The sequence below is a fragment of the uncultured Mailhella sp. genome (assembly GCF_947631555.1).
GTDB lineage: Bacteria > Desulfobacterota > Desulfovibrionia > Desulfovibrionales > Desulfovibrionaceae > Mailhella.
On record NZ_CANRLT010000010.1, the window covers coordinates 1 to 46,025 of the forward strand.

Genomic DNA, 46,025 nt, shown 5'->3' on the forward strand with positions numbered 1-46,025 from the left:
GGTGCGGACTTCTTCACGGCCATGAACGAGCCTGACCTCATGCCTGCCGCAGGCCCCGGCGGCAACACGGCTCCCGGCGGCGGGCGTTACCACGAATACGCGAACATGGCCCTCTATGACGGCCTTGACCGCCTGGGCGGCCTCGATGTTGGCTGGCCGGACGGCGGCTATGAGCCGGAAATCGACGGCGGCCTTGGCCTCAACGACACTGGGATGGAAAACGGCATCCCCACCATCACCCCGACAGATCCCAACAGACCCTGGGATCCTGATACGCCCGTTTTTCCTCCACACGATCCCGATGACCCGTTTACCCCGGGCGGCAACACCAATCCCTTCACGGGCCGGGATGTGCTCACGGTGAGCGAGCGCGGACTGAAGGACGGCACGGATCCCAGCGCCCCCACCACGGCGCAGGGCAGCATGCATGTGGAATCCCGGGACGGCGTTGAACGCCTCGAAGTGGGCGGAGAGGTCGTGTACGAAAACGGCCAGTTCACGCCAAAAGACATCCCCACCGATGAAGGCACGCTCCACGTTACCGGTTTTGATCCCGAGACCGGCGAACTTACCTATGAATATGAGCTTGACCATGCTTCACAGGAGCACAGCGAGGAGGGAGCCGACAAGAAGTTCGGCCACGACATCCCCGTCACGGTGACGGATCCCGATGGCGACAGTGCCTCTTCCACCATCACCGTGGTTGTGGAAGACGATGCGCCGGATGCGAAGGACGACAAGGTAGGCATCAAGGAAAAGCAAAGCGTCACGGGGAATGTGCTGAAGGGTGAAGCCACAGTTGTGGAGGCCGGCAAGGAACCAACACCGTGGGATACCGATGGCGAAAACAATGGCGATGTGTACGGTGCTGACGGACAAGGCACGTTCGGCGAAAACGGGGCTAAGGTTCAGTGGAATGTAGAGGAATACAGGAAGAAGGATGGCTACGAGGTAAAAGAAACTGAAGACGGCGACATTACCGTGACGACCCCCGGAAATGGCACAGTCACGCTGCACCCGGACGGAAGCTACGAGTACACGATCGGCGATGTCGACCAGGGAACGACCGTGCCGGATCTGGAGTTTGGCTACACGATCACGGACAAGGACGGGGATGTTGACAAGGCTACCCTGACCTTGAGCACGGATCACACTCCGGATGGAAAAAGGGACGATCCGAAAGAGCCAGAGAACCCGGATGATCCGGACAAGCCTGAAACACCTATTGATCCTAACGGCCCGGAACTCCAGCTTGGTGCCATCGTGGTGGACGAGGCCCTGCTTCCGGGAGGCTCGGGCGAACACGATGGGGAAAAGAATCCCAACGGCCATGGCGACGGCCATGGGCTGACCGGTCATGGCGGATTTACTCTCGACCTGCACGGTGAGGGCGGCACGGTCACGCTGACGGGAAAGGATGCAGACGGAAATGAGAAAAGTCTCTCCTTCACGGTGACGGTAGACGAGGACGGAAAGCTTCACTTTTGGGACGCTGAGGGTAAGAACGAGTTGGAAGAAGGCAAGCTTTCTGACCAGCTCACGATGAACGGCGTCACCATGAAGGACCTTCAGATCTCTGAAACAGACGATGGTCAGATTCATGTTGAGTATGGGTATACTCTGGAGAAGAACCAGGAGCACAAAACCGATTCGCTAGGTAAGGATGAGGATTCGCTGAAAGGGCATTTTGGGGTGAAGGTTACGGACGATAGCGGCGACACGCTCCAGGGGCAGATCACCGTTGAGGTTCATGACGATGCTGATAACACCGAGAATGTGACGCATAGTCTGCACTGGGGCAGCAGGGTGTTGGGCAACGTTACGGATAACGACAGCTTCGGCGCCGATATACCGAACGGCGTGACATCAAATTCTGCGGATTCCCAGTCGCCGACCTGGAACGGGCAGACGGTCACATGGGACGAGACGGATCTCTTTGAATTTACTAAGGGCGATGATAACGATACCATAACGTGGGAGACTGATGCGGACGGCCATACCGTCCGCGGCACGACCACGGACGGATCAAAGATAACGCTGTACGAAGATGGCAGCTATGATGTCAACGTTGCCGATGGCGAAACGATTACGGATCTGGACATCGGCTACACGCTGAAAGACAGTGACAACGACAGCAGTCATAGTGAGCTGCACATCACCATTGAGGGTAGCAAGAATCCCTCCAACCCCGACACGCCTGGCGGAGAAACTCCCGACCCCGGTAACCCTGGCCCCGATACCCCTCCGTCTGATCCGACTCCTGTGGTGGAAGAGCTGGGCGACGACCATAACATCTACGCGGGCGGAGTGACCGCACAGTCGGTGGATGTGCCTAACGGATTCAATCTGGCCATCGTGGTGGACATTTCCGGAAGCCTACACGATATAGATAAAAGTAATGACGGAGGCAACGAAGGGGAGAATTGGAATACCCACGCCACACTTAAGGGAGTGTTGAATGGTGTAATAGAGGCAATCGATCAGGCTCTTCAAGATGCTTCCGACAGTCATATCGTTGTTTTCGGGTTTGCCGGTTTTTATGAAACACTCTTTGACAGCGAGACGATGCTTAAAGGCACAACTTGGGATGATCTCAAGGCACTATGGCAACAAAGACTAGACGCTGGAGCCAATCCGTTCAATGGAGAGGGGCTTGACAGTTTGTACATGAACGGAACCGACTATGGCAACGTCCTGCGCGGTGTTGAGAAGTGGTTCGGTGAGCAAACTGGTGATGGTATGCCCAACAAGATGCTGTTCATGAGCGATGGCGGAAACGGCGGCTATACGCATCCTGACGATTACATTGATCCTGAAACTGGGCAGGTTGTACAGGAGGGTAACATTAAGCTGTTTACCGACGCAAACTACACGCAAAAGCAAGACTTTGGGAATGGAGATTTTTACTGCCCCAATGGACTGGGCGAGGGTGAAATTTTTTATGTAAACGGGCAGGCATACGAATTTCATCTGGAATATCGTATGTTTTCTGACAAGAGCACTTGGGGGAATGGTAATTCCAACAGAAAATTTGGCTCAATATACGACCTGCTGAATTGGGAGGAGGACAATAGCTACCATCAATGGAATGATTCTGAACTCGGCTCCTATGGAGGATATGGCAATAAGGGAGTACACTGGAACGGTCGATATAATGAAGCCATGCGCTTCTATGGCATACCTGTGAATGAAGATGGTACATTGAGGGAAGGTGGGAATATCTACGGTGTGCGCGCAATGGGGGGCTGGGATGGAAATCTTCCACAGGAGCCACAGAATTCAGACGATTACCGTACCGGTAAACCTAACTGGGGAGATAAGTATTTGGATGATCAACTGAAGGCTTTCCAAAACCTTCAAGAGCAGCATCACGTTGATACTGACTGCTTTTTTGTCGCTGCTGACAACGCTGAAGAACGACAGAAAGCGTTGGCTAATATCTACAACTACATGAATCCATTGGATTCAGATAAGTATGTGCCTGCGCTAAGCGGCGGCGAACTCAGCCAGCAGTTTGTTGACGCGATTAAGGATTTTCTCAAAGAAATGCCTAATTCCGAAATCGTCCTGGCCGGTGAGGGCAACGATATCGTGTTCGGCGATGCGATGGATTTTGCTAGCCATACGGAGTTGGACGGCAAGGCTCCCTCGGACTACGGCAAAACCATTGCCGATAATGCGAAAGCGTTTGACCAGTCCCATTCCTGGTTGCTGGACGAAAAAGGGGAGCCCCTTACAGACAGTCAGGATGCTCGGATCCCCTTTGACGGCAATGATGTCCTCGTGGGCGGTTCCGGCAGCGATATCCTCTACGGTCAGGGCGGCGATGACCTGCTCATCGGCGACGGCTGGGATACAAGCGAGAAGCTGTTGCAGCTGTTTGGCGACGCACAAAGCGGCAAAGACATTGTGGCCGAGCTTCGCGACGATATTAATAACGCAATACAAAACGGCGAGGGCAATCCCGGCGATGCTCTGGAAGATGTGCTGTCCAAGTTCGAAAGCGACATCACTCCAGGCAACGACAGGCTCTTCGGCGGCGAAGGTAATGACATCCTGCTTGGCGGAGGCGGCAATGACGAGCTCGATGGCGGCGCCGGGGACGATATTCTGCACGGTGGATCCGGCAATGACTATCTCGACGGCGGTGACGGCAAGGACTACCTCTTCGGCGGTTCCGGTGATGACAAACTCTATGGCGGCGAAGGCAGTGACTACCTCGATGGCGGTGCAGGTTCGGACACCCTTGACGGCGGTTCCGGCGACGACCTCATCGTGTATCGCAGTGACGACTACGCCGTGTTCGGCGGCGATGGCATCGATGTGCTGCTGAGCAACGACAAGAACGCCGACAGTCTGGACGACCTCCTGAACGCTCAGCTTGGCGGCGACAAGCCTCAAGTACATGGCGTGGAACTCTTCCTCAAGGGGGACGGCGTGGAAGACCTGACCAGCCTGAGCGACCTGGCCCAAAAAGCTGGTATCACCGTGCACGAGGATAATACGGTCACGCTTGAAGGCTGGACATGGGACGCGAACAACAAGGTTTATGTCAATGAAGAGCACGAAGGCTGGACGCTGGAAACCACGCTTACACCGCAGGGCGTGGATGAAGCGGCAACGCAGGCGGCCAACCAGATTCTGCTCAGCCAGCAGGGCTAAACTGTAACCATCGGCCGGGGCGGGGCGACCGCTCCGGCCTTTTCGTGCCCGCCGTCCGGCATTCCGGGCGGCGGGGTGTGAGAATGGCATGCGTATTCTCATTGTCAACAGCAATTTTCCGGGCCGCCTGGGAGCGCTGGCCCGCTATCTGGCCGTCTCCGGGCATGAGGTGCTGTTTGCCGCCGCCCACGGCAGGCGGGAGTCTGCTCTGGAGGGCGTGCAGCGGGCCGTTCTGAAGATACGGGCCAGGGTCCGCGCCGCGGAGGGGTGCGGTTTTCTCACGCTGTGGAAACGGGCGATCCTTGCCGGAGAGCAGGCCCTGGCGCCGCTGCGCCTTTTGGCCGTGGAGTTTCGCCCGGACATGGTACTCTATCCCCATGCGGAAGGGCTTACCTTCTTTATCCGGCAGGCGCTTCCCCTGGCGTTTCACGTCTTTTATCTGACGGGAGCCGAGGCGCAGGCCGGGGCGAACCTGTACCAGCTGCGGGTGCTGGAAAGCGACTGCTGCGTGGCTTTCAGCCGTGCGGAAAGGCGCATTCTGCCCGCGGAACTCCAAAACCATGTGCGACTGGCAGCGCCCTGGGTGGAGGCGGAGCTTCTCGACCCCGCGCTGGCGCAGCCCTTTCTGCCGGAGACGCTGCCTCCGGGCGCGGAACTGCTTTCGGCAGACATGCGCGGTCTGGACGAGGCACAGGAAGGCGCCGTGTACAGGCTTGTGGCGGAAGTGCTTGCCCTGCGGCCACGCTGCCACGCGGTGCTGGACTACGGTGAGAGCGGCGGCCTCCGCGCGCGGTGTCTGCCCGAGGGACTGCGCAGCCGTCTGCACACGGCGGAATTTCTGCCCCTTGCGGCGCGGCGTGACATGCTCTGCGCCTCTTCGCTGCACCTTTGCCCGAACGAGGCCGGGCTTTTTCCCGGCAGACTGGAGGCCATGAGCTGTGCGGCCTTGATCATGTCGCCGGTCTTGCAGGAAGACGCGGCGGTTCTGCGCCCAGGAGAAAACATGCTGCCTCTCCCGCAGGACAGTCGGAAGCGGCTTGCCGCCGTGCTCCAGGCGCTGGATCACGCCCGCGAATTCACGCCGCTGCGCGCCCGCGCCCGAGAAACTGTGCTGGCGGCCTTCACCCCGCAGGCCGTGCTTCCCGGCCATGCCGCCATGCTTATGGAGGCGTATGCGGCAAAGAGGGCAGGGAAGACCGTATCTCGCGGATAAATGAGAAGGGCGGGGATTTCATCCCCGCCCTTCATGCAACAGAACAACTGAACTGGCGGCGTCCAGCGTCGCTCCAGAGACCCGGCTTTCATCCAGCAAAAATATTTGTGCCTGGGGCAATAGGCTTTCAGTCCTTCCGGCATGGGGGCAACGAGTTCCGCCGCCTCTTCTTGCCGCCCCGCAGAAAGGACGGATGGATGCGCTCTGAGTCACTACACTCTGGGAGTTTCACTGCCGGCCACCTTCCCTTCCCTACCCCTGTGAATAGAGAAACCTGCTGCGGACTGGGGCCATTCTGTCCCCGGGCCGCTGGACAAGAGTTTGCGGTCTGGGCGGCTATTCCCACTCGATGGTTGACGGCGGCTTGGAGGAGATGTCATAGACCACGCGGTTTACGCCCTTGACCTCGTTGATGATGCGGCCGGAGATGCGGGCCAGGAGGTCGGCGGGCAGGCGTGCCCAGTCCGCGGTCATGGCGTCCACGCTTTCCACGATGCGCAGGGCGATGACATGTTCGTAGGTGCGGCCGTCGCCCATGACGCCCACGGTCTTGAGCGGCAGGAGCACGGCAAAGCCTTGCCAGACCTTGCGGTACCAGCCGGACTTTCTGAGTTCGTCCATGACGATGACGTCGGCCTTGCGCAGGATCTCAAGCCGGGACCGCGTGACTTCGCCGATGACGCGGATGGCGAGGCCGGGGCCGGGGAAGGGATGCCGCCAGAGGATGGAATCCGGGATGCCCAGTTCCGCACCCACGGCGCGCACTTCGTCCTTGAAAAGCTCGCGCAGCGGTTCGATGAGGGCCATGTTCATCTTTTCCGGCAGGCCGCCCACATTGTGATGGCTCTTGATGACGGCACTGGGGCCCTTGTAGGACACGGATTCGATGACATCGGGGTAGAGCGTGCCCTGGGCCAGGAACTTCACATCGTGCCCTTCGGCCTTGATGGCGGAGGCTTCCCTGTCAAAAACGTCGATGAAGGTATGGCCGATGATCTTGCGTTTCCTTTCCGGGTCTTCCACGCCGGCGAGAAGGTTCAGGAACTGATCGGACGCCTGTACGTACTTCAGATTGAGGTCGAAGTGCTCACGCAGGTAGCCCACGACTTCCTCGCCCTCGTTCTGGCGCAAGACGCCGTTATCAACGAAGATGCAGTGCAGCTGATGGCCGATGGCCTTGTTCAGGAGCACGGCCACCACGGTGGAATCCACGCCGCCGGACAGGGCGCAGATGACGTGGCTGTCGCCCACGGTTTCCCGTACCTGCCTGACCACGCGCTCAACGAAGGAACTCATGGACCAGTCGGGTTCGATTTTTGCCACCTTGAACAGGAAGTTGCGCAGCATCTGCGTCCCGGCTTCGGTGTGATGGACTTCGGGATGGAACTGGAGGGCGTAGATGCGGCGGGCGTCGCAGCTCATGGCCGCCACATCGAGGGTGGCGGTGCGGCCGGTGACGATGAAGCCGGGCGGCGGGGTGCGCACCTTGTCGCCGTGTGACATCCACACGCGGGAAGGCTTGCCCTGAGTGAGTGCGTCGATGCCGTCCCACAGGGGGCAGGGGGCGGCGCTCTCAAATTCGGCAGGGCCGTATTCACGGGTTTCGGATTGGGAGAGTTCGCCGCCCAGAGCCTGCGCCAGAAGCTGCATACCGTAGCAGATACCCAGCACCGGCACACCCAGTTCCAGCACACTCCTGTCGAGCTGCGGAGCGTCCTTTTCGCCCACGCTGGCCGGGCCGCCGGACAGAATGACGGCGTCGGGCCGCATGGTGGCAAGTTTTTCCGCGCTGATTACGCAGGGATGGATCTCGGAGTACACGCCGGCCTCGCGGACGCGGCGGGCGATGAGCTGCGTTACCTGGGAGCCGAAATCGAGGATGATGACTTTGGACATGCGCGCTCCAGAAAACGTGTTCCGGCCTGGACGGGCCGGGCCGGAACGCGGGTGTGTTAGTTTTCGACTTTGTAGTTGGGGGCTTCCTTGGTGATGATCACATCGTGGACATGGCTTTCCCGCAGGCCGGAGGCGGAAATTTCCACCATGCGGGCCTTGTGGTACAGCTCGTCCAGCGTGGCGGCCCCCAGGTAGCCCATGCCGGAACGCAGGCCGCCCGTGAGCTGATAGATGGTGTCGCTCACCGGACCGCGGGCGGGCACACGGCCCACAATGCCTTCGGGCACAAGTTTCTTGGTGGGATTCTGGAAATAGCGGTCGGCGCTGCCGGAGCGCATGGCGTCGATGGAACCCATGCCGCGGTACGTCTTGTAGGCGCGGCCCTGATACAGAATGGTTTCTCCCGGACTCTCGTCGGTACCGGCGAGCAGGCTGCCCACCATGACGGTATGCGCACCGCTGGCCAGGGCCTTGACCACATCGCCGGAGAACTTGAGTCCGCCGTCGGCGATGCAGCAGCGGCCGGCTTCGCGGGCGGCGCGGCTGGCCTCCATGACGGCCGTGACCTGCGGCACACCCACACCGGCGACCACGCGGGTAGTGCAGATGGAGCCTGGGCCAATGCCGATCTTCACGGTGTCGGCTCCGGCCTTGACCAGAGCCTGCGCGCCCTCGTAGGTGGCCACATTGCCCGCGATGAGCTGGCATCTGGGGAAGGAGGAGCGCAGCATTTCGATACTGCGCAGGACGTTGGCGGACTGTCCGTGAGCGGAATCGAGCACCAGAACATCAACGCCTGCGGCCAGAAGCTCGGAGGCGCGGTATTCGCAGTCCTTGCTGATGCCGATGGCCGCGCCCACGCGCAGGCGCCCCTTGTCGTCCTTGCTGGCGTTGGGGTACTGCTGAAGTTTGTCAATGTCCTTCATGGTGATGAGTCCGCGGAGCTGGCGCTGATCATCCACCACCAGGAGTTTTTCGATGCGGTGGACGTGCAGGTGATGCTTGGCTTCCTCAAGCGTTGTGCCCACGGGCACGGTGACGAGGTTTTCCCGCGTCATCACTTCGCAGACCAGCGTGGTCTGAGGCTCGGTGACAAAGCGCACATCGCGGTTGGTGAGTATGCCCACCAGAGAATTCTGCTTGACCACGGGAAGGCCGGAGACGCTGAACTCGGCCATGAGGTCGAGCGCGTGCTGGACGGAGTCGTCGGGGGCCACCGTGACGGGGTCGATGATCATGCCGCTCTCGGACTTCTTGACCTTTTCCACCTGAAGGCGCTGGCCGGCCACGTCCATATTCTTGTGAATGATGCCGATGCCGCCCTGACGGGCCATGGAAATGGCCATCTCGGATTCCGTTACGGTGTCCATGGCGGCAGAGATGAAGGGGATGCCCAATTTGATTTCGGGAGTCAGCCAGGCCGACACATCGACCATGTCCGGGGTGACCTCCGAATATTCCGGCACCAGGAGAACGTCATCGAACGTCAACGCCTTACCAAGCACAGTGGCCATATCTTCCTCCAATGGTTGGCTGAGGTACGAAAGGATGGGTCAGAATATCCGCAGAGAGGGCTGCTGTCAACCCGGAAAACAGACCGGGAACGTCACCTTTTGCGAAAAGTGTTTTCATAATTTATTGAAATATAAGAAGAATAAAGGGCGGTGCTCGGTAGGCAAGACGGGCACAAAGAAGCCCCGCTCCGGCGGGGCTTCTGCACGGGAACGGGAATCAGTTTGTCTGTGTGCGCGCGGCGTCTTCCGCCTCAGGATCCAGCTTCCTGCCCCGCCGGCGCAGGATGAAGGTATAGACCGGGCCGGACAGGACATAGAAGAAGAGGATGAGGAAGCAGAACAGCCGGGGCAGGGAAAAGACCATGCTGAGGATGAACAGAACCGCCACCATGGTGCGGAAGGGATGGCGTTTGATGAAGCCGTATTCCTTGAAGGAGAAGTAACGGATGCGGCTGACCATGAGCAGCGGCACGATGATGGAGATGAGCAGCGTGACCACGGGCAGGGCGGGTTCGAGAAAGGCGGGGAAGAAGGGCATGAACAGCACGAACGTGGCCATGACGCAGGCGCAGGCCGGCGAGGGCAGTCCCACGAAGAAGCGTTTGGAAGTAGTGCTCACGCCCACGTTGAAACGGGCCAGACGCAGCGCCGCGCAGCCGCAGAACAGAAAGGCCACGGCCAGACCGAGGCGGCCGAACTCATGGAGCTGCCAAGCGTAGGCGAGCATACCCGGGGCCACGCCGAAGGCCACGTCATCGGCCAGCGAGTCGTATTCGATGCCGAACTGACTGGCCGTGCCGGTGAGCCGGGCGACCTTGCCGTCCAGACCATCCATGGCGGCGCTGACCAGTATGGCCCAGGCCGCTTCATCGAAGCGCCCGGCAAAGGCCAGAATGATGCTGAAGAAGCCTGCGAACAGGCTGGCCGTGGTGAAGAGGTTGGGAAGTATGTACACACCCCGCGAGACGGGTTTTCTGGGATCGCGCATGGTTCCTCCCCGGGTGCTGGATTAGAGGTTGGAGAAGGTTTTTTTGGCCAGAATGCTCTGACCGGCGAAAACCTGATCGCCGATGCTCACCGCAGGGGCGTATTCCGCAGGGAGATAGACGTCCACGCGGGAGCCGAAGCGGATAAGGCCGAAGCGCTGTCCGCGGCGAAGCCTGTCGCCCTGTTCGGCGTGGGGCACGATGCGGCGCGCCACCAGACCGGCGATCTGCACAAAGGTCCAGCTTTCGCCGGACTCATCGCGCATTTGCCAGATGCACTGCTCGTTGTCCGTGGAGGCCTTGTCCCAGGAGGCGTTGAAGAAGGCTCCGGGAAGGTAGCGGATGCCGGTTACGGTTCCGGCCACGGGTGTGCGGTTCACATGGACGCTGAAGATGTTCATGAAGATGGACACGCATTGCTTCGGTTCGCCGTCAAAGGGATCCTCGCGCCGTTCGATGCGGATGATCCGGCCGTCGGCAGGGCTGACGGCGATGTCGGCCTCCTGCGGCACCACCCGTTCCGGGTCGCGGAAGAAGTGGACGGAGAACACCAGCAGAATCAGGGCGCCAACTGTCGCCATCCACCAGTCGAGCATGGCGGTGCAGAGGGAAAGGACGGTCAGCAGTCCTATGATGGGTGCGCCTTCCGGGGCAAGACCGATGCTGGGCCTGTTCATGAAAGTCTCCTTTGACCTCATTCAGTCCTTGCGGCGCAGGATAACCACATGCTTGAGCGCACCTTCGCCGGAACTGCGGGTCTGAACATCGGGGTCGTCCTGAAGCGCCAGATGGATGACGCGGCGCTGATAGGCGCTGAGCGGGCGCGTGGTCTGCGCCTTGCCCGTGGCCTTGACCTTTTCGGCCAGGGTCAGTGCCAGCTCCTGAAGCCGGGAGTCCTGCCGCATGTGGTAGTCGCCGGCGTCCACCTGGACGCGAACCTGCGCCCCCATGAGGCGGGTCACCATGCGCGTGGCCAGATACTGCACGGCGGCGAGGTTCTGCCCGTCTCGGCCGATGAGCAGGCCCGTTTCCTCACACTTGACGGAAGCCTGAACGCGGTCATCGCAAAGTTCGATGGTCAGATCCACCTCTGCGGGCGTCAGGTCGAGGATGGGGGCTACCAGATGGCTGATGACGCTGCGCACCTGATCCAGCAGCTTGTCCTGATCCAGTTCGGCCAGGGGCACAAGAGGAGGAAGGGTTTCGGCGGCGTTCTCTTCGGTTTTTTCCGCGGCTTCCGGTTTCGGAGCGCGGTGCGCCGGTGTGCGGGGCTGGCGGGGCTGACGGGTGCGGCGGAGCTTGAGAGCTTCCTCCTGTTCGGGCTGGGGGACGGAGGGCTGCACTTCGGGAGTATCCGCCGCGCTTTCTTCCGCGGGAAGAGGCGTTTCAGCGCGTTCAGGTTCGGGGGCGGAAACGGTCGGCTCCTGCGCTTCGGGCAGGGCTTCAGCCTGTGACAGCGTTTCCGGCTGTTCGGGCGCTTCGTTTTTCTCGCGGCGACTGCGGCGGCGTTTCCCGTCAGTGCGCGTTTCGGTGCGCGTTTCGGTGCTGGCGGCCGGGGGCTGCATGAAGTCGGGCAGCGTGGCAAGGCGGGCGTGGATGCGGGCCTTGCGCGCACCGACGATGCCGAAGATGCCGGTTTTGGCGTCTTCGATGATGTCTATTTCCAGCTTCGCACGGGGAACGTCATAGTAGGAACATGCTTCAGCGATAGCCGCGTCCAGAGTCTTGCCGAGAAATTCTTTGGAGTCGTTCATGACCTGTCCTCTCTACTTGGTCCTGTGCAGGGTCCAGGACTGCTGGAGGATGGACAGGATATTGTTGCACAGCCAGTACAGAACCAGCCCGGATGGGAAGTTGATGAACATCACGGTGAAGACCACGGGCATGATGAGCATGATTTTCCGCTGCTGCGGGTCGCCCATGGCCGGGCTGAGCCACTGCTGCAGGAACATGGTCGCGCCCATGATGAGCGGGGTGATGTAGAATGGATCCTTGACGGAGAGGTCGGCCAGCCAGAGCAGGTCGGTACCGGGCAGATAGGTGATGAAGGAGGCGTGGCGCAGTTCGATGCAGTTGAGCAGGGCCTGATACAGTGCCACGAACACGGGGAGCTGGATGAGGATGGGCAGGCAGCCGCCCATGGGGTTGACGCCGTAGGTCTTGTAGAGCTGCATCATTTCGCGGCTGAGGGCTTCCTTGTCGCCTTTGTGCTTTTCCTGAAGCTGCTTCATCATGGGCTGGAGCTTCTTCATCTGCTCCATGGATTTGAAGCTCTTGCGGGAGAGCGGCCAGAAGACGATCTTGATGAGGATGGTCAGCAGGATGATGGCAAGGCCCCAGTTGCCCATGAAGCTTTCAAACAGGGTGAGCAGCTTCAGCAGCGGCACGGCCACGAAGCTGAAGATGCCCATGTCGATGGAGGACTTCAGGTCGTTGGGCGCGGCGGCCAGCAGGTCGCGGCTCTTGGGCCCGAGCCACCAGGAGGTGCTCAGAGTGGTGGGCTGCCCGGCGGTGAGGGCCACGTCGCTCAGCTCCACGGCGGTGCGCCAGACGCCGCCTTCGGTGATGCGGCCCTTGAACACGGTATTTTGCCCCTTTTCGGGGATGACGGCGGAGAGGAAGTAGTTGCTCATGGTGCCGGCCCAGTAGATGTCGCCGTTCGCCATGACGCCTTCCTTCGTGAGGTCTTCAACGTCGGTGTCGCGGTCGAGGGAGCCTTTGAGGTTCCAGGCCATGCTCATGACATCGTACTGGTTTTCACTGCTGAAATTGGTGGAGCCGAGATTGTAGCTCATGCGCGCCACGGAGCCGGCCGCGGGCGTGAGGGTGACCTTCTCGTCCATGAGGTAGGTCGAGGCGTGGAAGGTGATCTCCCGCAGGATGCGGATGCCGTTCAGCTCGCCCTGAAAGGTGAGTTTGGCGTCGCCGTCTTTAAGGGTAATGTCGGAGCCGTCAAAGCTCCACTGCCCCATGTTCCACGAGGGCTGGCCGTTGATGAGCAGGCCCATGGGGGCGACGGTGGCCGCTGCGGGCGTCACCATGTTGAGATCCGGGGAATCGGGAAGCAGATTGGCTTTGTAGTGCTTCAGCGTGAAGGACTGGAGTACGCCGCCGCCGGAATGGAAGACGGCGGTGTAGAGGGGCGTGTCCACGCGCACTTCGCGGCCTTCGGAGGGGACAAACTTGACCTGGGGCACGATGGCGGCTGGGGCGGGCTGCGTGGGCACGGGTGCAGGCGCGGTCTGTTCAGCGGCGGGCTGAGGCGGCGTGGGTTCGGGGAGCCAGCCCATGTACTGGGCCAGGCCCTGCCAGCCGAGAATGATGACGATACAGGCGACGACGGCGATGATGAGGCGGCGGTTATCCATGGCGTTCCTGAGTGTCCGCGTGAGGCGCGGAAAGGTGAGCGTTGACGGGGGGGACGGGGTCGAAGCCACCCGGGTTGCCCGGATGACAGCGCAGAATGCGCCTGATGGCGAGCCAGAGACCTTTGGCAGGGCCATGCCTCTCGATGGCTTCTATGGCGTAGGTGGAGCAGGAGGGATAGAAGCGGCAGCAGGGAGGATAGAGCGGCGAGATACAGCGCTTGTAGAACCGAATCGGCAGGATGAGAGTTTTTTGGGCGAGGTTCATGCTTCCGTGCCTCCGTCGCCCGGACGGGTCAGCGCGCCGAGGAGGGGGAGCAGTTCACGTTCCGCGAGGGCCAGATCAACACTGTCCGCACGTAGGTGCTTCTTGGGCGTGACCACGATGTCCAGAGCGGGCATTTCCTGCTGATGCAGGCGGAAGAAGGAGCGCAGAACCCGCTTGATGCGGTTCCTGGCTACGGCGTTCCCACTTTTTTTCGTGACGGCGAGTCCCAGACGCCCATGACCGATGGAAGCGGAATCACAGGTGAATACCACGAAGGACTTCGTGAAGCGGCGTTCTCCCCCATCGTAGCAGGCGGCATATTCCGCCCGGCGGGTGAGACGGCGCTCTCTGGGCCACGTCAGGGGCATGGGGACGTTCATCAAAAATTCCTTTGTGGTTTGAGCCCCCTTCTGGGAGAAAAGAGTAGTTGACAAAACGGCGAAGCCGATGAAATCCTTTTCCGTACCCCCTCCCTTCCTTAACCGCCAGAGGCGCGAGCGTCAGCGAGCTGATAGCGCAGGCGGCATATTTGTCCGGCTTTGCCGGCAAACATGGTCGCGCCGCCGAAGCGGGGAAGGGAGGGGCAATCCGCACGGCCCCTATCCGTCGGTTGCGGAGTCAGTCGGCAGATGGGGCGACTGTGGATTGAAACATGACACACAAGTTAAACGCAAAATTTGGGCGTGGCCCATGTGCCGCGCCCGAAAGATGCGCATGTCTGCCCGGCCGAAGAGCGGCCGGAAGATGGGCTTTACGCGGACAGGCTCTTACGGCCCTTGGCGCGTCTGCGGTTGATGACGGCGCGTCCGTTGGGAGTGCTCATGCGGGCGCGGAAACCGTGGGTGCGTTTTCTGCTGATTTTACTGGGCTGATACGTTCTTTTCATGACGCAGGGTCTCCTTGGTGAGATTGAACACAGGTATATAGCTTGCCCTTTTTCCTTCGTCAAGTGCAAAGACGGGCAGAACCGTGGCAGCGGAGGCGGCGGTCCCGGCGGGAAGCCTGCGGAACGGGGCGGCTCCGGCCGCGTATCGGCCCCCGCCGCAGGGCGAAAGCGTCAAAACGAAGCCGGAGACCCGCGCTCCGCCTGAACCACGCATCACCGGAGGCCGCTTCAGACGAACATCCCGTAGGCGTTCAGATCGGGTCTCTCCAGAGAAGCCTCCCCGCCCGCCTGCCTTTCTTCCTCGGGCAGGCGTTCCTTCCAGTGGATGACCTGGGCGAGAAAAGCGTTCAGCGCCTGTTTCAGGGCGGCGAGGTCCTCGAAGTTTTCATCGTGGCGTTTCCAGAGTACCACGGTATTCAGTGCGCCGTGGACGGACAGCGCAGCGCCTCCCGTTTCAGCACCGAGCAGGGAAGCCTGCATCAGCCTGAGGCAAAGCCCTTCCGTCTGCACGGGCAGCTTGCCGAGTTCGCAGTACAGAATGAGCGAACGGTCTTCCGGATCCCGGACGAAGGTCACTTCATGTTCACCATCGAAAAGCAGCGAACACTGACCGTCCGCATCGAAAGCCAGACCATCGAGTCCGGTGGAAGTTCCGAGCTCTTCAAGCAGTGTGGACAGTTCCAAGGCAGATTCCTTTTCAGGGCGGGCCGTGACCGGCCCGCCCGCGGGTTAACGATAGTAGCGGGAAAGGATGGGGAATATCTGGGGATTGTCTCTCACTAAGTTCTCGATGTACGTCACGAAGTCTGCGGGAGGAAGCATCCCCTGGGCCTGAACATCGCCCTCAATGAGGCGGGCCAGAGCCTCACGCTGCGCCATGAGTGTGCTGGCTGCAGCGTAGTCGCCGCGGGTAGCGGTTTCGCCTATGCGCTCCTCCAGATCTCGCCATGCCGTACCCTGCCGGACGACTGGATTGCAGAGGTAGTTGAGCTGCTCGGCTTCACGAACCAGTCCTTCACGCAGTCTCTGGGCTGCCGGACAGGGGCGTTCTCCATTCCTGCCGTGCAGGAACGAAAGACGCGAGAAATCGAAGACCAGGCCAAGGCGGACTATGTCCAGGCTGTCGGCGGACTGGATAAGGAGGCCTTCCACCGTGTCCACCGTGGTGCTGTCATGGGTGATGCCTGCGGTAACGGCCTGTTCGTAGGCCCCGCCCATGGCAGACGCGCCGTAGGCTTCACGCATGGCGTTCACTGTAGCAGCGGCACTGGCGCCTTCCCAACGATCCGTTCCGTTCCCCTGGCGGCCTATGTCGTGCCCGGTGATGCCGCAGAGCACGGCGTTGCGATCTACGGGCACGTTCTGTTCCTCGAGGATGGAACACAAGGCCGAAGCGAAGATATAGCTGCGCACGATGTGTCCGCGCCCGTGAATGGCGGAGGGGTCAAATTGCCGCTCATGATTAAGATAGGCATCAAGATGGTTGATGAGGAAGTTCCGCCTGTCCTCATGGGTGGCGGGCATATTCCCCGGGACGGCTGCGGAGGGGAAGGGGGCGTATGCCGGATGATTGGCGTCGAACCGCGCCATCGCCAGCGGGATCTCCCGCCTGAAGATGTCGCGGTGGCTTTGGGGGACGAGCGAAGCTTCAGCAGTCAGCCCGAACCTGACGTGCTGATGCAGCGCTTCCAGGCTTGCACGGTGGTTGGTCATCAGGTTGAGGCTGGCCTGCCAGCCGCGGGCTTCCCCATCCTGCGTGTTTGCGGCGGGCGGGACGTTCTGGTTCATGTAGTTGCCTATGATCTGCCACGCACGGGCACCGTCGCCTCCCGCATTCTCGGTAGCGGCGTTGATGGCCTGCTGCAGGTGTCCATAGAGCGTGTTCAACCTTTGCAGAGGGCGGACGTTCACCACGTTCCGGAGATGGTTGTCCATCATCTGGACAGTTGCCATAGCATTGGTGATGTCGTCCCTTACCTCCTCGCCGCCTTCTGCGGGCCCGGAATAGATGATTTGGGCCAGATTTTCATGCAGCGGCCGAAGCGCATTCAGGCGCGTGTAGAGTACGAGCCATTGTTCATCGGTCAGCGGCGGCTCGCCGCCTTCCAGGAGGTCGCAGGCGAGGAAAGAAAAACGGTTCCCATCCCCTTGAATGTTGTCTTCGCCGTACTCGACGCCCCGCAGGGTATGTGCGTAAGCGGTTATGCTTGCCCGTGACTGCATGGCGGCCTCTGCCAGAGTATGGAAGGCCTCTGCCTCCGACAGCGGCGGATCGGATTCGACGATAGTGCGCAGAGCCGTAGCCTGACGCTGGGCGTTATCAAAGATGAACTGCAGCTCCTGCGGAGTCCTGACCTGAGAAGTGCGTATCCATGTGGAAAACATCTTCTTCTGGGCAGAGGTCAGAGGAAGCTCATCCAGTTTGGCGAGCAGGGCGGATTTTTCCGTAAGGATCTTCCTTGCCTCGGAGGCAAAGGCACTGAAGGCGATGTCCTCGGGACTGGTTCCATGCCGGCTTTCCCGCTTGAAGTAGTCGTCAAGGTTTTTCAGGATGTTTTGCCGCAGTCTGTCAAGCGTGATGCCGCCCAGAATATCGCCCTCATCGCTGAAGGTCTTCAGCCCGAGCTCCTTGCTGAAGCTGCGCAGGTGATCCTGGATATGTTCAAAGATGTCTGCCATGGAGCGTTCAATGTCCTGCCGGAAGTGTTCGTTGAAGTACCGGCGTTCGGCCTGTGCCATCCCCGTGTGCCGGAACATCTGGTCGCTTACGGTCTCCATCTGAACGATGGATCCTTCCTGTATGCTTTGCGCGACGGTGCTATCGAGACCGCCCGAGGTGAGATAGACGACCTTGACGCCTGTCTGACGGCTGAACTCTTCCATGCGCTGTATGAGCTGCATGCGCTCCACTTGACTCATCGGATCCAGATCAACGCGGACTTCCTGGATGTCGCGGCTGGCAATAAGCGGCCCATGTATCTGCGCTTCGATATATCTTGCGCCCGCGAGGGAGAACGAGGGCGATGCTCCCGCAGCGCGGTTTTCTGCAGCGCGCGCCAGTGACGCCCCGTCCAGAGGGGTGAGACCGGGGAGCAGGGATTCAAGGTTGTCGTAGGTGGCCGTTCTGGCGCGGGTGGCCGCAGCATCGCCGAAGGCCAGAAGCATGACGGCGCTGAACCTGCTTGTGTTATCCTGGGAAGCATTCCTGTCCGCGCCCGTGAGAAGATCCTTAACAGATTGGGGAATGTTCCTGAACTCTTCGGCGTTCCACCCCCCGATGAGTGCTCCCTCGTTGAACCACGCTTCCAGAGCGCGGTGTTCTGCGGAGTTCGGATCCCTGAGCGTTGCGATTGCCTGGGCAGGCAGGCGGGATCCTTCGAGAAGCGCATAAAAATTGGTTCTGCGTTCAGGCGTAATGCTGAGAGAGGGGGAGTAGAAGGTGTCATCCACAACGAAGGTGGCGCGGCGAGCCACTTCCGGTCTGAGGATAATGGAGCAGGAACCATAGCCCTGCGAGGCGTTCGAGAGGTTCTGTCCGGATACGTTCAGACTTCCGTACACGGGGCGCTCATCGGCGATGGCGTCGTGCCCTGCGAGTTCGGGGAAGAGGAGAGTTTCCACCGAGTCGCGCTCCTCCACATAGCCTTCACCCTTGGGATGTTCGTCCTGGTCGTGCAGATGGAAAATCGTGGTATAGGGCTCATCGGGATGGGTGACAAAGGACGTGTCGCTCATGAGGAGACCTATATCGACATTTATGGTAAGCTCGCTCTGGCGCAGGACGTCTCCCATTTCGCTGGGGGTGGCCGAGATGCCGTGGGAGGTCAGCATCTGCTGCTCTTCTGCGGAAGTCCTTTCGCGCAGGGTGGCGCTCTCCGCGGCCACGTTCGCCAGCGTATGCAGGTTGGCCGCGGTGATGTCGTGTTCATGCTCCTTGGCGGTGCTTTCCTCACGCCAGTACTGCAGGCTCAGGGAGCCGGGCCGCATCGAATTGTATTCCTCGGCCTTGTCCGGTTCCTTTGCGGAAAGGTCGTCCAGAATGCCGTTGGAGACGCGGTTGCTCATTTCCTTGAGGACAAGAGCCTGAAGGTCGAAGAGCTGGGCGCTTGCCGAACTCGCGTCCCCGGCGTTGGGATTGATCAGGCCTTCGCGCTTCAGAGCCGTCTGCACCAGATCCATTTCCGCGGTCGTGAAAGACTGGTAGAGCGCAGCAAGTTCGGCGTTGCTCAGGCTTTCCACGGCGGGAGCGAACGTCCAGAGCCAGTCCTGACGCTGCTCCTTCGCGAGCGCATCCAGATCGATGAGGCGCGTCAGATATTCGAGGTTGGTCTTGAGCGCAGAAAGGAGTTTTCCGGCGTCGAGCGTGCCGGGCCGCAGCAGCACGTCCAGAGTGTGCCTTGCGGAAGCCGCAAGACCTTCTTTACCTCTGTCAACTCTGGTGGCAGCGCTGAAGCCCTGGAAGGGAATATGGTTGGCTTTGATGCTGTCGAGTTTGATGGGTGCGTTCTTGCCGATCTGTACCTTGTGGTCGCCGTACACACCGGTTTTTCCCGTGATACCGTGCTGTTCGAGTTGATTTTTGACGACGGGATCGGCCTGAATGGGAGTGGTCATAACATGCTCCTTCTGCTGCTGGAGGTTTTCTTCAGCAGGAATGATGCAATAATCGTGCCAACACCGGCGCGGGGACGAAAGGCGTTCCTTTCCGGCGCGAAAAAGAAGGCGCGGCGTCCAGCGTGGACGAGAAAAAGCGCGTGATATTTCAGCGGATTCTCTGGAAAAAGAATACTAGGCGGGCGGAGAAAAAACAAGCGGAAAATTGCCGCGCAGGAAAAAGGGGCAGGGGTGGCGCTGCGGAGAGCCTGGAGGCGGAGAAGCCCCGCGGCCGGGGTGACAGCGGGCGCGTTTGCTGGTATTGTTTCCAGGCATACAGGGGGAGGATTCATGCAGAGTGCGCCGATTCTTCGCGTTGCGGCTGTCCACGATCTTTCCGGCTTCGGCCGCGCCTCTTTGACCATAGCCATCCCCGTGCTGGCCACTATGGGCATTCAGGTCTGCCCCCTGCCCACGGCGGTGCTTTCCTCACAGACATCCGGCATGGAAGGCTTCACCTTTCTGGATCTCACAAGCCAGATGGGTCCTATCATGGATCACTGGGCAGAACTGGGCCTGCGCTTTGACGCCGTGTATACCGGCTTTCTGGGCAGTCCGGAGCAGTCCGGCCTTGCGGGGCGCTGTATCCGGGAATTTCGCAAACCCGGCGGACTGGCGGTGGTGGATCCCGTTCTGGGCGACAACGGCCGCCTTGATCCCACGCAGACGCCGGAGATGGTGGAAGCCATGCGTGCCTTGATCGCGCAGGCGGACGTTGTCACGCCCAACCTTACGGAAGCGGCCTTTCTGCTGAACGAAGAGTTCCGCCCGGACATCAGTCCCGAGGGCCTGAAGGATCAGCTCCGCGCCCTGTCCGCCGCAGGCCCGTCGGCCGTGGTCATTACCAGCGCCCCCGCGGCGGATCCGGGCTGTACGTCCACCGTGGCCTATGACGGACGCCGTTTCTGGAAGGTGGACGTGCCCTACATGGACGCCTTTTACCCCGGCACGGGGGACGCCTTCGCCAGCGTGCTCACGGGCAGCCTCCTGCAGGGAGACAGCCTCCCCGTGGCTGTGGATCGCGCCGCGCATTTCGTGCTTCTGGGCATACAGACGACCTACGGCTACGGCGACCTGCCCCAGCGCGACGGTGTGCTCCTGGAACGAACCCTCCCGTCCCTGCGTATGCCCTTCCTCGGCGGTGCTTATCAGGAGTTCTAGGGGGCGTTTCCTGCGGCGGCGAAAAGAGCCGGGAGTGCGGTAGTTCCCGCACGACGCTCACATCAGGAGGGGGGAGGAAGACCTTGGCTAAGAGGCTCCGCGGGCAGCAGAAACGGGAACGGCAAACCCTTCGATTTAATATAACTCTTCAAATTAAAAAGGAATCTTGCCGATGTGCCGTTGACGGCGCCGTGAGTCTGTGTTAGAAAATCAGAAATTTTCCGTCTTCCGTCACGGGAAGCCCTGATACGGGCACGGCCGGCGGGAGTCTTTCCTGCGCACAGGGCCGGCGCCTTGGGCACAGGCAAGGGAAACATCCAGACAGGAGGTCATCATGAAACTCGCCCATCTCCATATTCTTGTCCGTGAAATTGACCCCGCGGTGGACTTTGTGACCGAAGTCCTCAAGGGCAAGCTGCAGAACCGCGATCCTTTGAAGGGCAGCCCCAGCGCGGAAATCCTCGTGGACGGGCTCAAGGTCTGCCTGAAGGAAGTCGGGAAGGACTGGGAACTGCCTCAGCCCACCGCCAAGGTCTGCGGCTACAACCACATCGCCTTTTCCGTGGAGAGCCTTGACGCCGCGCTGGCCGAAGTGCTGGCCGCTCCCGGCGTCCGTCTGGCGGTGGAGCCGTTCATCATTTCCGACAGGAAGCTCCGCTGCGCGTTTATCGCCGGACCTGGCGAAATCTATGTGGAACTCATGGAGAGCCTGAAGGACTGAAGCCGCTCACCTTGGACTGCGCAAAGGCCGTTCCTGCACGGGAGCGGTCTTTTTTGTGCGTAGTGACAGGGAAGGAAGAGAGCGGCGGGCCTGCGGGAGGAGATAGAGGCGTAACGAGCCGCGCTTTACCGCGGGGACGCAGAGAAGAAAAGAGCCGCGGCGCAGCCGCGGCTCTGGTGGAAACGTCCCGCAGACGGACTGCGGTTTCCTACGTTCAGGCGAGGGCCTGGAGGAGCAGGAGGGCGACGATGTTGATGATCTTGATCATGGGGTTGACGGCTGGGCCGGCAGTGTCCTTGTAGGGATCGCCGATGGTGTCGCCGGTGACGGCGGCCTTGTGGGCCTCGGAGCCTTTGCCGCCGAAGTTGCCTTCTTCGATGTACTTCTTGGCGTTATCCCACGCGCCGCCGCCGGAGGTCATGGAGATGGCCACGAACAGACCGGTGACGATGGTACCCATAAGCATGGCGCCGAGGCAGGAGAAGGCCGCGGTCTGTCCGCCGCAGGCCTTGATCACATAGTACAGGACCACGGGAGCCAGCACGGGCAGCAGCGAGGGAATAATCATTTCCTTGATGGCGGATTTCGTGAGCATGTCCACGCACGCGCCGTAATCGGGCTTGCCGGTGCCTTCCATGATGCCGGGGATGTTGTGGAACTGGCGGCGGACTTCAATGACGACAGAGGATCCGGCGCGCCCCACGGCCTTCATGCTCATGGAGCCGAAGAGGTAGGGGAGCAGACCGCCGATGAACAGGCCCACCAGAATGTAGGGATCCTGAAGGGCGAAGCTCACGTTGAGGTTGGGGAAGTAGCGGCTGAGGTCTTCGGTGTAGGAAGCGAAGAGCACGAGCGCGGCCAGAGCCGCGGAGCCGATGGCGTAGCCCTTGGTCACGGCCTTGGTGGTATTGCCCACGGCGTCGAGGGCGTCTGTGATTTCGCGGATGGATTCGGGCAGACCGGACATTTCGGCGATGCCGCCGGCGTTGTCGGTCACGGGCCCGTAGGCGTCAAGGGCGACGATCATGCCGGCGAGGGCCAGCATGGTGGTGGCGGCCAGAGAGATGCCGAACAGACCGGCCTGCGTGTAGGCGAACAGGATGCCCACGCAGATGATGATCACGGGCGCGGCGCAGGCTTCCATGGAGACGGCGAGGCCCTGAATGACGTTGGTGGCGTGGCCGGTGGTGGAAGCCTCGGAGATGCTGCGGACGGGCCGGTAGGAGGTGGAGGTGTAGTATTCCGTTGCCACCACGATAAGGCCGGTCACGACAAGGCCCGTGAGGCAGCAAAGCAGGAGGTTGCCGCCGGAGAAAGCGTTGCCCTGAATGACCATGCCGTCTTCACCCCAGAACACAAACAGGGTGACAAGGGCGATGAGTACGGCGGAGATGACGCCCGTGGCCGCAAGCCCCTTGTACAGGGCGCGCATGATGTTGCCGTCCGAGCCGAGCTTCACGAAGAAGGTGCCGAGCACGGAGGCGAGGATGCACACGCCGCTGATGAGCAGCGGGAACATGACCATTTTGGTCTGGAGCGCACCGTCGAAGAAGATGGAGGCAAGCAGCATCGTGGCCACCACGGTGACGGCGTAGGTCTCGAAGAGGTCGGCGGCCATGCCGGCGCAGTCGCCCACGTTGTCACCCACGTTGTCGGCGATGACGGCGGGGTTGCGGGGGTCGTCCTCGGGAATGCCGGCTTCGACCTTGCCCACGAGGTCCGCACCGACGTCCGCACCCTTGGTGAAGATGCCGCCGCCGAGACGGGCGAAGATGGAGATGAGGGAAGCGCCGAAGGACAGCGCCACAAGAGCCTGCATGACGTGTTCCTGCGAGACGCCGAAGAGCGTCAGAACAGCGTAGTAGACGGAGACGCCGAGAAGTCCGAGACCGACCACCAGCATACCGGTGATGGCGCCGGACTGGAAGGAGATGTTCAGCGCGGGAATCATGCCCTGTTCAGCGGCGGCAGCCGTGCGCAGGTTGGCGCGCACCGACACGTTCATGCCGATGAAACCGGCGGCACCGGAAAGCACGGCGCCGATGACGAAGCCCAGAGCCGTGAGGAAGGACATGGAGAACAGCAGCAGAACGGCGACCACGGCGCCAACAATGGCAATGGTGCGGTACTGCCGGCTCAGGTAGGCCTGTGCGCCTTCCTGAATCGCACCTGCGATGCGCTGCATGTCCTCGCTGCCGGTGGATGCGGCGAGAACGCGTTTGGCCGTCTTGCTGGCATAGTACAGCGCGAAGGCCGCACACGCAAAGACGATCACCAGAGAGATGAGAGTCATACTTACCCCCGACAGGTAGTCAGAATGTGTAAACATTAAGGACAGGTTCGTTCACTTTGCCCGATACCCTGCAATGGCAGGATGGAAGGATATAAGAAAATTTCGGGAATGACAAGCCTCGGAAGAAATTCTTTCGCTTTCAGCGCACCGGAGCGGGCTTATGCTTTTGGTGTCTCGAATCCTTTCCTGCCCGGCTGAGGCGTTTTTGCGTCTTTTGGCCCTGTTTTTTCTTTCTGCGGCACAGACCGTTTCACCAGCTTTTCAGGCGGGCTTCCACGTCGTCGATGATGCTTTTGGGGGTGGAGGCCCCTGCCGTCAGTCCTATGACTTCGCAGTTTCTGAAGCGGGCTGGGTCGAGTTCCTCCGCCGTTTCCACCAGAACCGCAGGCACACCCCGCGCTGTCGCAAGTTCGGCCAGGCGGCGCGTATTGCCGCTGGATCTGCCGCCGACCACCACCATGGCCTGTACCCGTCCGGCGAGATCCACGGCTTCTTCCTGCCGTTCGCGGGTAGCGTCGCAGATGGTGTCCAGCACGGTCAGTCCATCGCCGAAGTAAGTCGAGAGACGCAGGCGCATCCGGTCAAAGATCAGCCGATCCTGCGTGGTCTGTGCGGCCAGAACCACGGAGCGGCCCTGGAGCGGGCAGGAAGCCAGCAGTTCTTCCAGTTCCTCCGGCGAGGAAAAGATATGGCCCGGCCCTGCGGCGTAGGAAATCAGTCCGCGCACTTCTGGGTGGGCGGCTTCTCCGTAGAGCAGCAGTTCGCGTCCGGTGGCGGTGGTTCTGGCGATGGCGAGCTGAGCCTTTTTCACCCGCGGGCAGGTGGCGTCCTCCACATGGAAACAGCGGCGGCGCAGGGCGGCTTCGACCGTGCGGGATACGCCGTGGGCGCGGATGAGCACCGCCATCTCCCCGCTGGCCTCCTCCGGGGAGTTCAGGCAGCGGACGCCCTTGCGGGCGTAGGATTCGATGACTTGCGGGTTGTGGATGATTTCCCCAAGCGTGGCCATTGCTCCGGAATGAGAAGCGACGATGGCGTCCAGCTTGTTCAGCGCCAGGGCTACACCCATGCAGAAGCCGCCGTGTTTTGCGCGGATGACCCGGATCATGGGAGCCTCCTTAAGATTTTTTGCCCCGGTGCAGGCGGCGCAGGACAGGACCGGCGATCAGATTTTCATATCGGGGCTGGAAGAAATGCGCAAGGAGCAGCCAGGACGCCACGAAGAGAATTCCGCTCACGGCAAGGGTGAGGAACTGCTGAAGCAACGGCGGGAGATGGGAAAGCAGGTGGAAGAAGTCCTGACGCACGGCCAGCGTGAGGCCGCAGCCCGGCAGGGAGAGCATCATGCTGCGCCAGGCCGCGCCCGGGACTCCGGCAAAGGCTCCCGAGGCCCAGCGGCGGCAGGCGATGAACAGGAGTGCCAGAGCGTAGAGCGCGATGGACACCGTCGTCACCAGTGCCACGGCGGAAGCACCGAAGAGCGGGATAAGGGCAACATAGCAGGGCACGGCCAGAAGCGTGGCCAGTGTGCCCACCACGGCTGGGGTCAGAGTGTCCTGCATGGCGTAGAAAGCCCGTCCCGTGACCTGCTGGAGCAGCCAGAAGGGTACGGCCAGGAGCATGATCTGGAGCAGAGGCGCCGCGCCGTCCGTATCCGCTACGGAGAAGCGGCCGCCTTCAAAGATGAAGCCCAGAACCGGCCCTGCGGCGGCGATCATCCACAGCGTCACGGGCACGGCCACGATCATGCTGTTTTGCATGGTGCGGCCGAGGGTGGAGCGGAATTCTTCCCTGTCCCCCCTGGCGGCAAGAGCGGCCAGAAAGGGGAAGGAGGCCACGCCCGCGGCCTGAGCCACCACACCCACGGGAACCATCATGATACGCCTGGCGTAGCTCAGCAGACTGACGGCGCCGTCTCCGGCCAGACTGCCGAAGATGCGCACGAACTGTTCATCGAGCACCACCACGGACTGCCCGAGCATGAGCGGCAGGGCGAGGAGCAGGACTTTCTTCATGAGCGGGTGATGGAAGCGCAGTTCCAGATGCAGACCGCCCGTTCTGACGGTGAGGCAGGGCAGCAGAAAAGCCCCGAGGAAGGCCCCGGCGAGCACACCCCAGCAGAAGCCTTCCATGCCTTGGGCGAGGCCCAGCCAGGGCAGGCCGACGCCGAAAAGCAGAATGCCGCCGTTGTAGAGTATGGGCATGAGCGCGGGAACGGAGAACTGACGGCGGAGGTAGAGGATGGCGGAGAGGCAGGCGCCGGGGAGGAAGAAGACCTGCGCGGGGAGTACGATGCGCAGGAACCGGGTCAGGCGCAGACAGCGCGCCTCGTCAAAGCCCGGGGCCACGATCGGCGCGAGCTTAGGCGCGGCCAGCCATGCGGCGAGGGATACAACGCCGATAGACAGCGCCGCCCAGCAGAACACGGTGCTGAAAAAGCGCCAGGCGTCCTCTTCGTCTTCCTCAAAGCGTTTGGAGAGCAGCGGGATGAGCGTGATGGAGATGTAGCCGCCGGCGAGCAGATAGTTGAGAAAATCCGGCACCACAAAGGCGGCGAAATAGATGTCCGTCTCGCCGCCCGCGCCGAACTGCCAGGAGATGATCTTGTCCCGGAACAGCCCCATGAAACGGGAAACCAGAACACTGAAGGCCATGATGAGGGCCGCCGCGCCCATTTTTTGCCGTGCCGTGAGTAGTGCCATAGTTCACACCGTGAAGCGCATCGCGCCGGACGAGGAAAGGACGCGCACACATTCTGAAGGGATGACCACATATTCGCGCCGGGGCGGGGGAGCCGCCGCGTCCGCCACACGGGAAAAGGAGAGGCAGTACAGGCCGCCGGCCTCGAGACTGCAATCCAAAAGATGCAGCCCGGACACGTCCATGGAATGGCCAACGGTCCAGTGGTCGATGTAGGGCGTTTCTCTTGGGGGAATCATGCGCAGGAAGCGGAAGACCGCCACCCGCGGCAGGGGCGGGCAGGCACAGGAGCGCAGCATCTCCCACACCTCTTCGCGCGAGGCTCCTGGCCCGAAGGGGCGTTCCACGCGCAGGCCGGGAAATTCATGGGCGCGCACGTCCTCGCACATGGCGTCCACCACATCGGTGTAGTCGATACGGTGTTCGAGGATGTCCTGAAAGGCCGCCGTGTCGTGGATGTAGCGGAGCAGGGTGCGGTTGAAGATGGCCCGTCCCTCAAGGGGCGTGATGTGGAAGAGCACTTGAAGGGCGTTGAGTACCGCGTAGAGAGCGCAGAAGTTGTCGACTTTTCCCTGATAAAAAGGCTGCATGACGTATCCCCGCAGACCGTGGGGAGGCCGGCTTGTCCGCGTCCCTTCAGGCCCTGTCCTTTGAGGCATAGCCCCGACCGGTATTTCTCGTCAAGGAGCTGGACAGGGCTGCAGCTTATGTGTATAGTTATCCCGTTGAAAGCATATCAATATAGCTTGATATAAAGATATGCTCTGTGGACACCGTTTTTCAGAGTGCCTGCGCTCTGACTTTTCAAGGAGACAACATGATTCCAGCTCATGGCAAATATCTTTTCACTTCCGAATCCGTAACGGAAGGGCATCCCGACAAGGTGGCGGATCAGATTTCCGATGCCGTGCTCGATGCGCTGCTGGCGCAGGATCCCGATGCGCATGTGGCCTGCGAGACGCTGGTGACTACCGGCATGGCCGTGATCGCCGGAGAGATCACCACCAAGGGGTATGCCGACCTGCCCGCCATTGTCCGCCGCACGATTAAGGACATCGGCTATGTGGGTTCCGAAATGGGCTTTGACGCCCATACCTGCGCCGTCATCTCCTCCATTGACAAGCAGTCTCCGGACATCGCTCAGGGCGTGGTGCGCAGCAACCCCGAAAATCAGGGTGCGGGCGATCAGGGCATGATGTTCGGCTTTGCCTCCAACGAGACTGAAACGCTCATGCCGGCCCCCATTTACTGGGCACATCAGCTTTCGCTTCAGCTCTCCCGCGTGCGGAAAACCGGCATCGTGGATTTCTTCCGCCCCGACGGCAAGACGCAGGTGTCCTTTGAGTATGTGGACGGCCGTCCCGTACGCATCAACAACGTGGTGGTGGCCACACAGCACGCGCCGAACGTGGATCACGCCGATGTCGTGGAGGCCGTGAAGAAGGAAGTCATCCGTCCCATTCTGGAGCCGACGGGCTTTTTCGATGAGAAGGACTGCGAGATCTTCATCAATACCACGGGGCGTTTCGTCATCGGCGGGCCTATGGGCGACTGCGGGCTGACCGGCCGCAAGATCATTCAGGACACCTACGGCGGCATGGGCAATCATGGCGGCGGGGCGTTCTCCGGAAAGGATCCCTCCAAGGTAGACCGCTCCGGCGCGTACATGGCCCGCTATGTGGCCAAGAACATTGTGGCGTCAGGACTGGCCGACCGCTGCGAAGTGCAGATCGCCTACTGCATCGGCGTGGCCGAGCCTGTCTCCGTGCTGGTACATACGTTCAATACCGGCAAGGTGACGGACGAGGCGCTCACGCGCATTGTGCGCGAAGTCTTCGACCTGCGTCCGTACTTCATCAGCAAGCGTCTCGACCTGAAGCGGCCCATTTACGGCAAAACGGCCTGTTACGGGCATTTCGGCCGCGAGCTTCCCGAGTTCACCTGGGAGCGCCGCGACGCCGTGAGCGACCTGCTTACCGCCGCCAGAATCTGATCTTCCTTTTCAACGGCACACGGGCCTCCCTTCGGGGAGGCCCTTTGTCGTTTATGGAGAGTTTCAAGACCTGGACGGACGAGCCGCAGGTCAGACGAAGGTCGGGCCGTGGTCACGCAATAGTCAGGCGATGCTCAGGCAATGATGAGCTGTTCGGCAGGGCTGCGCAGAGGGTGTACCCGGCCAACGATCCAGCCTGGTTCGCCAAGAGTCCGCAGTCGCTCAAGCGCTTCTTCGCTTCTGGCCGCAGGAACAGCGAGGAGCAGTCCGCCGGAAGTCTGCGCATCGAAGGCAAGGGTGGAGCGCAGCTCGTCCACACCGTCGAGTACAGTGGTATGGCAGGCACAGTGACGGCGATTGGCATACGTTCCGGCGGGGATCAGCCCGTCTCCGGCAAAATCCTCGACGTTGTCCATGAAGGGCAGAGCCGTGCTGTCCAGTTCGACGCTCACCGCGGAACCTCTGGCCATTTCCAGAGCGTGCCCGCCGAGGCCGAAGCCCGTCACGTCCGTGGCGGCGCGCAGACCCATGTCGCGCAGCACCTGTCCGGCGTTGGCGTTCAGTCGTGTGGTCCAGCGGTAGAGTTCCCTTTCCGTTTCCTCCGCTCCCGGCCAGCCAGCCTTGATCGCCGTGGCCAGGACGCCCGTGCCCAGCGGCTTGGTCAGGATCAGAACGTCTCCGGGAACCAGTCCGCTGTTGCTGGCAATGCGTGCTGGGTCCACGATGCCGGTGACGGACAGACCGTATTTGATCTGTTCGTCCTCCAGCGTATGTCCGCCCGCCAGTACAGCGCCCGCCTGAGCAAGAGCCTCATTGCCTCCGTTCAGAATTTCCACCAGCACGTCCAGCGGCAGGGTGCTTGCCGGATAGCTGACGATGTTCATGGCCGACCAGGGGATGCCGCCCATGGCATAAACATCCGAAAGCGCGTTGGCGGCGGCCGTCCGGCCAAAGAGCGTGGGATTGTTGCCGAGCGGACTCAGCACGTCCACGGTTTGCACCAGAGCCATGCCTGGCGGCGGCGTCTGCACGACTACCGCGTCCTCATTGTGGGCCGATCCGTGCAGAATCCGTCCTGTGGGATCGGGAACGCCGGGCAGCGCCCCGAGAACCTGCTCCAGCAACTCTGGAGCTGTCTTTGCCGCTCAGCCGGCGGCCTTTGTGCGATCCATCAGGCGAAACGTCATAGGTAACTCCTTGAGGTACAGTGTCAGGCTGCGGCGAACGCAGCAGCGCGTCAGGCACGGTCAGCCAGAGCCTGTCGCAGAGCTTCGGGCAGGAATGGGATGAGCTCTCCGACCTGCGTTGCCGGCGTGGGGGACGCCAGCTTTCCGGTCAGGCGGTTGGTCCTTGCCGCAATGGTACAGGCCCGGCGCATGGGGTATCCCGCCATAAGCAGCCCGGTGACCGTGCCGGTGAGCAGATCGCCTGTGCCTCCAATAGGTTCCATGAAGGGAATGTCGGGACTGTCCACGCGGGCGACCAGAACGCCGTCTTCAGCCACGCTGTCCACAGCCCCCTTGATGAGCAGGGTTCTGGCACAGTTTCCATGGGCGTGGGCACGCTGCGCCAGTTCCTCGGCAGAAAGCCCGCTGCCAAGCAGGAAGCCTCTGGTGTAAAAGGGATGCGGCGCGTTTTCGTCAGCCAGAAAAGCCAGCTCGCCGGCATCGGGCGTGAAAAGATCATACTCTCCCGCGTAGCCGCTCATTTTGGCCGCATACATGAAGCCGGCGTCGGCAGCGAGGACAGGGGCGGGGTGTTTTTCAGCATACGCCCTGACGCCCATGAGTACGCGGTTGTGCCCGTCCACATTCGGGAAAAGGTAATGAAAGGTCAGCCCGGCCACCATCTCGGAGGTCGAGGGCAGCCAGTCAGACAGAAACGCATAGAGGGCCAGGCTGCCCTTGCCGTTGCCCGTGTCGCCGGCCAGCAGCGCCAGAGGCTGCGGCAGCGCAAGGCTTTGGCAGACTTGCAGTGCGGCCGCGATGAGCGCCGGCGTACCGCGCTGGACAGAAAGAGCGGGGAGAGTCCCGCCGTGGGGCAGGAAGGCCTCAGCGCTGGTGTAGAGCTGGCCTTCTTCCAGCCGCCATGAACTCAGCGAGAGCGGAAAGTCCGCATCCGGAACGCTGCCGCAGATGATCCAGCTCATGCTCCCTCCCGCCAGAGACGCCGGGCCTCGACAAACGCCTTGTGCAGTGCATAGGCGCACAGCGTCTGCCCCCGGATACACGGTTCCTCGGCTTCGCTGACACGCCGGCCGTTCAGCCGCGCCGCAAGCCAGGGCACGTCCGGGCAGCCCCCGCCCGAGACATTGACGATGGTGCCCGTGTCTTTTTCTACGGTGATCTTCATGTTGGCCGCCCTGACCATGAACCATCTGCCGTAGTCCGTCGTATGAAACAGCGAGACCGGTTCCAGCAGAGGGTCGTCAACGGGAACGGCAGACAGAGGCTCAAGGTGTTCGCGCTGGAGAACACGTCTGGCAGCGGGTTCCAGCAGAAGTTCGAAGACAATGACCATGTCGCAGCCAGTGCGCAGTTCAGGCGGAGGCCCCTTGACTTCTACCGGCAGTCCGGCTTCGCGCAGCAGCCGCTCGGCGCGCAGTACCTCGCCCGTATTGTGAAAGGTGAGAAAGCCCTTTCCCCCGCTTTTGCCGGGCGCAGTTTCCAGTTCAGGCGTGCGTTTCTTCCAGAGTCCGAACAGGCGTTTCATCAAAAATTCCTTTGTGGTTTGAGACCTCCCCGCTCAGAGGGAAAAGAGTAGCTGATAAAACAGCGAAGCCGATGAAATCTTTTTCCGTAATCTCTTCCTTCAGGTAGGGGCAATCCGCACGACCCCTATCCGTTGGTTGCGGAGTCAGTCGGCGGATGGGGCGACGGTGGATTGAAACATCACTGCCATCTGCAGATTCCCCACATTCAGTATCCGCAGATCTGCGGGGCAGGCGTGTTTCGGCGTCCGCCCCGCAGGTGCGTAACAGGTTCGTTCATGGGAGAAAACGTTGCAGCACCGGAGCCGCTTCAGCGCACGCCGTTTTTCCGCAGTTCCAGACGGACGTGGCCGTCACACTCACAGGGCGTCACTGTCCAGCCGCGTTTGGCGGCGGCACGGCTGACGTTTTCCCGGCTGGCTTCGCTGTCCACCAGAACATCGAGGGCTTCGTCAGCGTCAAGATGGGGATGCACCATCAGCACAGGCTGAGGACAGGAAAGCCCTCTGGTATCAATAGTCTGCATAGCGTGTTCCTTCTGTTCACCGGCAAGCCCGTTCCCACAGTCCTGCCGGGTGCTTTGAGAGTGAGTTTTGGGCGTCAGGCGCTTTTGCGGCTGTACATGAAGCCGATGACAAGGCAGATGGCAAGCCCGATGAGCGTGGCCTGAGCGCCGTAGACGCCGATGCCCGCACCGGAGCTGGCCGTGCCCAGGTTATGGGCCGTGGCCGCGCCCACCAGCATACCCAGCACGAAAATGGCGGCGTCGCTGTCGCCTTCACCAGCCATGAAGAGCTGGCGTCCGGGGCAGCCGCCGGCAAGAGCAAAGGCCAGCCCGGCAGTGGTCATGCCCAGGAAGTTCCAAAGTCCGTCGGTATGGGCCACAGGCTGACCGGCGAAGCCTGGATGGAATCCACCCACAAACAGGTTGGCGATGAGCGCCGCCAGCAGCATGGAGAGCAGACCGAGGAACAGGTGACTATAGCGGAAGAGGATGAGGTCGCGGAAAGCTCCCATGGTGCAGAAACGGCTGCGCTGAGCCACGGCGCCGATAAGCATGGCGATGACAAGAGACGCAAGGAAGGGCGCGTGCATCGAACCCGGACCGCTGGTCGAATAGAAGACAGGGCCGCTCTGCTGCTGCCCCTGAATCTGTGGGAACACCAGGGAAAGTCCCAGCAATCCCAGCATGAGCGCGGGCAGAATCCAGCCTGAAACGGGATTTTGCGCGGAGCTTCGGCCGAGGGTGTAGCCGCGTTTGAAAAACAGTGTGCCAATCCCGATGCCAACGATAAGCCCGGCCATGCCGAACAGGGCGTTGCCGTCACCGCCGGCAAGCCGCAGCACGGCGCGCCAGGGGCAGCCGAGGAAAACCAGCGCACCGATGGCCGCGATCATGCCAAGGAGGAAGCGCACCAGAGGGGAAGAGCCTCCGCGGGGTTTGAATTCTCCGGAAAGAAGTGCCATCAGACATGCCCCGAGTACCAGACCGGCTATTTCCGGTCTCAGATACTGGACGATGGCCGCACGGTGCAGGCCGAGGCCACCTGCAATATCGCGCTCAAAGCAGGCCACGCAGATGCCCATATTGGCAGGATTGCCAAGCTGCTGCAGCAGGATAGCCGCAACACCGATCAATGCTCCGGCAAGAATAATACCCGCCGTTGTGGAAAAGGGGTTCTTGATCCGCACACCAGTCTCCTTTCTGTAAGCTGTGAAACCGAAACCGGTTTTGCCGTCCGTGTTTCGGCAAAAAGCGATCGCCCGTCAGGGCAAGGATCGCAACTCAACCGTCCATGACCATGTCCGGACTGCGGGAAGGAGCGTTGCAGAAGATGTGCGGTGGAAGTCAGTCAGCCGACCTTTGCGCCAACGCCAAAAACTGCGAGACCTCCAGTCCCACAGCGGCACTGCGTCAGGTGAACCCGCAGGCATAACGTCCAGTGCGGGGAGAGATGAAAGACAGGTTCAGCATCATGACTTCTATCCGATACTGAAAATTTACCCGGGGAGGATGCGAGCGTCAAGACCGCATTTCGCGCGGGGCCGGGCCGCTTCTCCGTATCACGTCGAAAAATTCAGGAAAAGGAGAAGTTTCTCAGCCGTTGGTGCGGTGCGCGGGACACTTTGACGCGCTTGTGCCCAGGGCGTATGCTGAAAGCTGCATGATGTGGGTTCCGGTGTTCGCCTGAGCCGGAAAGCGCATGGGATGGAAAACTGCGGAGTCAGACTCATGAAAGTGGCGGCCTGTGATTTTGACGGAACGCTTCTTCGCGGCGGGGAAGTCAGCACTGCAGACCGTGCCGCCATTGACGAATGGCGGGCGGCGGGCCATGTCTTTGGCATCGTCACCGGCCGCGGCGTGACCACACTGCTTGCGGCCCTGAAACGGTGCGGGCCGGTGCCCTGTGACTTTGTGATCTGCAATAACGGCGCATTAATCTGCGATGGCCAGTTCAGGGAAGTGTGCCGCGCAGTCCTGCCGGAGGCTGCCAGAACCGTGGTACTTGACCATCCTGTCCTGCAGGTGTGCGACCAATGCCTCCTGTTTTCTGGCGCGGAGGCGTATGTCCTCGCCGGTAAGGCCCCGTACTGGATTCACCCCGAGAACCGATTTTCCTCCCTGCCGACGGAGCGGGCGCGGCAGCTGCCGCTGCATCAGATCAGTGTGCGGTATCCGGACACTGTATCTGCACAGGCCTGGGCCGCAGCCCTGGCAGCGGCAGGTGAAGGGCTTGTCGAAGTGCACCTGAGCAGCATCTGCATTGACATGACCGCCTGCCGCGTCAACAAGACGGAGGGCCTACGCAGGCTTATGCGTATCCGGCACTGGGAGGGAGATGTTTTGGTTGCCGGCGATGATGGCAACGACCTTTCCATGATCCGGGACTTCGGCGGCTGCGCCGTGAGCACGGCCACGGATGAGGTGCGCAGGGCCGCCGTCCGCGTGGTGGACAGCGTGGGGCAAATGCTTCGGGAGCAGATAGGGGATAGCCGTTTCGGTGCCGGATCCCGCGCCGGAAAGAGTCTGCTGCGGCATGGCAGGATGCTGGGCGTCTTTTCGGGGCAGTAATCCCTTGTGAAAGCCTGCGGCAGGTGGGGCGGCTCTATGGCGTCACATTGCGGGACTGGCTGGCTCAGTCGGACTTCATAGCCTTCTTGAGCTTGTCGAAGAGACCTTCCTTGGGCTGTTCGGTAAGTTTTTCAAACTCCTGAAGCAGTTTTTCCTGTTCGGCCGTGAGATGGGTAGGCGTCTTGACTACAATGCGCACGAGGAGATCACCCATGCGTTTCTCCCCGGGATAGGGCAGACCCTTGCCGCGCAGCTGGAAGATTTTCCCGCTTTGCGTTCCCTTCGGGATGTCGAGTTCCAGCGCATCGTCCTCCTTGATGCCGGGAACCTGTATCCGCGTACCCAGAGCGGCCTGGGGGAAAGAAATCGCTGCGGTGTAAATAAGGTTCTGCTCGTCGCGTTCGAAAACTTTGTCGTCTTCCACACGCAGCACCACATAGAGATCGCCGGGAGGCCCGCCGTGGACGCCGGCTTCCCCTTCGCCGCGGAGACGCAGTCGGGCGCCGTCGTAGACGCCTGCGGGGATGTGAACCGTCAGCTCGCGGGTGACTTCCACCATGCCGGTACCGCGGCATTTGGGGCAGGGCTTAGGTATGGTGAAGCCCTGTCCGCGGCAGGCGGGGCAGGGCTGAAAGAACTGCATGAAGCCCTGACGTATGCCGATCTGCCCGGAGCCTCCGCATTTTTTGCAGGTCTCGCGGCTGGAGCCTTTGGCCGCGCCGGAACCGCCGCACTCCGTGCAGGTGGCGTGACGGGGAATCTTGATGTGTTTCTCCGTGCCGAGTGCCGCTTCCCGGAAGGAGATGGTCATGGTGTAGCGCAGATCATCGCCCTGCTGGGGGCGCGGGCCGCGGCTGCGGGCGCCGCCGAAGCCGAACAGGTCGCCGAAGATATCGCCGAACTGGGCAAAAATGTCTTCCGCACTGTTGAAGCCGCCGCCCATGCCGGTGTCGGCGGTGCCGAAGCGGTCGTAGTGGGCGCGGCGTTCGGGATCGCGCAGGACGTCGTAGGCTTCCGCCGCTTCCTTGAACTTCTGCTCTGCCTCGGGATTATTAGGATTGTGGTCGGGATGATACTTGAGCGCCAGTTTGCGGTAGGCTCTCTTGATTTCATCTTCCGAAGCGTCTCTGGCGACGCCGAGGACTTCATAATAATCGCGCTGGCTCATGATGCTTTCCGTCAGAAGGGAGGCAGTTTTCCGAAACGTTGGGGGAAAGGCGGTTCAGCGCGGGAGGTTCTCCCGCGGCTCAGTCGTCGTTGTCCGGCACGGTATCGGTGGGGGTGTAGTAGTGCTTGTCTTCGGGAAGAATCTTGCCAGCGGCGATTTCGCGCAGAGCGGTGACGACTTCCTTGTTTTTGCTGTCCACCAGGGGTTCATAGCCTTCGCGGAACTGACGAACGCGCTTGATGGCCATCTGCACGAGCAGAAAGCGATTGTCCACGCGGCGCTGGCAGTCTTCAACGGTAATGCGGGCCATAGATGCCTCCAGAGCTGTTGCCGGTGATCCGGCGGGGAAATTCACAAAAAGGGATGATCCAGCGGCAGAGTGCAGGGGGGGCTGCGCTGAACTGAACTTTTTAGCTGAGTTTGCGAAAGATGTCAAATATCGGGACTCCCCTTTGGCAGACGGAGACCCGGGTTTCGTCTGTTCAGGAGCGGCGTTTGCCGAAGCGGTGGACGGGTTTGCGCTCTTCCGTGTCTATGGCAAAGAAGTCATCGGGCGCGCCGTGGAAGGCTTTTTTCGCGGGCTGCGGAGACTTCTGCCCCCGGCGTTCGGGGAAGCAGGATTCTTCATCTTTTGCAAAGCGTGGAGAGTGTGGACGGCGGAAGTTCTTTTTCTCCCGAAACGCGGAGCGCCCGTCCTTGGTCCTGTCTTCGAATCCGCCCTCGAAGCCGTTTTGGAACGGCCTCCTGGGACGGAAGCCGTGTTCGCGGCGTTCGTCCTCTTCCCGTTCGTCCCTGCGGGGGCGGAAGGAGTAGGGTGCGTCACGTCTGTCCTGCCAGTCTTCATTGCGGCGGAATGGACGGCGCGGACCGCGGCTTTCATACGCCTCTTCCCGGCTTCTTGGGGATCGGGGGCCTTCCTCCTTCCACATTCCGGCAGGGCGGCTCGTGCGCCCGGCTTCATCCCCACGACGGAAGCGGCGCGGAGAGTCTCCGTTTTCGGCGTCCCAGCGCTCATTCCGGTGCGGGCGGAACGAGCCGGCCGCTCCTGCGCGGTCTTCCCAGTCGCGGCCCTGTTCGGAAAAGGCACGCCGTTTCGGGCGGAAGCCGTGTTCGCGGCGTTCGTCCTCTTCTCGTTCGTCCCTGCGGGGGCGGAAGGAGTAGGGTGCGTCACGTCTGTCCTGCCAGTCTTCATTGCGGCGGAAAGGGCGGCGCGGGCCGCGGCTTTCATCATCCGCCCATTTTCCGGCAGAGCGGGGTTCTTCCTTTTTCCACACTCCGGCCGAGCGGTTCTTGCGTCCGGCTTTGTCCCCGCGGAAGCGGTGGGGAGACTCGCCGTTTTCGGCGTCCCACGGGCGTTCATTGCGGCGGGGACGGAAAGCTCTGCTGCCGTGTTCGCTGCCGCGGCGTCCTTTGTTCTTGCGGAAAGGACGGCGTCCTTCCTCGTCATCGTGCTGATATTCCAAGTCTATCTCCAGGTGGCCGACCGAAACGCCGGCCAGTTTTACAGTCACTCGCTGTCCCAGGCGGAAGCCTTCGCCGGTGCGCAGTCCCCTGAGTTCCTGTCTGTCTTCATCGTAAACGTAGAAGTCACGGCTCAGCGTCTCCACCCGAACCATGCCTTCCACCGGCATACCGTCCAGCTCGACGAAAAAGCCGAAGCTCATCACGCCGCTGATCACGCCTTCGAAGCGTTCTCCCGTCCGGTTCTGCAGGAGCAGACAGCCCATGCGTCGGTTGATTTCGCGTTCAGCATCGGCGGCGGCGCGTTCGCGGGCGTTGCACTGTCCGGCGATTTCCAGCAGGGAATGCCCGGCGGGAATGGATCCGCCCGTATCGAGTCCGAGAACATAGCGTAAGGCGCGATGGTTCACAAGGTCTGCGTAGCGCCGTATGGGGGAGGTGAAGTGGCAGTACCTTGCCGAGGCCAGTCCGAAATGCCCTTCTTCCTTGGGTGAATAGCGCGCCTGCATCATGGAGCGCAATACCAGATGGTTGACGGCAAAGGCGCGGTCGCTTCCTGCGGCTTCGTCCAGAACGCCGGTCAGCCAGGCGGGCTGGCGAACCACCGAGGTTTCGGGGAGAGTGACTTCGGCGTCGGAGAGGCGCAGGGTGCGGTAAAGCTCCTCAAGTTTTTCCGGGCCGGGCGCGGGATGGACGCGGTAGAGGAAGGGCGCCTGCTTCCGGCTCAGAAATTCCGCCACGCACTCGTTGGCCCTGACCATGAACGCTTCGATGAGGCGGTGCGAAAAGAGCCGTTCCCGGTTGCGTATGCCCATTACCTGGGGTACTCCGCCGAGCTCTTCCACCTGAAATTCGGCTTCGGGGAGGTCGAAATCCAGCCCGCCCTGACGTCTGCGGCGTGCGATGAGCGTACGGGCGAGTTCTGCGGCACTCTGAAGCATGTCCGGCACCCCGGGGGCGTCCTTTTCCAGGTGCACGGCGGCTTTGCCCGCGGGAGCGTCCAGCAGCGCCTGAACCTGACGGTAGGTCAGTCGGGCACGGGAACATATGAGCGCATTGACGAAGCGGCTGTTCAGGATGGCGCCGTCTTCATCCAGCTCCATGTCCACGGCCAGGGAGCGGCGTTCCTCACCCGGGCGCAGGCTGCACACGCCGTTGCACAGGGCTTCGGGCAGCATGGGTTCCACGGACATGGGAAAATAGCAGGAATTTCCACGTTCTCTGGCCTCACGATCCAGAGCCGTGCGCGGCCGCACATAGTAGGCAACGTCCGCAATGGCCACCAGAAGACGCCAGCGCCGTCCCTCGCGGAACACGCAGACAGCGTCGTCGAAGTCCCGCGCGTCTTCTCCGTCGATGGTCACGAGAGCCGCACCGCGCAGGTCTTCCAGATCTTCCGTCTGCAGGGGACGGCTTACGGCTTTTTCGGCTTCGGCCAGGACATTGCCGGGAAATTCCTCGGGAATGGCGTGGTTCAGCTTGGTCAGGCGCTCCTGCGCTGCGGCGTCGTTCTCCTGTCCCAGTACGGCCAGGGCCGTGCCCGCCCACAGGGGGCGGCGAGAGTCCTCAAGTTTTTCGCCCACGCGCACGAGAAGCAGGGCACAGGCGTCGGGGCGTCCTTCCAGCGCACTCACCTCGGCCAGAATATCGAAGGAAAGCCGTGCGTCCACGGGGCGGCAGAGTACGGAACCTTTCGGTCCGTCCTTCAGCACCCGTACCGCCACCTCACGCTGTCCGCGCTCGATCACGGAAACGACGCGGCCTTCCGGTCTTCGGCCACCGTACCTGCGGGGAAGCAGCATGACTTCTACAAGGTCGCCGTTCCAGGCATCGCCAAGAGCGTCCGGGGCAATAGAGATATCGCAGCCCGCCCGCTGCTCCTCGCCTTCGGGTGTGACAAAGGCCGCTCCGGAGCGCTGTACGGCCAGTCTGCCGCGCCGCATCTTCATGGCTGTGGGCACGGCCCAGGAACCGCCGGGCAGATGTACCAGCGCACCGTTGCGGGCAAAGTCGTGCAGGGCGATGAGTACGTCTTTCTTCAGGCGGCGCGAAAGCTGCATAATGCGCAGAATATCGTCCAGACGCAGGGGGCGGCCCGCGCCTTTCACGGTGTCCATCAGGGCTTGTTCGTCAAGTATCGCGTTTTTTTTCATGGCGTTGTTTGCGGAAGGAAGACAAGGCAGCATTGACCCGAACCGGAAGCTTTAAGAACAAGTCTCAGTGTTGCTGCTGCCACCAGTTTTCCCACCAGAGGGGAAAGTCCGGGACATCGGGCGCGTCCCGGCCCTGAAGCTCTTCAGCACTCAGCGAGGCGAAGAACACCGCCTTCACGTCCAGAGAGAAGCAGGGGACGGGAAGATCGAGCCGGAAGAGCTTCACCGCGTCCTTGCCGGTGCAGACTATGGGCAGCCCGGGCCTCGAGAGGGTTTTCAGAGACGTGCGAAAATCGTGGTGATCCGGGAAGGAGAATACCGTTTGCGGGGCGCGGCCGAGAAAGTCCGTCACCGTGCGCAGGGCCTGCCCGGGAGCGCCGATACCGCTTGCAAAGACGTAGGGGCCGCACAGGGACGAGGCCGGAAGCGGGCCTTCACCCGTCAGGGAACGCAGACCTTCCGGCTCCAGACGGAAGGCAAAGACCGGGCGGGGAAAGGTGTGCAGACGCTGCTTCAGTGCGGACACGAGGGTCGGCCATTCTTTGGGTTCGGTCTTGACGAGATAGGCTCCGGCCTGCTCCAGTGCGGTTTCCGGCTCGCGCCAGGTTCCTGCGGGCAGAATGCGGCCCCAGTTGGACGGTTCGCCGCCGGGGCGGGGTGAAAGGCGAACGTCGTCAGCGTCGAGGAGTACGAGGTCAAGATCGCGGGCGGTACCCAGGTGCTGAAAGCCATCGTCCAGAAGGTAGAGATCCGGGGGACAGGCGGCGAGGGAGCGCCCGCCGCGGCTGCGGTCGGGATCCACGATGACGCTTGCCCGCGGGTGGCGCAGTGCGAGCATGAGGGGTTCGTCCCCGCACTCCGCGGGGGAAGCGCCTGGTCCGGCGGGGAAGGCGGGCCCTGGCGGGTGCGCCCCGTAGCCGCGGGTAAGCACAGCGGCGCGCAGAGCGCGGGCGTCGGCCCAGGCAAGCAGCCAGTCAACAATGGGCGTCTTGCCCGTGCCGCCCCAGGAGATATTGCCTACGGACACGCAGAGCGCGGGCGGCCTCCAGACGCGAAGCCGTCCCTGCCGCGCAAGGCTGCGGCGCAGACGTCCTCCCGCACCGTAAACCCCGGAGAGGGGCAGGAGCAGGGGGGAGAGAATGTTTTGGAGGGGATGGCGTTTCGCCATGATGCCGCCGTGGTGAGGATCACGCCGTCAGCACAGGGGGCTAACGGACGGGGGTATAGTCGAGGGCGGAGATTTCCTCGGTGGATTCGAGCTTGAAAATCACAGGACGCAGACCATCGTTGCAGCTGCAGATGGCCACACCGGGGGTGCGGATCCAGTCTCCGAAATAGAAGACGTCTCCGCCCGCACCGTGAGCCAGGGCGAAGACATACTGATAGATGGCTTTCCACGCTTCATCGCAGAAGCCTTCGGGTTTGGCATAGTCAGCAAAGAAGACCTGCCCGGCTTTAAGCATGGGGCAGGGGCCAAGTCCTTCCGCGCCGTATTCGTGCGCGAGTTCTGCGTCGAACGTCGTCTTGAGGACGGTGATTTTTACCTTTTTCATGGGCAAAAACAGACAAAAAACGGGAGGGCGGAAGCCCTCCCGTTGGAAAGCGGCTAGCTGTTGCGGTTTCCGAACAGGCGGAGCAGCATGAGGAAGAGGTTGATGAAGTCCAGATACAGGGTGAGGGCACCGAGCAGCGCACCGCGGCGGATCGCCACGGAGTCGTTCAAAGGAGCGGTTTCACCCATCATGCGCAGCTTCTGGGTATCGAAGGCGGTCAGTCCGGTGAAAATGATCACGCCGAGTACGCTGATGGTCATGTCCACGGCGCTGTTGCCCAGGAAGAGGTTCACGAGGCTGGCCAGAATGATGCCCCACAAGCCCATGATCAGGAAGTTGCCCATGCCCGTGAGGTCACGCTTCGTCACCATGCCGAAGACGCTCATGCCGGCGAACATGCCCGCGGTCACGATGAAGGCCTGCGCCACGGAAGCCCCGGTGTAGACCAGAAGGATCGGGCCGAGAAACACGCCCATGAGGGCGGAGTACAGCAGGAAGAGTCCGGTCGCGGTACCGGCGGAGATGGTGTGGATGCGGGCGGGGATGTACATACTCAGACCAAGGATGCCTACGATCATGAGGATGAACATGATGGTGTTGGTGAACAGGAACTGCAGAATGGCCATGTTCGATGCGGTGAACACCGCTGCCAGAGCCGTGACGCCCAGAGCCACGGTCATCCACAGGTAGACCTGCTGCATATAGACGGAGACGCTGGAACGCACATAGCCTTGTGCGCTTTCACGAGAAAAAGCCATTTCATTTCCTCCCGAACAAAAGAAGTGACACGATAGCCGGAAAAACTCCGCCAAGACGTAGAACAAAGATAAGGATTCTTCTCCCATAATGCAAGAGGGGAGCAGGGAACGTTTTTGGGGCACGGTGCGGAGCCTTTGCCCGTCATGGCCTGGCGGAGGACGTCTGGCCATGAACGGTGCAAGAATACCTCGTGAAGGGTATCTCCTCTTTTTTCTTTGTTTTTTGAGGCTGAAGACAGCACGCCTGCCCAGAAGTCCTTTGCCGCTATGGGCAGGCAAAGAGTTCACGAAGGGGCGTCTGTGTCTGACGGAATGGCTTGACGCTGTCTTGCCATGAGAGTATTTTTTCAGACGGAGACGTTTTGTAACCGGTGTTGCACCTGGTCTTCAAAACCAGTGGGCGGCTGAGAGGCCGCCGGTAGGTTCGACCCCTATACGTCTCCGCCAGTAAAATCTTGTGGCGGGTCTGAGCGGTTCAGCCCGCTGTTTTTTATGATGCGGCTTTCGTCACAGGAAGGCGCTTCTTTTGGTTCCTCTCAATCTGGCGAGGACTGCGCTTGTGGATGCGTTTGCTTTTCCTTGTCGGCAGAGGATTCGCGTTCGGGACTGCGCGCCTCAGATTTCTCCTGAAGGCTGCGGAAGAATGCCGGGTATGGGTTGGGGCTTGTCAGCATACCGTAAAAAAGAGACGAAGTAAGTTTTGCTTTGTCTGTAAAGACCAGGATAAGCCGCACGATGTACAAAGCGTCCGGCAAGCGAAAGTCTTCCGAGACCTGCTGGATGAGAGAAACCGGGCGGCGCGTTGAATACCCGTACTCGAAAGGCCGCAAGTGCGGCTTCAGGACGTGACAAAGAAAAGGCCATCAGACTGACGCTGTAAAACGGTTCCTGCCCCGATTCCGAGTTTTGAACCATTTTTTGAAAGCCTGTCATTCTGCCGCAGTGCCAGTGCCGGAGAATTCGTCGCCATCGGAAAGTACCGCGCCTAGGTACTGCACACCGTTGGTCTGTACCCCGGGGCTGCGGGTGTGACCTCGGCGATGTCAGGGGGCATGGTGCGAAATTATGCGAAATCCGGTGTGAATCTTGACTTAACGCCCATAAAAGGAAAGTCTGTTCCTGATTTTGCCTGTCTTGCCATTACTCTTATGGGAAGCCCCTATGACCGTCGCCGCACTCATCCCCTTTCGCAATGAAGAAGTTCTCCTTCCCTGTTGTCTGGCCTCGCTGAAAGGCGTGGCCGATATGGTTATCGGGATGGATGACCATTCCTCCGACCGCTCGGCGGAAATCTTTCAGGCTGCCGGAGGCGTTGTTCTCACTGCCGAAGGCGACTATTCCGGATTTTCTCAGGGCAAGGAAAAAGTCATCCGGCAGACGCTGCTGGAAGAGGCTCGCCGCCGCGGAGCCACACATTTTCTCTGTCTGGACGCGGACGAGGCGCTGACCGCACCTTTCCGAACGTATGGCCGGGAGCTGATGGAAGGGCTTGAGCCGGGGCATAAGCTGGCCCTGCGCTGGCTCACGCTCTGGGGCAGCACCACGGTTTTCAGAGAAGGGGATTACAGCAAATTCCATCGCATCTACCGAGGAATCATCGTGCGCGATGCGGAGGATCTGCCATCGTATGCGGGTTTTTTGCACATGCCGCGCACCCCTGGATCCGATAGCAGAAACAACGTGACCAGGTGCCCGCTGGAAAAAGGAGCGCTGCTGCACTTTACCGCCATGGATCTGTCTTCCTACCAGCTGAAGATTGCCTGGTATCACTGCATAGAGCTGGCGCGCAGTCCGAAGGACGCTGAGCGCATCAACCGTTTTTATTTTCGTGACTGGGACGAGACCCATCTGAAGCTCAGGACTGTTCCCGAAGGCTGGACGGAAGGACTGCCCGCGCCCGCACCCAGCGAAGAGCGCTCTGTCTGGCAGCTGGCTGAATTGCGGCGCCTTTTCGATGAGCGGGGGATAGAATTTTTCGAGCCTCTGGAGATCTGGCATATCCCGCTCCTGCGTGAGGAATTCCAGCGCCGCACAGGGCGGCTTCCCAGGAAGCCGGATTTCTTCACGCGGCTGCGCAGGACGGTGCGCAGGGAGCGGAAACGCTTTGACAGATGGATAGTCGATGTCGAAAGAACGATACGGGGCGAAGAGGAGTAGCCGTGGAGGGCACGCGGCAGTTTAATGCGGATTTTGCCCGAAAAAGATTTTTTTGCTCGTTGGTTACAGCGGCGATGGCTAAATGCCCCCGACGCAGAGACTTTCCCGTTGAGAGAGGCGAGCATGATGGTTTTCGGCGAAAAGGGCGACTCAGCAGCACCGGCAGGGCATGATACAGCATACGGTAAGAGAAAATAAAGATGAAACTCTTTGGCAGATCTGAAAGTTGCTATGCGCTTGCATGGGGAGCCATATATACCGTCTGCACCAATGTTCCCTACTATGCAATGCTGTTTCCTCTGAATAGTATTTTTGTAAAATCAATACTTTTATCATTTATATATGCGGTTAGTATGTTTTATCTTTTGTGCCTTTTAGGGAAAATTGGTAAAATTTTTGAGGTCATTATTTTTATATCATCAGCCATAGTCTTATATTTTTCGCTTTCCTTTAATTATGTACAAACAAAGGATATGTTCGCTCTGCTCTGGCTTACAAATGTTCACGAAGCCATGGGAGTGTTCAGCCCCGTCTTGTTTGTCTATCTTGCGGCGGGAACGGTACTGACCTATTTGGCGCTCAGGACGTTTCCCAAAAAGACGGCGCTCGCTTCGTGGGCGGGACTGCTCATTCTCTGCCTCCTCTGCGGGGCGGCAAAGCAGTTTCAGCCCGTGGAGTTGAAGGGGCGGCATCCCATGCCCGCGGGGTATCTTTCGCACTTTGGGCATTCGGTCAAACAGCAGTGGCGTATGAAAGATATGTTTGCCCTCAGGACGGAACTTCCGGGGAACGTCGTGTACAGGCGAGAAGGCGGTTCACCGCTGTTCGTCGTGCTGGCCTTGGGGGAGTCTCTGCGGGCGGACCATCTGACACTGTACGGCTACGAACGGGAAACGACGCCGCTTTCAGGTCAGCTTCCCCTTACGGTGTTTGACCGCTGTTACAGCGCCGGCGCGGGAACGACGGAGTCTGTGACGCGTATGCTGACCAGAGCAACGCTTGGCAGTCCGGCAGCCGCTCTGACGGAAAAGTCCGTCATCAGCCTTTTCCGCAAAGCCGGCTTCAGAACGGTCTGGCTGACGAATCAGGGGGCGATGGCCACGGGTGAGACGCCGGTGGCTTCAATTGCGAAGGAATGCGAACTGTATAAAACGCATCCGTCCGTCCACACCATAGGCGCGAGAATACAGGACTCCGACCTGCTTCCCATGCTTGACGAAATCCTCACCCTGCCGCCACAGGATACGCTGATTATTCTTCACAGCTTCGGCAGTCATATCAATCCCGAACATCGCTATGCCGATGAATTTCGCCGCTACCTCCCTATCTGCTCCAGCTTCAGCGTGGCGGACTGTTCCGATCAGGAACTTGTGAACTCCTATGATAATTCCATTCTGGCGACAGACGCCTATTGGAAAGGCCTGGCGGACAGACTCAAGGATCGGAACGCGGTTCTCATTGTGACTTCGGATCATGGAGACAGGCTTCACGGAGGGAGGGGGCACAGTCCATCGCTTATGGATCACCCGGAGCTGCGCTGGATTCCCTTCATGGTGTATGCCTCTCCGTTTTTCAGGGAGAATCCAAAGCACAGGGAGCAATTAACCCAGGCCGCGGCGCACACGGCGGTTCCCTGTTCCCATGATTACCTTTTTCATTCGCTTCTGGGAATTTCCGGCATAGGCACACCTTGCTATGACGAGAAACTCGATGTTTTCAGCAAGGCGATGACTCCGTATGCGGACCCCTATGTCGTTCTGAAGGGACTGAAACAGACCTCTCCGTTATAGAGAATGGAGGGGCAGTCCCATGCTGCTTTGCGGAAACGGAAAAAGCCTACCAGCCGAGCGCAGGGTCGGTGACGGTGATCAGGCCATCATCGGAAATCTCCACGTTCAGGTATTGCACACCGTTCGTCTGTGAACCCAGACCGCGGGCAATGGCTGGGGCAATGTTGTGGAGCATGGTGCGGAAATCGTCGCGCGTTCCGGTGTAGCCGTAGATCGTGCGCCAGATCTGGCGTTCCCTGCCTTTGAGAGCGGAGGCTTCGATGCACAGCTTTGCCGTATAGACCGTGTAGGCGACAAGCACCGGCTCGTCGATATAGGCGTAGTCAATGTGAGAGTGGTGTCGGTGGCGTCTGGCAATGGGGACGGCGTGCGTCACATAGTCGGTGCGGACGTGCTGCTGCGGCTCTTCGCTCCAGTAGCTGATTTTAGCTACGGCATCGGCCTCATTTCTGTTGTCCGCAAGACGGTAGCCGTGCGCGTGAAAGGCAGGCGTGACCAGACTGCATACTTCCCGAAAGAGCAGATCGTCCGCGCTCACTTCGCTGTTTCCCGGTTCCAGCACAAAGGTCTTGACTTCCGGAGCCTCGGCGTCACGCAGGGAATCCACGGAAACGGAATATCTGACACCGCACCCCGAAGCGAGAAGGGCGGTGAGCAGGAGAAGCAGCACAGGGACGATACGGAGTGACGGGCGGACTATCGGACGAGGCAAGGGGCAGCTCCTTGGTCAGAAGGACGGGGCGCGTTTCCTCTGGTTGGGAAACGTTAGGACATACTACCAGCATTCCGCACTCTTTCCAAGAGGGCGGCACAAACGAGACACTGACTTTTATAATGACAAATGTTTGAGATTATGCTATCCTTCAAAAAAAAACGGAGGGTACCGAGATG

General features: G+C 60.8%; 35 protein-coding genes and 1 tRNA gene. 9 read left to right on the forward strand and 27 right to left on the reverse strand.

The window, feature by feature from the left end:
- Window positions 1–21 precede the first annotated feature (21 nt).
- Together Q0Z94_RS02510 and Q0Z94_RS02515 are read left to right on the forward strand one after the other, a co-directional pair.
- Complete coding sequence (locus Q0Z94_RS02510; RefSeq protein ID WP_298067411.1) at window positions 22–4,662, forward strand: hypothetical protein; 4,641 nt, start codon at window positions 22–24, stop codon at window positions 4,660–4,662.
- 88 nt (window positions 4,663–4,750) lie between these two features.
- On the forward strand, window positions 4,751–5,875 hold the full coding sequence (locus Q0Z94_RS02515) for a hypothetical protein (RefSeq protein ID WP_298067413.1): 1,125 nt from the start codon (window positions 4,751–4,753) through the stop codon (window positions 5,873–5,875).
- Window positions 5,876–6,211: 336 nt separating this feature from the next.
- Here Q0Z94_RS02515 and guaA read toward each other — a convergent pair whose 3' ends face one another.
- The 11 genes from guaA to Q0Z94_RS02570 form a co-directional block, all read right to left on the reverse strand.
- Entirely contained in the window at window positions 6,212–7,771 is a 1,560-nt protein-coding gene (gene guaA / locus Q0Z94_RS02520; protein ID WP_298067416.1) for a glutamine-hydrolyzing GMP synthase, read from the reverse strand.
- A gap of 56 nt (window positions 7,772–7,827) precedes the next feature.
- Window positions 7,828–9,285 (reverse strand): IMP dehydrogenase, encoded by a 1,458-nt coding sequence (gene guaB, locus Q0Z94_RS02525; RefSeq protein ID WP_298067420.1) that lies wholly within the window; start codon window positions 9,283–9,285, stop codon window positions 7,828–7,830.
- Between the two features lie 217 nt (window positions 9,286–9,502).
- Window positions 9,503–10,273 carry a CDP-diacylglycerol--serine O-phosphatidyltransferase gene (pssA, locus tag Q0Z94_RS02530; RefSeq protein ID WP_298067425.1) on the reverse strand — a complete coding sequence of 257 codons (771 nt, stop codon included), beginning with the start codon at window positions 10,271–10,273 and terminating at the stop codon, window positions 9,503–9,505.
- Between the two features lie 21 nt (window positions 10,274–10,294).
- Window positions 10,295–10,948 (reverse strand): phosphatidylserine decarboxylase family protein, encoded by a 654-nt coding sequence (locus tag Q0Z94_RS02535; protein WP_298067428.1) that lies wholly within the window; start codon window positions 10,946–10,948, stop codon window positions 10,295–10,297.
- Window positions 10,949–10,969: 21 nt separating this feature from the next.
- Window positions 10,970–12,025, reverse strand: coding sequence for a R3H domain-containing nucleic acid-binding protein (locus tag Q0Z94_RS02540; protein WP_298067432.1), 1,056 nt, complete (start codon window positions 12,023–12,025; stop codon window positions 10,970–10,972).
- 12 nt (window positions 12,026–12,037) lie between these two features.
- Window positions 12,038–13,639, reverse strand: coding sequence for a membrane protein insertase YidC (gene yidC, locus Q0Z94_RS02545; RefSeq protein ID WP_298067433.1), 1,602 nt, complete (start codon window positions 13,637–13,639; stop codon window positions 12,038–12,040).
- The gene (gene yidD, locus Q0Z94_RS02550) at window positions 13,632–13,904 is read right to left on the reverse strand and encodes a membrane protein insertion efficiency factor YidD (RefSeq protein ID WP_298067434.1); all 273 of its coding nucleotides are present in this window, start codon (window positions 13,902–13,904) and stop codon (window positions 13,632–13,634) included. Before yidD ends, yidC begins: the two co-directional genes overlap by 8 nt.
- Window positions 13,901–14,284 carry a ribonuclease P protein component gene (rnpA, locus tag Q0Z94_RS02555; protein ID WP_298067435.1) on the reverse strand — a complete coding sequence of 128 codons (384 nt, stop codon included), beginning with the start codon at window positions 14,282–14,284 and terminating at the stop codon, window positions 13,901–13,903. Before rnpA ends, yidD begins: the two co-directional genes overlap by 4 nt.
- A 371-nt stretch (window positions 14,285–14,655) precedes the next feature.
- The gene (gene rpmH / locus Q0Z94_RS02560; protein ID WP_298067437.1) at window positions 14,656–14,790 is read right to left on the reverse strand and encodes a 50S ribosomal protein L34; all 135 of its coding nucleotides are present in this window, start codon (window positions 14,788–14,790) and stop codon (window positions 14,656–14,658) included.
- A gap of 228 nt (window positions 14,791–15,018) precedes the next feature.
- A complete protein-coding gene (locus Q0Z94_RS02565) occupies window positions 15,019–15,474 on the reverse strand; it encodes a type III secretion system chaperone (RefSeq protein WP_298067438.1) in 456 nt (151 codons plus the stop codon).
- 45 nt (window positions 15,475–15,519) lie between these two features.
- Window positions 15,520–19,404, reverse strand: coding sequence for a DUF3626 domain-containing protein (locus Q0Z94_RS02570; RefSeq protein ID WP_298067440.1), 3,885 nt, complete (start codon window positions 19,402–19,404; stop codon window positions 15,520–15,522).
- Between the two features lie 330 nt (window positions 19,405–19,734).
- Here Q0Z94_RS02570 and Q0Z94_RS02575 point away from each other — a divergent pair, with 330 nt between their 5' ends.
- Window positions 19,735–20,604 (forward strand): pyridoxamine kinase, encoded by an 870-nt coding sequence (locus tag Q0Z94_RS02575; RefSeq protein ID WP_298067441.1) that lies wholly within the window; start codon window positions 19,735–19,737, stop codon window positions 20,602–20,604.
- A 334-nt stretch (window positions 20,605–20,938) separates the two neighbouring features.
- Window positions 20,939–21,325: a VOC family protein gene (locus Q0Z94_RS02580; RefSeq protein ID WP_298067443.1), complete on the forward strand. Its 387-nt coding sequence runs from the start codon at window positions 20,939–20,941 to the stop codon at window positions 21,323–21,325.
- Between the two features lie 214 nt (window positions 21,326–21,539).
- Here the strand turns inward: Q0Z94_RS02580 and Q0Z94_RS02585 are convergent, their stop codons facing one another.
- The 4 genes from Q0Z94_RS02585 to Q0Z94_RS02600 form a co-directional block, all read right to left on the reverse strand.
- Window positions 21,540–23,654: a sodium-translocating pyrophosphatase gene (locus Q0Z94_RS02585; protein ID WP_298067445.1), complete on the reverse strand. Its 2,115-nt coding sequence runs from the start codon at window positions 23,652–23,654 to the stop codon at window positions 21,540–21,542.
- A 214-nt stretch (window positions 23,655–23,868) separates the two neighbouring features.
- The gene (gene ispH / locus Q0Z94_RS02590) at window positions 23,869–24,723 is read right to left on the reverse strand and encodes a 4-hydroxy-3-methylbut-2-enyl diphosphate reductase (protein WP_298067477.1); all 855 of its coding nucleotides are present in this window, start codon (window positions 24,721–24,723) and stop codon (window positions 23,869–23,871) included.
- A gap of 13 nt (window positions 24,724–24,736) precedes the next feature.
- On the reverse strand, window positions 24,737–26,320 hold the full coding sequence (gene murJ, locus Q0Z94_RS02595) for a murein biosynthesis integral membrane protein MurJ (protein ID WP_298067448.1): 1,584 nt from the start codon (window positions 26,318–26,320) through the stop codon (window positions 24,737–24,739).
- Between the two features lie 3 nt (window positions 26,321–26,323).
- Window positions 26,324–26,908, reverse strand: a complete 585-nt coding sequence (locus Q0Z94_RS02600) for a hypothetical protein (RefSeq protein WP_298067450.1) — start codon at window positions 26,906–26,908, stop codon at window positions 26,324–26,326.
- 227 nt (window positions 26,909–27,135) lie between these two features.
- On the opposite strand from Q0Z94_RS02600, the gene metK reads away from it, so the two are divergent.
- Complete coding sequence (gene metK / locus Q0Z94_RS02605; RefSeq protein ID WP_298067452.1) at window positions 27,136–28,311, forward strand: methionine adenosyltransferase; 1,176 nt, start codon at window positions 27,136–27,138, stop codon at window positions 28,309–28,311.
- A 134-nt stretch (window positions 28,312–28,445) separates the two neighbouring features.
- On the opposite strand, the gene selD is transcribed toward metK, so the two are convergent.
- The 5 genes from selD to yedE form a co-directional block, all read right to left on the reverse strand.
- Window positions 28,446–29,498 carry a selenide, water dikinase SelD gene (selD, locus tag Q0Z94_RS02610; protein WP_298067455.1) on the reverse strand — a complete coding sequence of 351 codons (1,053 nt, stop codon included), beginning with the start codon at window positions 29,496–29,498 and terminating at the stop codon, window positions 28,446–28,448.
- A gap of 50 nt (window positions 29,499–29,548) precedes the next feature.
- On the reverse strand, window positions 29,549–30,460 hold the full coding sequence (locus Q0Z94_RS02615; RefSeq protein WP_298067456.1) for an NAD(P)H-hydrate dehydratase: 912 nt from the start codon (window positions 30,458–30,460) through the stop codon (window positions 29,549–29,551).
- Window positions 30,457–31,023 carry a DUF3343 domain-containing protein gene (locus tag Q0Z94_RS02620; RefSeq protein ID WP_298067457.1) on the reverse strand — a complete coding sequence of 189 codons (567 nt, stop codon included), beginning with the start codon at window positions 31,021–31,023 and terminating at the stop codon, window positions 30,457–30,459. Before Q0Z94_RS02620 ends, Q0Z94_RS02615 begins: the two co-directional genes overlap by 4 nt.
- Before the next feature lie 308 nt (window positions 31,024–31,331).
- Window positions 31,332–31,547, reverse strand: a complete 216-nt coding sequence (locus Q0Z94_RS02625) for a sulfurtransferase TusA family protein (RefSeq protein ID WP_298067458.1) — start codon at window positions 31,545–31,547, stop codon at window positions 31,332–31,334.
- 74 nt (window positions 31,548–31,621) lie between these two features.
- On the reverse strand, window positions 31,622–32,707 hold the full coding sequence (gene yedE / locus Q0Z94_RS02630) for a YedE family putative selenium transporter (protein WP_298067479.1): 1,086 nt from the start codon (window positions 32,705–32,707) through the stop codon (window positions 31,622–31,624).
- Window positions 32,708–33,254: 547 nt separating this feature from the next.
- Between yedE and Q0Z94_RS02635 the strand changes: the two genes are divergently transcribed.
- Complete coding sequence (locus Q0Z94_RS02635) at window positions 33,255–34,094, forward strand: HAD family hydrolase (RefSeq protein ID WP_298067459.1); 840 nt, start codon at window positions 33,255–33,257, stop codon at window positions 34,092–34,094.
- A 64-nt stretch (window positions 34,095–34,158) separates the two neighbouring features.
- Here Q0Z94_RS02635 and dnaJ read toward each other — a convergent pair whose 3' ends face one another.
- From dnaJ to Q0Z94_RS02665, 6 genes are all read right to left on the reverse strand, one after another.
- Window positions 34,159–35,262 carry a molecular chaperone DnaJ gene (dnaJ, locus tag Q0Z94_RS02640; RefSeq protein ID WP_298067460.1) on the reverse strand — a complete coding sequence of 368 codons (1,104 nt, stop codon included), beginning with the start codon at window positions 35,260–35,262 and terminating at the stop codon, window positions 34,159–34,161.
- 79 nt (window positions 35,263–35,341) lie between these two features.
- The gene (gene rpoZ, locus Q0Z94_RS02645) at window positions 35,342–35,572 is read right to left on the reverse strand and encodes a DNA-directed RNA polymerase subunit omega (RefSeq protein WP_298067461.1); all 231 of its coding nucleotides are present in this window, start codon (window positions 35,570–35,572) and stop codon (window positions 35,342–35,344) included.
- A gap of 172 nt (window positions 35,573–35,744) precedes the next feature.
- Window positions 35,745–38,876, reverse strand: coding sequence for a VacB/RNase II family 3'-5' exoribonuclease (locus Q0Z94_RS02650; RefSeq protein WP_298067463.1), 3,132 nt, complete (start codon window positions 38,874–38,876; stop codon window positions 35,745–35,747).
- Between the two features lie 64 nt (window positions 38,877–38,940).
- Entirely contained in the window at window positions 38,941–40,044 is a 1,104-nt protein-coding gene (lpxK, locus tag Q0Z94_RS02655) for a tetraacyldisaccharide 4'-kinase (protein ID WP_298067465.1), read from the reverse strand.
- 40 nt (window positions 40,045–40,084) lie between these two features.
- Window positions 40,085–40,429 (reverse strand): TIGR04076 family protein, encoded by a 345-nt coding sequence (locus Q0Z94_RS02660; RefSeq protein WP_298067467.1) that lies wholly within the window; start codon window positions 40,427–40,429, stop codon window positions 40,085–40,087.
- Window positions 40,430–40,482: 53 nt separating this feature from the next.
- Entirely contained in the window at window positions 40,483–41,187 is a 705-nt protein-coding gene (locus Q0Z94_RS02665) for a Bax inhibitor-1/YccA family protein (RefSeq protein ID WP_298067470.1), read from the reverse strand.
- Window positions 41,188–41,540: 353 nt separating this feature from the next.
- Here Q0Z94_RS02665 and Q0Z94_RS02670 point away from each other — a divergent pair.
- The 3 genes from Q0Z94_RS02670 (at window position 41,541) to Q0Z94_RS02680 (ending at window position 45,134) form a co-directional block, all read left to right on the forward strand.
- A tRNA-Sec gene (locus Q0Z94_RS02670) sits at window positions 41,541–41,634 on the forward strand.
- A 714-nt stretch (window positions 41,635–42,348) separates the two neighbouring features.
- The gene (locus Q0Z94_RS02675) at window positions 42,349–43,344 is read left to right on the forward strand and encodes a glycosyltransferase family 2 protein (RefSeq protein WP_298067472.1); all 996 of its coding nucleotides are present in this window, start codon (window positions 42,349–42,351) and stop codon (window positions 43,342–43,344) included.
- A 353-nt stretch (window positions 43,345–43,697) separates the two neighbouring features.
- Window positions 43,698–45,134 carry a phosphoethanolamine transferase gene (locus Q0Z94_RS02680; RefSeq protein WP_298067474.1) on the forward strand — a complete coding sequence of 479 codons (1,437 nt, stop codon included), beginning with the start codon at window positions 43,698–43,700 and terminating at the stop codon, window positions 45,132–45,134.
- Window positions 45,135–45,180: 46 nt separating this feature from the next.
- On the opposite strand, the gene Q0Z94_RS02685 is transcribed toward Q0Z94_RS02680, so the two are convergent.
- Window positions 45,181–45,846 (reverse strand): hypothetical protein, encoded by a 666-nt coding sequence (locus Q0Z94_RS02685; protein WP_298067476.1) that lies wholly within the window; start codon window positions 45,844–45,846, stop codon window positions 45,181–45,183.
- Window positions 45,847–46,025: the final 179 nt, after the last annotated feature.

Bases quoted from the DNA above. Each gene is read 5' to 3' on its own strand.
- yidD (WP_298067434.1), bottom strand. From the start codon at position 13,904: ATGAACCTCGCCCAAAAAACTCTCATCCTGCCGATTCGGTTCTACAAG.
- Q0Z94_RS02635 (WP_298067459.1), top strand. From the start codon at position 33,255: ATGAAAGTGGCGGCCTGTGATTTTGACGGAACGCTTCTTCGCGGCGGG.
- Q0Z94_RS02660 (WP_298067467.1), bottom strand. From the start codon at position 40,429: ATGAAAAAGGTAAAAATCACCGTCCTCAAGACGACGTTCGACGCAGAA.
- rnpA (WP_298067435.1), bottom strand. From the start codon at position 14,284: ATGAACGTCCCCATGCCCCTGACGTGGCCCAGAGAGCGCCGTCTCACC.
- Q0Z94_RS02515 (WP_298067413.1), top strand. From the start codon at position 4,751: ATGCGTATTCTCATTGTCAACAGCAATTTTCCGGGCCGCCTGGGAGCG.
- Q0Z94_RS02620 (WP_298067457.1), bottom strand. From the start codon at position 31,023: ATGAAACGCCTGTTCGGACTCTGGAAGAAACGCACGCCTGAACTGGAA.
- guaB (WP_298067420.1), bottom strand. From the start codon at position 9,285: ATGGCCACTGTGCTTGGTAAGGCGTTGACGTTCGATGACGTTCTCCTG.
- Q0Z94_RS02570 (WP_298067440.1), bottom strand. From the start codon at position 19,404: ATGACCACTCCCATTCAGGCCGATCCCGTCGTCAAAAATCAACTCGAA.
- Q0Z94_RS02510 (WP_298067411.1), top strand. From the start codon at position 22: ATGAACGAGCCTGACCTCATGCCTGCCGCAGGCCCCGGCGGCAACACG.
- Q0Z94_RS02615 (WP_298067456.1), bottom strand. From the start codon at position 30,460: ATGAGCTGGATCATCTGCGGCAGCGTTCCGGATGCGGACTTTCCGCTC.
- dnaJ (WP_298067460.1), bottom strand. From the start codon at position 35,262: ATGAGCCAGCGCGATTATTATGAAGTCCTCGGCGTCGCCAGAGACGCT.
- Q0Z94_RS02665 (WP_298067470.1), bottom strand. From the start codon at position 41,187: ATGGCTTTTTCTCGTGAAAGCGCACAAGGCTATGTGCGTTCCAGCGTC.
- Q0Z94_RS02535 (WP_298067428.1), bottom strand. From the start codon at position 10,948: ATGAACAGGCCCAGCATCGGTCTTGCCCCGGAAGGCGCACCCATCATA.
- Q0Z94_RS02680 (WP_298067474.1), top strand. From the start codon at position 43,698: ATGTTTTATCTTTTGTGCCTTTTAGGGAAAATTGGTAAAATTTTTGAG.
- Q0Z94_RS02585 (WP_298067445.1), bottom strand. From the start codon at position 23,654: ATGTTTACACATTCTGACTACCTGTCGGGGGTAAGTATGACTCTCATC.
- murJ (WP_298067448.1), bottom strand. From the start codon at position 26,320: ATGGCACTACTCACGGCACGGCAAAAAATGGGCGCGGCGGCCCTCATC.
- Q0Z94_RS02575 (WP_298067441.1), top strand. From the start codon at position 19,735: ATGCAGAGTGCGCCGATTCTTCGCGTTGCGGCTGTCCACGATCTTTCC.
- Q0Z94_RS02600 (WP_298067450.1), bottom strand. From the start codon at position 26,908: ATGCAGCCTTTTTATCAGGGAAAAGTCGACAACTTCTGCGCTCTCTAC.
- guaA (WP_298067416.1), bottom strand. From the start codon at position 7,771: ATGTCCAAAGTCATCATCCTCGATTTCGGCTCCCAGGTAACGCAGCTC.
- metK (WP_298067452.1), top strand. From the start codon at position 27,136: ATGATTCCAGCTCATGGCAAATATCTTTTCACTTCCGAATCCGTAACG.
- Q0Z94_RS02540 (WP_298067432.1), bottom strand. From the start codon at position 12,025: ATGAACGACTCCAAAGAATTTCTCGGCAAGACTCTGGACGCGGCTATC.
- rpmH (WP_298067437.1), bottom strand. From the start codon at position 14,790: ATGAAAAGAACGTATCAGCCCAGTAAAATCAGCAGAAAACGCACCCAC.
- Q0Z94_RS02675 (WP_298067472.1), top strand. From the start codon at position 42,349: ATGACCGTCGCCGCACTCATCCCCTTTCGCAATGAAGAAGTTCTCCTT.
- yidC (WP_298067433.1), bottom strand. From the start codon at position 13,639: ATGGATAACCGCCGCCTCATCATCGCCGTCGTCGCCTGTATCGTCATC.
- Q0Z94_RS02580 (WP_298067443.1), top strand. From the start codon at position 20,939: ATGAAACTCGCCCATCTCCATATTCTTGTCCGTGAAATTGACCCCGCG.
- rpoZ (WP_298067461.1), bottom strand. From the start codon at position 35,572: ATGGCCCGCATTACCGTTGAAGACTGCCAGCGCCGCGTGGACAATCGC.
- Q0Z94_RS02650 (WP_298067463.1), bottom strand. From the start codon at position 38,876: ATGAAAAAAAACGCGATACTTGACGAACAAGCCCTGATGGACACCGTG.
- lpxK (WP_298067465.1), bottom strand. From the start codon at position 40,044: ATGGCGAAACGCCATCCCCTCCAAAACATTCTCTCCCCCCTGCTCCTG.
- pssA (WP_298067425.1), bottom strand. From the start codon at position 10,273: ATGCGCGATCCCAGAAAACCCGTCTCGCGGGGTGTGTACATACTTCCC.
- Q0Z94_RS02625 (WP_298067458.1), bottom strand. From the start codon at position 31,547: ATGCAGACTATTGATACCAGAGGGCTTTCCTGTCCTCAGCCTGTGCTG.